The organism is Ruegeria sp. CDSA033 (genome assembly GCF_059612305.1).
Map to the genome: position 1 here is coordinate 56,120 of NZ_JBXWQI010000014.1, position 55,574 is coordinate 111,693.

At 59.0% G+C, this 55,574-nt stretch carries 57 protein-coding genes (2 of these 57 running past the window's edge); 39 read left to right on the top strand and 18 right to left on the bottom strand.

Features of this window, described 5'->3' with window-relative positions; all coding sequences use genetic code 11:
• The 5 genes in view from cobN to cobJ are tightly spaced (each overlapping or abutting the next) and all read left to right on the top strand, a layout consistent with a single transcriptional unit that may run on beyond the window.
• On the top strand, positions 1-457 hold the 3' portion of the coding sequence (gene cobN, locus AC2FLA_RS16835; protein ID WP_496723697.1) for a cobaltochelatase subunit CobN. 2,837 nt of this gene lie to the left of the window's left edge; the window shows 457 of its 3,294 coding nt (coding positions 2,838-3,294); the start codon falls outside the window, past its left edge; the stop codon is at positions 455-457.
• On the top strand, positions 454-1,581 hold the full coding sequence (gene cobG, locus AC2FLA_RS16840) for a precorrin-3B synthase (RefSeq protein WP_496723698.1): 1,128 nt from the start codon (positions 454-456) through the stop codon (positions 1,579-1,581). The genes cobN and cobG overlap by 4 nt, the downstream gene beginning before the upstream one ends.
• Complete coding sequence (locus AC2FLA_RS16845) at positions 1,581-2,210, top strand: precorrin-8X methylmutase (RefSeq protein WP_282153726.1); 630 nt, start codon at positions 1,581-1,583, stop codon at positions 2,208-2,210. Before cobG ends, AC2FLA_RS16845 begins: the two co-directional genes overlap by 1 nt.
• Entirely contained in the window at positions 2,207-2,935 is a 729-nt protein-coding gene (locus AC2FLA_RS16850; protein ID WP_496723700.1) for a precorrin-2 C(20)-methyltransferase, read from the top strand. Before AC2FLA_RS16845 ends, AC2FLA_RS16850 begins: the two co-directional genes overlap by 4 nt.
• Complete coding sequence (cobJ, locus tag AC2FLA_RS16855; protein WP_496723702.1) at positions 2,932-3,684, top strand: precorrin-3B C(17)-methyltransferase; 753 nt, start codon at positions 2,932-2,934, stop codon at positions 3,682-3,684. The genes AC2FLA_RS16850 and cobJ overlap by 4 nt, the downstream gene beginning before the upstream one ends.
• Here the strand turns inward: cobJ and AC2FLA_RS16860 are convergent.
• Complete coding sequence (locus AC2FLA_RS16860; RefSeq protein ID WP_496723704.1) at positions 3,657-4,406, bottom strand: cobalt-precorrin-6A reductase; 750 nt, start codon at positions 4,404-4,406, stop codon at positions 3,657-3,659. The two genes, cobJ and AC2FLA_RS16860, sit on opposite strands and share 28 nt — an antisense overlap.
• On the opposite strand from AC2FLA_RS16860, the gene cbiE reads away from it, so the two are divergent.
• The 13 genes from cbiE to mdoH all read left to right on the top strand — a co-directional run bounded on the left by cbiE (position 4,405) and on the right by mdoH (position 19,133).
• Positions 4,405-5,604, top strand: coding sequence for a precorrin-6y C5,15-methyltransferase (decarboxylating) subunit CbiE (gene cbiE / locus AC2FLA_RS16865; RefSeq protein ID WP_496723706.1), 1,200 nt, complete (start codon positions 4,405-4,407; stop codon positions 5,602-5,604). The genes AC2FLA_RS16860 and cbiE overlap by 2 nt on opposite strands.
• Positions 5,601-5,969, top strand: a complete 369-nt coding sequence (locus AC2FLA_RS16870; RefSeq protein WP_496723708.1) for a cobalamin biosynthesis protein — start codon at positions 5,601-5,603, stop codon at positions 5,967-5,969. Before cbiE ends, AC2FLA_RS16870 begins: the two co-directional genes overlap by 4 nt.
• Positions 5,966-6,760 carry a precorrin-4 C(11)-methyltransferase gene (gene cobM, locus AC2FLA_RS16875; protein ID WP_496723710.1) on the top strand — a complete coding sequence of 265 codons (795 nt, stop codon included), beginning with the start codon at positions 5,966-5,968 and terminating at the stop codon, positions 6,758-6,760. Before AC2FLA_RS16870 ends, cobM begins: the two co-directional genes overlap by 4 nt.
• A complete protein-coding gene (locus AC2FLA_RS16880; protein WP_496723711.1) occupies positions 6,753-8,081 on the top strand; it encodes a cobyrinic acid a,c-diamide synthase CobB in 1,329 nt (442 codons plus the stop codon). The genes cobM and AC2FLA_RS16880 overlap by 8 nt, the downstream gene beginning before the upstream one ends.
• Positions 8,078-8,806, top strand: coding sequence for a uroporphyrinogen-III C-methyltransferase (gene cobA / locus AC2FLA_RS16885; protein WP_496723713.1), 729 nt, complete (start codon positions 8,078-8,080; stop codon positions 8,804-8,806). Before AC2FLA_RS16880 ends, cobA begins: the two co-directional genes overlap by 4 nt.
• A complete protein-coding gene (cobF, locus tag AC2FLA_RS16890) occupies positions 8,799-9,542 on the top strand; it encodes a precorrin-6A synthase (deacetylating) (RefSeq protein ID WP_496723715.1) in 744 nt (247 codons plus the stop codon). Before cobA ends, cobF begins: the two co-directional genes overlap by 8 nt.
• Positions 9,543-9,642: 100 nt before the next feature.
• On the top strand, positions 9,643-10,101 hold the full coding sequence (locus AC2FLA_RS16895) for a DUF302 domain-containing protein (RefSeq protein WP_496723717.1): 459 nt from the start codon (positions 9,643-9,645) through the stop codon (positions 10,099-10,101).
• 78 nt (positions 10,102-10,179) lie between these two features.
• Positions 10,180-11,799 carry a thiamine pyrophosphate-binding protein gene (locus AC2FLA_RS16900; RefSeq protein ID WP_496723719.1) on the top strand — a complete coding sequence of 540 codons (1,620 nt, stop codon included), beginning with the start codon at positions 10,180-10,182 and terminating at the stop codon, positions 11,797-11,799.
• A complete protein-coding gene (locus tag AC2FLA_RS16905) occupies positions 11,786-12,970 on the top strand; it encodes a CaiB/BaiF CoA transferase family protein (RefSeq protein WP_496723721.1) in 1,185 nt (394 codons plus the stop codon). Before AC2FLA_RS16900 ends, AC2FLA_RS16905 begins: the two co-directional genes overlap by 14 nt.
• Positions 12,971-13,151: 181 nt before the next feature.
• Positions 13,152-14,522, top strand: coding sequence for a tetratricopeptide repeat protein (locus AC2FLA_RS16910; protein ID WP_496723723.1), 1,371 nt, complete (start codon positions 13,152-13,154; stop codon positions 14,520-14,522).
• Between the two features lie 32 nt (positions 14,523-14,554).
• Entirely contained in the window at positions 14,555-15,772 is a 1,218-nt protein-coding gene (locus AC2FLA_RS16915; protein WP_113790307.1) for an OpgC family protein, read from the top strand.
• Positions 15,769-17,268, top strand: a complete 1,500-nt coding sequence (locus AC2FLA_RS16920; protein WP_496723725.1) for an OpgD/OpgG family glucan biosynthesis protein — start codon at positions 15,769-15,771, stop codon at positions 17,266-17,268. Before AC2FLA_RS16915 ends, AC2FLA_RS16920 begins: the two co-directional genes overlap by 4 nt.
• Positions 17,265-19,133 carry a glucans biosynthesis glucosyltransferase MdoH gene (mdoH, locus tag AC2FLA_RS16925; RefSeq protein WP_496723727.1) on the top strand — a complete coding sequence of 623 codons (1,869 nt, stop codon included), beginning with the start codon at positions 17,265-17,267 and terminating at the stop codon, positions 19,131-19,133. Before AC2FLA_RS16920 ends, mdoH begins: the two co-directional genes overlap by 4 nt.
• Here the strand turns inward: mdoH and AC2FLA_RS16930 are convergent, their stop codons facing one another.
• Positions 19,134-19,949, bottom strand: coding sequence for a CE1 family esterase (locus AC2FLA_RS16930; RefSeq protein ID WP_496697034.1), 816 nt, complete (start codon positions 19,947-19,949; stop codon positions 19,134-19,136). It lies immediately after the preceding gene.
• Complete coding sequence (locus AC2FLA_RS16935; protein ID WP_496723729.1) at positions 19,946-20,419, bottom strand: rhodanese-like domain-containing protein; 474 nt, start codon at positions 20,417-20,419, stop codon at positions 19,946-19,948. The genes AC2FLA_RS16930 and AC2FLA_RS16935 overlap by 4 nt, the downstream gene beginning before the upstream one ends.
• A 218-nt stretch (positions 20,420-20,637) precedes the next feature.
• On the opposite strand from AC2FLA_RS16935, the gene AC2FLA_RS16940 reads away from it, so the two are divergent.
• From AC2FLA_RS16940 to selD, 7 genes are read left to right on the top strand one after another with little or no spacing between them, the layout of a single operon-like run.
• Positions 20,638-23,508, top strand: coding sequence for a monovalent cation/H+ antiporter subunit A (locus AC2FLA_RS16940; protein WP_496723731.1), 2,871 nt, complete (start codon positions 20,638-20,640; stop codon positions 23,506-23,508).
• Entirely contained in the window at positions 23,508-23,867 is a 360-nt protein-coding gene (locus AC2FLA_RS16945) for a Na+/H+ antiporter subunit C (protein ID WP_058274194.1), read from the top strand. Before AC2FLA_RS16940 ends, AC2FLA_RS16945 begins: the two co-directional genes overlap by 1 nt.
• Positions 23,864-25,408 (top strand): monovalent cation/H+ antiporter subunit D, encoded by a 1,545-nt coding sequence (locus AC2FLA_RS16950; RefSeq protein ID WP_496723733.1) that lies wholly within the window; start codon positions 23,864-23,866, stop codon positions 25,406-25,408. Before AC2FLA_RS16945 ends, AC2FLA_RS16950 begins: the two co-directional genes overlap by 4 nt.
• On the top strand, positions 25,405-25,905 hold the full coding sequence (locus tag AC2FLA_RS16955; protein ID WP_432653421.1) for a Na+/H+ antiporter subunit E: 501 nt from the start codon (positions 25,405-25,407) through the stop codon (positions 25,903-25,905). The genes AC2FLA_RS16950 and AC2FLA_RS16955 overlap by 4 nt, the downstream gene beginning before the upstream one ends.
• Positions 25,902-26,171, top strand: coding sequence for a K+/H+ antiporter subunit F (locus AC2FLA_RS16960; RefSeq protein WP_058274196.1), 270 nt, complete (start codon positions 25,902-25,904; stop codon positions 26,169-26,171). The genes AC2FLA_RS16955 and AC2FLA_RS16960 overlap by 4 nt, the downstream gene beginning before the upstream one ends.
• Before the next feature lie 7 nt (positions 26,172-26,178).
• Positions 26,179-26,565, top strand: coding sequence for a Na+/H+ antiporter subunit G (locus AC2FLA_RS16965; RefSeq protein WP_108860214.1), 387 nt, complete (start codon positions 26,179-26,181; stop codon positions 26,563-26,565).
• Between the two features lie 5 nt (positions 26,566-26,570).
• Positions 26,571-28,730 (top strand): selenide, water dikinase SelD, encoded by a 2,160-nt coding sequence (gene selD, locus AC2FLA_RS16970; RefSeq protein ID WP_496723736.1) that lies wholly within the window; start codon positions 26,571-26,573, stop codon positions 28,728-28,730.
• Here the strand turns inward: selD and mnmH are convergent.
• The 3 genes from mnmH to AC2FLA_RS16985 form a co-directional block, all read right to left on the bottom strand.
• A complete protein-coding gene (gene mnmH / locus AC2FLA_RS16975; RefSeq protein ID WP_496723737.1) occupies positions 28,721-29,773 on the bottom strand; it encodes a tRNA 2-selenouridine(34) synthase MnmH in 1,053 nt (350 codons plus the stop codon). The genes selD and mnmH overlap by 10 nt on opposite strands.
• Positions 29,774-29,815: 42 nt before the next feature.
• The gene (locus AC2FLA_RS16980) at positions 29,816-30,481 is read right to left on the bottom strand and encodes an SOS response-associated peptidase (protein WP_282119933.1); all 666 of its coding nucleotides are present in this window, start codon (positions 30,479-30,481) and stop codon (positions 29,816-29,818) included.
• 140 nt (positions 30,482-30,621) lie between these two features.
• Positions 30,622-32,199: a bifunctional metallophosphatase/5'-nucleotidase gene (locus tag AC2FLA_RS16985; protein ID WP_496723739.1), complete on the bottom strand. Its 1,578-nt coding sequence runs from the start codon at positions 32,197-32,199 to the stop codon at positions 30,622-30,624.
• A gap of 108 nt (positions 32,200-32,307) precedes the next feature.
• On the opposite strand from AC2FLA_RS16985, the gene AC2FLA_RS16990 reads away from it, so the two are divergent.
• From AC2FLA_RS16990 to arsC, 4 genes are read left to right on the top strand one after another with little or no spacing between them, the layout of a single operon-like run.
• Positions 32,308-32,646, top strand: a complete 339-nt coding sequence (locus AC2FLA_RS16990) for a DUF952 domain-containing protein (RefSeq protein WP_496723741.1) — start codon at positions 32,308-32,310, stop codon at positions 32,644-32,646.
• Complete coding sequence (locus tag AC2FLA_RS16995) at positions 32,643-33,074, top strand: DUF1330 domain-containing protein (protein ID WP_496704985.1); 432 nt, start codon at positions 32,643-32,645, stop codon at positions 33,072-33,074. The genes AC2FLA_RS16990 and AC2FLA_RS16995 overlap by 4 nt, the downstream gene beginning before the upstream one ends.
• Positions 33,071-34,129 carry a quinone-dependent dihydroorotate dehydrogenase gene (locus AC2FLA_RS17000; RefSeq protein WP_496723743.1) on the top strand — a complete coding sequence of 353 codons (1,059 nt, stop codon included), beginning with the start codon at positions 33,071-33,073 and terminating at the stop codon, positions 34,127-34,129. The genes AC2FLA_RS16995 and AC2FLA_RS17000 overlap by 4 nt, the downstream gene beginning before the upstream one ends.
• Entirely contained in the window at positions 34,126-34,467 is a 342-nt protein-coding gene (gene arsC, locus AC2FLA_RS17005) for an arsenate reductase (glutaredoxin) (RefSeq protein ID WP_496723745.1), read from the top strand. Before AC2FLA_RS17000 ends, arsC begins: the two co-directional genes overlap by 4 nt.
• Here the strand turns inward: arsC and AC2FLA_RS17010 are convergent.
• The 3 genes from AC2FLA_RS17010 to AC2FLA_RS17020 are packed head-to-tail and all read right to left on the bottom strand — an operon-like array spanning position 34,464 to position 36,724.
• Positions 34,464-35,780 (bottom strand): MATE family efflux transporter, encoded by a 1,317-nt coding sequence (locus AC2FLA_RS17010; RefSeq protein WP_496723747.1) that lies wholly within the window; start codon positions 35,778-35,780, stop codon positions 34,464-34,466. The genes arsC and AC2FLA_RS17010 overlap by 4 nt on opposite strands.
• A 6-nt stretch (positions 35,781-35,786) precedes the next feature.
• Positions 35,787-36,305 carry a PaaI family thioesterase gene (locus tag AC2FLA_RS17015; RefSeq protein ID WP_496723749.1) on the bottom strand — a complete coding sequence of 173 codons (519 nt, stop codon included), beginning with the start codon at positions 36,303-36,305 and terminating at the stop codon, positions 35,787-35,789.
• Complete coding sequence (locus tag AC2FLA_RS17020) at positions 36,305-36,724, bottom strand: PaaI family thioesterase (RefSeq protein WP_496723751.1); 420 nt, start codon at positions 36,722-36,724, stop codon at positions 36,305-36,307. The genes AC2FLA_RS17015 and AC2FLA_RS17020 overlap by 1 nt, the downstream gene beginning before the upstream one ends.
• A 117-nt stretch (positions 36,725-36,841) precedes the next feature.
• Between AC2FLA_RS17020 and AC2FLA_RS17025 the strand changes: the two genes are divergently transcribed.
• From AC2FLA_RS17025 to AC2FLA_RS17060, 8 genes are all read left to right on the top strand, one after another.
• Positions 36,842-37,210, top strand: coding sequence for a MerR family transcriptional regulator (locus AC2FLA_RS17025; RefSeq protein ID WP_113790288.1), 369 nt, complete (start codon positions 36,842-36,844; stop codon positions 37,208-37,210).
• Between the two features lie 283 nt (positions 37,211-37,493).
• Positions 37,494-37,895, top strand: coding sequence for a MerR family transcriptional regulator (locus AC2FLA_RS17030; protein WP_058274210.1), 402 nt, complete (start codon positions 37,494-37,496; stop codon positions 37,893-37,895).
• A gap of 49 nt (positions 37,896-37,944) precedes the next feature.
• The gene (locus tag AC2FLA_RS17035; RefSeq protein WP_496723754.1) at positions 37,945-39,726 is read left to right on the top strand and encodes an acyl-CoA dehydrogenase C-terminal domain-containing protein; all 1,782 of its coding nucleotides are present in this window, start codon (positions 37,945-37,947) and stop codon (positions 39,724-39,726) included.
• Positions 39,727-39,780: 54 nt separating this feature from the next.
• The gene (locus AC2FLA_RS17040) at positions 39,781-39,993 is read left to right on the top strand and encodes a hypothetical protein (protein WP_496723756.1); all 213 of its coding nucleotides are present in this window, start codon (positions 39,781-39,783) and stop codon (positions 39,991-39,993) included.
• A gap of 135 nt (positions 39,994-40,128) precedes the next feature.
• A complete protein-coding gene (locus tag AC2FLA_RS17045; protein WP_496723758.1) occupies positions 40,129-40,767 on the top strand; it encodes a glutathione S-transferase family protein in 639 nt (212 codons plus the stop codon).
• A gap of 11 nt (positions 40,768-40,778) precedes the next feature.
• Positions 40,779-41,990, top strand: coding sequence for an acetyl-CoA C-acetyltransferase (locus AC2FLA_RS17050; RefSeq protein ID WP_472724145.1), 1,212 nt, complete (start codon positions 40,779-40,781; stop codon positions 41,988-41,990).
• Positions 41,990-42,478 carry a cupin domain-containing protein gene (locus tag AC2FLA_RS17055; protein WP_496723760.1) on the top strand — a complete coding sequence of 163 codons (489 nt, stop codon included), beginning with the start codon at positions 41,990-41,992 and terminating at the stop codon, positions 42,476-42,478. The genes AC2FLA_RS17050 and AC2FLA_RS17055 overlap by 1 nt, the downstream gene beginning before the upstream one ends.
• Positions 42,471-44,672, top strand: coding sequence for a 3-hydroxyacyl-CoA dehydrogenase NAD-binding domain-containing protein (locus tag AC2FLA_RS17060; protein WP_496723762.1), 2,202 nt, complete (start codon positions 42,471-42,473; stop codon positions 44,670-44,672). The genes AC2FLA_RS17055 and AC2FLA_RS17060 overlap by 8 nt, the downstream gene beginning before the upstream one ends.
• A 64-nt stretch (positions 44,673-44,736) precedes the next feature.
• Here AC2FLA_RS17060 and AC2FLA_RS17065 read toward each other — a convergent pair whose 3' ends face one another.
• Together AC2FLA_RS17065 and AC2FLA_RS17070 are read right to left on the bottom strand one after the other, a co-directional pair.
• Positions 44,737-45,495 carry a Hint domain-containing protein gene (locus AC2FLA_RS17065; RefSeq protein ID WP_496723764.1) on the bottom strand — a complete coding sequence of 253 codons (759 nt, stop codon included), beginning with the start codon at positions 45,493-45,495 and terminating at the stop codon, positions 44,737-44,739.
• A 322-nt stretch (positions 45,496-45,817) separates the two neighbouring features.
• Positions 45,818-46,753 carry a DMT family transporter gene (locus tag AC2FLA_RS17070; protein ID WP_496723766.1) on the bottom strand — a complete coding sequence of 312 codons (936 nt, stop codon included), beginning with the start codon at positions 46,751-46,753 and terminating at the stop codon, positions 45,818-45,820.
• Between the two features lie 153 nt (positions 46,754-46,906).
• Between AC2FLA_RS17070 and AC2FLA_RS17075 the strand changes: the two genes are divergently transcribed.
• On the top strand, positions 46,907-47,920 hold the full coding sequence (locus AC2FLA_RS17075) for a hypothetical protein (protein WP_496723768.1): 1,014 nt from the start codon (positions 46,907-46,909) through the stop codon (positions 47,918-47,920).
• A gap of 5 nt (positions 47,921-47,925) precedes the next feature.
• Here AC2FLA_RS17075 and upp read toward each other — a convergent pair whose 3' ends face one another.
• The 7 genes from upp to AC2FLA_RS17110 form a co-directional block, all read right to left on the bottom strand.
• The gene (gene upp, locus AC2FLA_RS17080) at positions 47,926-48,558 is read right to left on the bottom strand and encodes a uracil phosphoribosyltransferase (RefSeq protein ID WP_058274218.1); all 633 of its coding nucleotides are present in this window, start codon (positions 48,556-48,558) and stop codon (positions 47,926-47,928) included.
• Positions 48,555-49,541, bottom strand: coding sequence for an adenosine deaminase (locus tag AC2FLA_RS17085; RefSeq protein ID WP_496723770.1), 987 nt, complete (start codon positions 49,539-49,541; stop codon positions 48,555-48,557). The genes upp and AC2FLA_RS17085 overlap by 4 nt, the downstream gene beginning before the upstream one ends.
• Positions 49,538-50,749: a phosphopentomutase gene (locus tag AC2FLA_RS17090; protein ID WP_496723771.1), complete on the bottom strand. Its 1,212-nt coding sequence runs from the start codon at positions 50,747-50,749 to the stop codon at positions 49,538-49,540. The genes AC2FLA_RS17085 and AC2FLA_RS17090 overlap by 4 nt, the downstream gene beginning before the upstream one ends.
• Positions 50,746-52,053 carry a thymidine phosphorylase gene (locus tag AC2FLA_RS17095; protein WP_496723773.1) on the bottom strand — a complete coding sequence of 436 codons (1,308 nt, stop codon included), beginning with the start codon at positions 52,051-52,053 and terminating at the stop codon, positions 50,746-50,748. The genes AC2FLA_RS17090 and AC2FLA_RS17095 overlap by 4 nt, the downstream gene beginning before the upstream one ends.
• Positions 52,054-52,057: 4 nt before the next feature.
• Positions 52,058-52,450: a cytidine deaminase gene (locus tag AC2FLA_RS17100; protein WP_496723775.1), complete on the bottom strand. Its 393-nt coding sequence runs from the start codon at positions 52,448-52,450 to the stop codon at positions 52,058-52,060.
• Between the two features lie 103 nt (positions 52,451-52,553).
• A complete protein-coding gene (locus AC2FLA_RS17105; protein WP_496723777.1) occupies positions 52,554-53,657 on the bottom strand; it encodes a cupin domain-containing protein in 1,104 nt (367 codons plus the stop codon).
• Positions 53,620-54,324: a hypothetical protein gene (locus AC2FLA_RS17110; RefSeq protein WP_496723779.1), complete on the bottom strand. Its 705-nt coding sequence runs from the start codon at positions 54,322-54,324 to the stop codon at positions 53,620-53,622. The genes AC2FLA_RS17105 and AC2FLA_RS17110 overlap by 38 nt, the downstream gene beginning before the upstream one ends.
• 185 nt (positions 54,325-54,509) lie before the next feature.
• On the opposite strand from AC2FLA_RS17110, the gene AC2FLA_RS17115 reads away from it, so the two are divergent.
• Positions 54,510-55,574, top strand: the beginning of a protein-coding gene (locus AC2FLA_RS17115; RefSeq protein WP_496723781.1) for an NADP-dependent malic enzyme. 1,209 nt of this gene lie beyond the right edge of the window; 1,065 of the gene's 2,274 nt are visible here — the first part of the coding sequence; it begins with the start codon at positions 54,510-54,512; its stop codon lies off the right edge, out of view.

Consider the following 55,574-nt stretch of genomic DNA (forward strand, 5'->3'; position numbering starts at 1 on the left):
GTTGGCCAACGACTATGCCACGCACGAGGCTGGTTTCGCCGCCGCCAAGACAGTCACCGGTGGTACGGCGCAGCTATACCATCTGGACAACACCAACCCGGATAGCCCGCGCGCCCGAACGCTGCCTGAAGAAATCAGCCGTGTGGTTCATGCCCGTGCCGCCAACCCGAACTGGATTGCAGGCATGCAAAGGCATGGCTTTCGGGGCGCTGCCGAAGTTGCGGCGACACTGGATCACATGGCCTCTTTCGCCCATCTGTCAGGCACGGTCGCGCCGCACCTGTTCGACCTCTATCACGACGCGACTTTGGGCGACACCGAGGTCGACGCATTTTTGCAGGAGGCCAACCCGCGCGCGTATCAGGCCATGCAGGACAGGTTCCGCGCGTTGTTGGACGCGGGCCTTTGGAACACCCGCCGCAACTCAATCCGGGCCGATCTGGAGGGGCTGGGATGAGCGCCCCGGTCGTTCAGGGTTGGTGCCCCGGTGCGCATCGGCCGATGATGTCGGGCGATGGTCTGGTGGTTCGGGTGCGCCCGCGTCTGACTCGTTTGAGCGCCGAACAAACACGTGGTCTTTGTGAGTTGGCCGAGCGATTTGGCAATGGCACGATCGACCTGACCAACCGCGCCAATTTACAGCTGCGCGGGGTGAAAGAAGACGATCATCAGGCATTGCTGGCCGAGCTGGCCGCGCTGAACCTTTTGGATGCTGAGCCCGGTATTGAAATGCGACGCAATATCTTGGTGTCGCCCCTATATCGATCAGGTGATCGAACCGCACAGCTGACACAGGAACTGATCGACCGGTTGGAGGAATTGCCGACTCTGCCCGCCAAATTCGGCTTTGCCATCGACACTGGCCCCAAGCGCCTGTTGGCGGCGGATTCGGCCGATATCCGGGTCGAGGCAGGCACTGATGGCCTCATCCTGCGCGCCGACGGGGCCAAGACTGGCTGCCGGGTCACAGAAACCAACGCAATTGACCGGCTTGTCGCCTTGGCCGGATGGTTTTCCGAACGTTTCACGCCAGAAACCCGCCGCATGGCGCGGGTGGCCGCGACGCAGGATTTGCCAGCGGAGTGGCAAGGCAGCGCGCCCGGTGACATCGGCACACCGCCGCAGCCCGGCGTCTGCGATCTGGGTGTGTTTTATGGCGCGGCGTTCGGACAATTGCCGGCGCGACAGCTCTTAGACCTTGTTACAAACAGCGGAGCCACTGCCCTGCGCGTCACTCCGTGGCGACTGATCCTGCTGGAAGGCGGGGCGGCGATACAAGCACCGGACTTTGTTATTGATGGCACCGACCCGCTGATGACAACCGACGCCTGCCCCGGCGCACCGTTCTGCCCGCAAGCTCAGGTGGAAACCCGCGAAGTTGCCCGCGTCTTGGCCGCCCAAATCCCAGGAAGTTTGCATGTATCCGGTTGCGCCAAAGGCTGTGCCCGTATGGGTCCGGCAAATGTCACACTGGTCGGCAACGACGGACGATTTGATCTTGTCAAAAACGGTCGCGCGGGGGATGAGCCCTCCCAACGCGGGCTGACACCCGAAACACTTATGACTATGGACCTCACCTGATGCCCTATGAATACGAAACCGACGGCGCAGCGATCTATAAGCAAAGCTTTGCCACAATCCGGTCCGAGGCCGATCTGGCGCGTTTTGACGCCGATGAAGAGCAAGTTGCGGTTCGCATGATCCACGCCGCCGGAATGGTCGGTCTGGAAGAATTCGTACATTTTTCGCCCGGTTTCGTGCCAGCCGCACGGACGGCGTTGGAGAATGGCGCGCCTATCCTGTGCGACGCCCGGATGGTCAGCGAAGGCGTGACCCGGTTCCGCCTGCCTACCGAAAATGAGGTGATCTGCACCCTGCATGACGAGCGCGTGCGCCCACTGGCCGCCGAGATGAGCAATACCCGCTCTGCCGCCGCGCTGGAGCTTTGGCGCCCGCATCTGGAAGGCGCTCTGGTCGCTATCGGCAACGCGCCGACCGCTCTGTTCCACTTGCTGAACATGCTGGAGGATCCCGATTGCCCGCGCCCGGCCGCCATCATCGGCTGCCCGGTGGGCTTTGTCGGTGCCGTCGAATCCAAGGACGCATTGTGGGAGGCCCAGCCTGTACCCTCTTGCATCGTCAAAGGCCGTCTGGGCGGCAGCGCCATCACCGTCGCCGCGATAAACGCCATTGCGAGCCGCGCCGAATGAGTGGCGGCAAGATATACGGCGTGGGCCTTGGCCCCGGTGATCCGGACCTGATGAGCGTGCGGGCCGACCGCCTGCTGCGCAATGCGCGCCACGTCGCGTTCTTTCGCAAGCCGGGTCGCAGCGGTCAGGCACGCAAGATCGTCAATGGTATGATCCCGGACAGTGCTGTTGAGTTTCCCATGGAATACCCAGTCACTACGGAAATTCCACTGGATGATCCGCGCTATAACGAATTGCTCTCGGCCTTTTACAAGGACTGCGCCGGGCACTTGAAGGCTCTGTCGGATCAGGGCGAGGACGTGGTGGTATTGTGCGAGGGCGATCCGTTTTTCTATGGATCTTTCATGCATCTTTACAGCCGCTTGCGTGATCAAGCTGATGTTGAGGTCGTGCCAGCCATCACAGGCATGTCTGGCGCGTGGACGGCAACGGGTGATCCGATCACCTGGGGCGATGATGTGCTGACGGTACTGGTCGGCACCCTGCCCGAAGAAGATCTGGCAATTCGCATGGCGCAGACTGACGCTTTGGTTGTCATGAAAATCGGGCGCAATATAGACAAGGTGAAGCGCGCGCTGAAAACAGCCGGTTTGTATGACCGCGCATGGATCGTCGAGTTTGCACAGATGCCGAACCAGGTGGTGACGAAACTGTCCGAGGCATGCGAAAAGGTGACGCCCTATTTCTCGATCATCATCGTGCATGGTCAAGGACGGCGGCCATGAGTGGTTGGGTCAAGATTGCGGGCCTGGGGCCTGGTAACGAAGATCTCGTAACCCCCGAGGTTTCAACTGCGTTGACGGATGCCACAGACGTAGTCGGGTACATCCCCTATGTCGCGCGCGTGGCGGAACGCCCCGGCCTGACGCTGCACGCCAGCGACAATCGGGTCGAGATCGACCGATCCCAACACGCATTGCAGATGGCGGCTGAGGGGAAACGGGTGGTCGTGGTATCCTCGGGCGATCCCGGTGTGTTCGCAATGGCGGCAGCTGTGTTCGAAGCCCTAGAGAATGGTCCCGCCGAGTGGCGTAACATTCCCATAGACGTCCTTCCCGGCATAACCGCGATGCTAGCCGCATCCGCGCGGGCCGGGGCGCCTCTGGGTCATGATTTTTGCGCCATCAACCTCAGCGATAATCTGAAACCCTGGTCGCTGGTTGAAAAACGTCTTCGACTTGCGGCGCAGGCGGATTTCGCGATGGCGTTTTATAACCCGCGATCAAAGTCGCGCCCGGAAGGCTTTGTAAAAACACTGGAAATCCTGCGCGAAGTATGCGAGCCCGAGCGCCTTATCCTGTTCGCGCGCGCCGTATCGCGCGCGGATGAGGCGATCCGGATTTCGACACTCGCCGAGGCGACGCCTGACATGGCTGACATGCAAACCGTCGTCATTGTCGGGTCATCCCTGACGCGCGTCATCAACCGTGACAGCGCGCCTATCGTCTATACCCCGAGGTTCACCCCGGAATGAGCCAACCAGTCCAGAACCTGCGTCACGTTCGACAATTCGGTCCTTGGCGGAAGGGTCGGCCTGTCGATCATCAGCACCGGTACGCCCAATGCGCGCGCGGCATCCAGCTTGGCGCGTGCACCGGTGCCGCCAGAGTTCTTGGACACAACCAGTTCAATGCCATGCTGCAGCATCAGCGCCCGGTCCCCTGCTTCGGTGAAAGGTCCGCGCGACACGATCGCCGCGCAATCGGGCAGCGGCAGTGCATCCGGTTTATCCACCAGCCTCAGCAAAAAATGATGTTGGGGCTGAGCCGCGAAATCTTCAAGGTGCAGGCGTCCAACAGCCAGAAAAACGCGCCGTTTAGGACCGCTCAAGGCGGTAACCGCCGCGCCTATATCAGAAACATGCTGCCAACGATCTCCGTCTTGCGCGGGCCATGCCGGACGGGTCAAAGCGGCAAGGGGCACCCCGGCCTCGCGACACGCGGAAATGGCGTTGGTACTCATTTGCGCGGCAAAGGGATGGGTGGCATCAACCACATGAGTGATCTCGTTGTCCGTCAGGTAACGGGCCAGGCCTTCGACGCCGCCGAACCCTCCAACACGCACCGGCAGGGTCTGCGGCCTTGGATTGTCCACTCGTCCGGCATAGGAATAGGTCGCCGGGATGGCCTGTTCGGCCAAAGATTTGGCCAGTGCATTTGCCTCGGTCGTGCCACCAAGGATCAGGAGGTTGGTCATGCATGAAGCTCCGTGGCTAAGCGTTTTGGGCTTGGGCGAAGATGGACTGGATGGCCTGTCACCCGCAAGTCGTCAAGTACTGGAGCGTGCCGAAATCATCATGGGCCCGCCGCGCCATTTGTCACTGATCCCCGACACAGGCGCGGAGCGCGTAGATTGGCCCGTGCCATTTTCCGACGGCCTGCCGATCCTGACCGGGTTTCGCGGACGCCCAACGGTTGTTCTGGCCTCGGGCGATCCGTTCTGGTTCGGCGCGGGCTCGGTAATCGCGCGCAATTTCGACGCCGGAGAATGGACAGCCCATCCTGGTCAGTCCACGTTCTCGCTGGCTGCGGCACGTTTGGGCTGGCCGTTGGAAAGTACGCAGACATTCGGTCTGCACGCCGCCCCGCTGACCCGTCTGCGCCCGCATCTTTCGCCAGGATTGCGCGCCATCCTGCTGCTGCGCAACGGCGCTGCGGTGGCCGAGCTTGCGACATATCTGAACGAAACTGGGTTTGCCGATACGCAATTGCATGTCATGGAAGCCCTTGGCGGCCCCCGCGAACGGTCGCGCAGCGTGTCGCTAACCGAAGCCCTGCTGGGCGGGTTCGACCATCCAGTCTGCGTTGGGCTTGAAGTTGCGGGTAAAGGACAGGCGCTGCCCAAGGCCTCGGGTAAGCCGGATGATATCTTCGAAAATGATGGCCAGATCACCAAACGCCCCGTGCGGGCGCTGACCCTGTCGGCGTTGGCCCCCAAGCGCGGCGAGCATCTGTGGGATATCGGCGGCGGCACCGGCTCGATCAGCATCGAGTGGCTGATGTGCGACCCGACCCTGACCGCAACCACGATCGAACCCCGCGAGGATCGCGCGGACCGCATTCGTCGAAATGCCGACACGTTAGGGCAAGACCGGCTGCAAGTTGTGCATGGCACAGCGCCAACTGCACTGGACGGCCTTGGGTTTCCGGATGTGGTATTCATCGGCGGCGGCCTGAGTACCGAATTGCTGAATTGGCTGTACGCCGCCCTGCCTGCCGGCACCAGGTTGGTCGCCAATGCTGTGACTCTGGAAAGCGAAGCCTTACTGGCGCAATGGCACGAAAAACTGGGCGGAGAACTTCTTCGCATCGAACTGGCGCAGGCTTCGGCACTGGGACCTCGGCGCGGCTGGAAATCCGCATATCCGGTGGTGCAGTGGAGCGTAATCCTATGATCATCGCAGGTTTGGGGTTTTCATCAACGGCGACCGTGGACAGCCTGCGCGCCGTATTTGAGCGGGCCAGCGTTGGGCAAGACGTCGACGCGCTGGCCACTGTTGCCGACAAGGAGGGTCACACCGCGCTGTCGGAGTTTGCCGCAGAGACCGCCCTGCCCCTGCATTTCATCGCTGCTGCCGATCTGGCGGGACAGCGCACTCTCACCTGCTCGAACCGCAGCCGTGCCACCTATGGCACCGGCAGCGTAGCCGAAGCATCCGCACTTGCCGCCGCCGGAACAGGCGCCCGGCTGACCTCACCCAGACAGATCTCGGACGACCGGCTTGCAACTTGCGCCGTCGCCATCGGAGGACAAACATGACCGTTCATTTCATCGGCGCCGGACCCGGCGCTGCCGACCTTCTGACTCTGCGGGGGCGTGATATCATCGCCTCTTGCCCTGTGTGCCTGTATGCAGGATCGCTGGTGCCGGAAGAAATCCTAGGCCACTGCCCTGAGGGCGCCAAGATCATCAACACCGCGCCGATGGATCTGGACCAAATCATGGCCGAGATTGAGGCAGCGCATAAGGCTGGCAATGACATTGCACGTCTGCATTCCGGCGACCTGTCGGTTTGGTCGGCAATGGGTGAACAGATCCGGCGATTGAAGGAGATGGGCATTCCGGTCAGCGTGACGCCCGGTGTACCGTCGTTCGCCGCAGCGGCTGCTTCGCTGGGAACGGAACTGACCTTGCCCGGATTGGCGCAATCTGTGGTCCTGACCCGGACGCCCGGCCGCGCATCTTCAATGCCCGAAGGCGAAACTCTTGAGAACTTTGCCCGCACCGGCGCGACGCTGGCCATTCACCTGTCGATCGGAAATCTGGACAACGTGATCGCGGACCTTACCCCGGCCTATGGGGCCGATTGCCCGGTGGCAGTGGTATACCGCGCCAGCTGGCCGGATGAACGGATCATTCGCGCCACATTGGCGACCCTGAAAGACGCACTGGACGAGAGTATCTCTCGCACCGCTCTGATCATGGTTGGCCCGGCACTTGCGGGCGAAGGCTTTGACGAAAGCTGTCTCTATTCAAAAGATTACGACCGCCGTTATCGCCCGCAAAGCGCGGACAGCCCGTGGTCAAGCTGGAGCCCCGAGAATGAATGACGGGATGACCAACCTTCCGGGACTATTGATTTCTGCGCCGTCTTCGGGGACGGGTAAAACCACTGTCATGTTGGGCTTGTTGCGTGCGCTTGCCGAGGATGGCCTGACGGTGCAACCGTTCAAGAGCGGACCGGACTATATCGATCCAGCCTTTCACCGTGCCGCAGCCGGACGCGCCTCGTTCAATCTGGACAGCTGGGCGATGGCCGATCCGCTGCTGAACGCGATTTCTGCCCAGGCCGAGGGCGCGGATATCGTCGTGGCCGAAGGTTCGATGGGCCTGTTCGACGGCGTTGCCAAGCCCGGAGAGCTTGGGCACGGATCAAGCGCCGAAACCGCACAGCGTATGGGCTGGCCCGTGGTTCTGGTGTTGGATGTGGGCGGTCAGGCCCAATCTGCGGCGGCCACTGCGCTGGGATTTCGGATGTACAATCCCGACCTGCCCTTTGCCGGTGTGATCCTGAACCGCTGCGCCAGCCCACGTCACGAACGCCTGACCCGTTTGGGAATGGAGCGCGCGGGCCTGCCGGTACTGGGCGTGTTGCCCCGGCGTGGAGATCTGACCCTGCCCGAGCGGCATCTTGGTTTGATTCAGGCGGTCGAGCACCCGGATCTGGAAAGCGCGATTGCCGGTTACGCCACATTCCTGCGCGAGCATGTGGATCTTGAGGCGATCAAGGCGGCGGCTTCCTCAGGCCCCAAGGGACCATCGTCAGCCGCGCTGCCGCGGCCTCCGGCACAGCGGATCGCGCTGGCACGGGATGCGGCGTTTTCGTTCACTTATCCACATTTGCTGGAAGGCTGGCGCGCAGCAGGGGCGGAAATCCTGCCGTTTTCACCGCTGGCCAACGAAGCCCCGGCTGCGGATGCCGATCTGGTCTGGTTGCCCGGTGGCTATCCTGAACTGCACGCGGGCACATTAGCAGCTGCCGACACATTCCTGAGCGGTCTGCGCAAACACGCGGAGACAAAGCCCGTCCATGGTGAGTGCGGTGGTTATATGGCCTTGGGCGAAGCTCTGGTCGACAAGGAAGGGGTCCGACACCAGATGGCGGGTCTGCTTGGGCTTGTGACGTCCTATGAGAAGCGCAAGTTCAATCTTGGGTATCGCAAGGCGCAATTGTTGGCCCCAATGGCAGGTTTTGCCGCTGATGCGACATTGCGTGGCCATGAGTTCCATTATTCTTCGATCCTCGAGCAACCCGACGCGCCTTTGGCCCGGGTGTACGATGCTGAAGGGGTTGAAGGACCACAAACCGGATCATTTCGCGGCAACGTGACCGGAACATTCTTTCATCTGATCGCTGAGGCGCAGGCATGAGCGGTTTCGTTTCGTTCATTGGCTCTGGTCCCGGGGATCCGGAACTGCTGACGCTTAAGGCCGTGGACCGGATGCAAAAGGCAGACGCGGTGCTGTTCGATGACCTCAGCAGTGGCCCAATCCTGAACCATGCGCATCAGGACGCAGACCTTGTTGGGGTCGGCAAACGCGCCGGTCGCCCGTCACCGAAACAAGACCACGTCAGCCGCCTGTTGGTGGATTACGCCAAAACAGGTGCCCGCGTCGTGCGACTGAAATCCGGCGATGGCGGTCTGTTTGGACGTCTGGAAGAAGAACTGGTGGCGCTGCGCGAGGCAGGGATCGAATATGAGATTATCCCTGGCATCCCTTCGGCGGTTGCCGCAGCGGCGGCGGCTGGCATTCCCCTGACACGGCGGCTCACGGCGCGTCGCGTGCAATTCGTCACCGGCCACGATGTCAGTGGCAAGCTGCCGGACGATCTGAATCTGACCGCCCTTGCCGACCCAGATGCCACTACCGTCGTATTCATGGGTAAGCGTACATTTCCTTTACTGGTGAAGGCACTGAATGAACATGGCTTGCCGCTGGAGACGCCTGCGTTGATGGCCGAATCCGTTTCGACCCCGGATCAGGTACTACTCCGATCCACGGTTGGTGAGTTGGCGGACAAGTTGGGCGCTGAGATCGGCACGGCCCCTGCCCTAATCCTTTACGGCCCGCTTGCAGAGACTGACGATGTTTGACCTGACCCTGATCGGTATTGGAACCGGCAATCCGGACCACCTGACGTTTCAAGGCGCTAGTGCCATTCGGGACGCAGACCTGATTCTGATCCCGCGCAAGGGCGAAAACAAGGCCGATCTGGCCGGGTTGCGGGAAGAGATTATCGCTCAGGTTAGCGATACCCCGCCACAGATCGCATATTTTGATATTCCCAAACGACGCGCCGATGATGGCTATCTGCGCGGCGTGGATGAATGGCACGATGCCATCGCTCTGCGGTGGCAGGAGGCGATCGCGGCGCATCGTGATGCAAAGCGGGTTGCCCTTTTGATCTGGGGCGATCCCTCGCTTTACGATAGTTCGCTGCGCATCGCCTCGCGGCTGCAACCCCAACCGGAGACGCGCGTAGTCCCTGGTATCACCGCGCTTCAGGCACTGACCGCGGCGCATGCGATACCGATTAACGATCTGGGCGCGCCGTATGTCGTGACCACCGGTCGGCGCATTCGGGCTGAAGGCTGGCCGCTAAACGCTTCGAAAGTGGCTGTTATGCTGGACGGCGAGTGTTCGTTCCAAAGCCTTGAGATGGCAGGCTACGATATCTGGTGGGGCGCTTATGTGGGGATGAAGGAAGAAATCCTGATCCACGGTCCTTTGGCTGATATGGCGTCGCAGATAGTCGAAACGCGCGCAAAAGCGCGGGCGGATCACGGCTGGATCATGGACATCTATCTCCTGAAAAGGCGCGTGGACTGATCCGAAGGCAACTTCTGCGGCTGCTACCCACGGGATTGTGACTGCGCGAAATACGAGTTTCTGGCATCAATTTCGTACCCATACCCATAAGGACAGCACGATGAAGGCTATTTCGACCGTACTGTATTTGCTGGCCCTTCCCGCGCTGGCGCAAGAACCGCTGTCGGGCTGGGCCGTTCATTCCACCGACAAAAGCTATGATGCGTTGGTCGCGGATACGAAGACCGCTGTCAAAGAAAACGGTTTGATTGTTGTAACGCAGGCCGGGCCCACCAAGGCGGCGGCGGCCCGTGGCATCATCATTCCCGGAAACTTAGTGATCGGTGCCTTTAACAACGACTACGCGGTGCGGGTTCTGGAAACCTCGGTCGACGCAATGATCGAAGCGCCCATCCGGTTCTACGTGACCGAAAATGCGGACGGCACGGCGACTTTGGCCTACAAAACTCCAAGCCACGTCTTTGCCCCCTATGCCCAGCAAGGCGGTGAGCCACTGCAAGAAATTGCGACGGAACTGGATGAAAAGTTTCAGGCAGTCGCGGAATCCGCAGTCAATTAGTCACACTGCCGTGAACCTGCTTGCGTCCGGACGCGTCCTCCGCAATCTGCAATGACGTATTATTTCGGAGCATAACTGATGCAGGACCTTTCGCCCCGCGCCGCGGACCTTTTGGCCCAAAGACTTTACGAGGCCGGATGCCGCCATGCCTTTGGTATGCCCGGTGGCGAGGTTCTGACGTTGGTGGATGCGCTGGAACAGGCGGGGATCACCTTTCACCTGACCAAGCACGAAAACGCCGCCGGATTCATGGCCGAAGCCGTGCATCACCGCGACGGCGCACCTGCCATTCTGGTGGCGACGCTTGGCCCCGGCGCTATGAACGGTATCAACGTGGTCGCGAACGCTTTGCAGGACCGGGTGCCGATGATCGTGCTGACCGGTTGCGTCGATGCCGATGAAGCGCTGACCTATACCCATCAGGTCATGGATCACGCACTGGTCTATCGCTCGATCACCAAGGGCACTTTTACCCTGACGGCGCAGGGCGCGGATATAGTGGCGGACAAAGCCGTATCGCTGGCCAATCAGCCCCGCCCCGGGCCGGTGCATATAGACGTTCCAATCTCGGTTGCGGATATGCGGGTGTCCGGCGTCAAGAAGCGGAGACTTGTCAAGGCTGCCGCCGTTGCGCCGGAGGGCAATTGCCTTGAAAAAGCGCGCCGTTGGGTGGCTGATGCGGAACGCCCCATTGCGATTGTCGGGCTGGACGTTTTGTATGACGGGTCGCGCAATATCGTGCAGGCGTTTCTGGAACATTTCGGCATCCCCTTTGTAACCACCTACAAAGCCAAGGGAGTTGTGCCCGAAGATCACCCTCTGTGTCTTGGAGGGGCCGGGTTGTCACCGCTGGCCGACAAACATCTTCTGCCGCTTGTTGAACAGGCCGACCTGGTCTTGTGCCTTGGCTACGATCCGATCGAGATGCGCCCCGGCTGGCGCGAGGTCTGGGACCCCGAAGAAAAGCGTGTCATCGACATCTCGGCCGTGGTGAACGACCACTATATGCATCAAGCCAGCCTGAATATGGTGGCCGATACCGGCGCCACGTTGGAGGCTATCGCAAAGGGCAATGCTTCCCGCAAGACGTGGCCGGGCGGCGAACCCTCTCAGGCCAAAACCGCGCTGGCTCAGGCATTCCCGACCGATGAGGAATGGGGTCCCGCCGCCGTCATCGCCGAAACCCGCGCAGCCCTGCCTGCCGAAACACTGGCCACAGCTGACAGCGGCGCACATCGCATTCTGCTGAGCCAGATGTGGGAATGTTCCGAGGAACGCGGCCTGATCCAGTCCTCGGCGCTGTGTACCATGGGCTGCGCCGTGCCAATGGCGATTGGCCTGAAACTGGCCGAACCGGACCGCCCAGTCATCAGTTTTTCGGGCGACGCCGGGTTCCTGATGGTAGCCGGGGAGCTGTCGACTGCCGCCGAAATGGGCGGAAACCCGATCTTTCTGGTCTTTGTCGATGCCAGCCTTGCGCTGATCGAGCTGAAACAGCGCCAGCGCCAGATGGGCAACAGGGGTGTGGATTTCGACCACCACGACTTTGCAGCCATGGGCCGGGCGTTTGGCGGCAAAGGTCACACAGTTCGCAACCGCGAGGAACTGCGCAATGCCCTGAACGAGGCGATGAAGGCCAACTCATTCACCGTGATTGCCGCAGAAATTGACCGTGGGGGCTATGATGGCCGGATCTGAAGGACCGCTGAAGGGCGTCAAAGTACTGGACCTCAGTCGCATTTTGGCCGGACCGACCTGCACGCAGTTGCTGGGCGATCTGGGGGCCAGCGTGATCAAGATCGAAAACCCCGCGACGGGCGGGGATGACACCCGCCAATGGGGCCCTCCTTACGTCGAAGATGCGCAAGGCAACCGGTCTGATCTAAGCGCTTATTTCATGTCGGCCAACCGCAACAAGAAATCCGTGGCTATCGACATCACCGCGACCGAGGGACAGTCTGAAATCAAACGGTTGGCCTCGCATGCAGACATTCTGATCGAGAACTTCAAACCCGGCGGATTGGCGAAATACGGTCTGGACTACGCCACGTTGTCGCAAGATTTTCCCAGCCTCGTCTATTGCTCGATATCGGGTTACGGTCAGACCGGGCCGAACGCGTCCAAGCCGGGCTATGACCTGATGGCACAGGGGTACGGCGGGATCATGTCGCTGACAGGCGAACCCGATGGCGCGCCGATGAAGGTAGGCGTGGGCATCGCCGATGTAATGTGCGGAATGTACGCAAGTGTCGGCATTCTGGCCGCCCTGCGCCACCGCGATCAGACCGGCGAAGGCCAGCAGATTGATCTGGCGCTGGTAGATGCACAGATCGCGTGGCTGATCAACGAAGGTGCAAACTATCTAACCTCGGGCAACGTGCCCCAGCGGCGCGGCAACGGGCATCCGAACATCGTGCCCTATGACGCCTATGAAACCGCCGATGGCCACGTCATTCTGGCCGTCGGAAATGACAGTCAGTTCCGCCGGTTCTGCGAATTCATCGATCACCCCGATCTGGCGGATGACCCGCGTTTCGCCACCAACCCAGCCCGGCTGGAAAATCGTGACGCGTTAAACGCCGTGCTGCGTCCGGTGGTGAAAACCCACGCTTCAGAGACCATGATTGCGCAGCTCGAAGCCCGCAAGGTTCCGGTTGGCCCGGTACAGACATTGGATCAGGTTTTTGCAACCGATCAGGTCGAAGCCCGCCAGATGCAGATCGCGATGCAGGCCGCACCGGGCGACGTTCAACTGATCGGGAATCCGCTGAAACTGTCGCGCACACCTGTAACATATCGGGCTGCTCCGCCCGTCTTTGGGGCGGATACGCAGGCCGTTCTAGGCGCTGAAAACCCCTTTGACGATTGAAACACTGTGCCTGTTTCGGCGGCATGTTGCTGAAACATGCCCTTGAATCGGCGGTTTTTTTCAATTTTTGCCCACACGGCATTTCACCAATTCGAGAGCAGGGCCGATACTGATACGACCCGCCGACAGTCTCTGATACATCAAGTGCTGTAGATATTCTCGATTGGATCGGAACATGAACATGAAGCAAGACGTTTTCGGACAGATGAACACCCTCAGCCACCCGGCAAGTGCCGAGGCCTGGGATGGTGTTCTGCTTGGGTTCATGGCCCATGCCGCCGTGACGCCGCAGCATCTTGGCAAAGTTCTGGAGCTTGAACCCGATTTTGCCCTGGGTCACGCAATCAAAGGCTTGTTCATGGTCCTGCTGGGCCGTCGCGAGATGATGCCGGTCGCCGTCGAAGCGATGGCAGCCGCCAACAGTGCCATGGAACGCCAGCCGGTCTCAGCGCGCGAGCGACTGTATGTCGAAGCGCTGGGTCTGTATCTGGCTGACCTGCCCACGCAAGCCATTCAAAAATTCGAAGAGATTCTGCGCGACCACCCACAAGACTCGCTGGCAATGAAACTCAGCCACGCGACGCGATTTGTACTTGGCGACTCGGAAGGCATGCGCCGATCGATCGAGCGGATTCTGCCGGCGTACGAACCCGATCATGCAGGTCGTGGGTATTTGCTGGGCTGTCATTCCTTTGCGTTGGAAGAAACCGGTGCCTACGAAAAGGCCGAAATCGCAGGCCGGCAGGCGCTGTGGATGGTGTCGGACGATGCATGGGGTCTGCACGCCGTTGCACACGTGCATGAGATGACAGGCAACGCGCAGCTGGGCCTTGATTGGTTGGCAGGACGCGAAGAGGCTTGGACCCACTGCAACAACTTCCGCTATCACGTCTGGTGGCACAAGGCGCTGATGCATCTGGATCTGGGTCAGGTCGATCAAGTGATGGAGCTGTATGACAACTACATCCGTCAGGACAAAACCGACGACTACCGCGATATCTCGAACGCCACATCCCTGCTGTCACGGCTTGAGCTTGAGGGCGTCAATGTGGGCAACCGCTGGGAAGAACTGGCTGATCTCAGTGCGGCGCGGACCGAAGATGGCTGCCTGATTTTTGCCGATCTTCACTATCTTCTGGCCCTGACTGGCGACAATCGCCCTGAGGCGACCAGCAAGATGTTGCAGCGTATTCAGAAAGATGCGCAACGCAATCAGGGGGACACCCCGATCCGCATGTCCGATCCGGGCATTGCTGCCGCCAAAGGACTTGAGGCCTTTGGCGAAGGCCTTTACGGCGACGCCTTCGACTTTTTATCGAACGCCCGAGCAGGTATGCAACTGGCAGGTGGAAGCCACGCCCAACGTGATGTATTCGAGCGCATCACAATTGATTCCGGCCTGCGCGCCGGCCGTCTGGATGCTGTCGAGCGCATCCTGGATGACCGTCGCGCCAAAAGAGCCGGGGGCGAAGACAATTACGCTCTTGCGCGCCGCACATTGATCGATGCGGCACGCGACAACGGAGACGCACAAAGCGTCCCGGCTGAATAACAAAAACTAAGACCAAGAAGGACAGAATACGTATGGCGACAGTTTCGCCCGCTTCTGATTTTGCGCCAGTGGCTGCCTCTGCGGCGGCCCCTGCCCGCACGCGCGATCCGCGCCTGGATTTCTATCGCGGTATCGCGATGTTCATCATTCTGATCGCACATATCCCAAACGACCCCTGGGCCAAATGGATTCCTGCGCGGTTCGGGTTCTCGGACGCGACTGAAATCTTCGTGTTCTGCTCAGGCATGGCCTCGGCGATCGCTTTCGGCGGAGCGTTCCTGCGCAAAGGGTGGTGGATGGGAACAGCCCGCGTTTCGTTCCGTATCTGGCAGGTCTACTGGGCGCATATCTGCCTGTTCTTTTTTGTCGCCATGTCGATGGCAGCGCTGGATCAATCGGGGCTGTTTGAAAAAACTTACGTTTCGTCTTTGAACCTGCAGCACTTCTTCAACGATCCTGCGCCTCAGATCGTGGGTCTGTTTACGCTGACCTATGTCCCGAACTATTTCGACATCCTGCCGATGTATCTGGTGGTTCTGGCGATGATGCCCATGTTTCTGGGCCTCTACCGGATCGGGTTCTGGGCGGTCGCCGCAGCGTCCGTCGCGATTTGGCTGGTCGCGCAAACTGACGTTCTGGACCTACCGGCCGAGCCGTGGTCGGAGCGGCAGTGGTTCTTCAACCCCTTTGGCTGGCAACTGCTGTTCTTTACTGGCTTCGCCTTCATGCGCGGCTGGATACCTGCCCCACCGGTATCAAAAACCCTGATTTGGGCAGCAGCACTGTTCCTGATCTTTTCGATGCCCTTTGGTTCGTGGAAGGTATTCACATGGATCAACGCGGCGGCCCCCGATCTGGCTGACGAAATCCGCAAGGTCTGGCCGGTGACGAAAGAATTCCGCGACAAAACCGATTTTGGCCTGTTCCGCTATCTGCATTTCCTGTCACTCGCCTATCTGGGCTGGGTTGTCGCCGGGGAACATGGGCATCGCCTGATTGCAACCGGTCAGGGTACCGCGGCCAAAGTCTGGCAATTCCTGCTGACCGTCATCACCAAAGTTGGGCAACAATCATTGGCGGTGTTCGTATTTTCGATGGCTGCAGCACGACTTATCGGCGTCGGTCTGGACCTGAGTGGGCGGGATGTTGCCAGTGTTTTCGTCGCCAACATGATTGGCTTTGCGATGATCATCGGCGTGGCATACATGGCCGCTTGGTTTAAGTCACAACCTTGGAAGTCTAAGAAATGAATTTTACACGTCGCGCATTTCTGGTCTCAACTTCGGCGCTTGCATTCGCGCCAGCAACTTTTGCCACGGGCGGTGAGGTCCCATTTGACCGCAATGTCGTCATTGAGATGGCCCGAGATCTGGCCAGCCGACCTTATGCGGAACGCGAGATGGTGCCGCAGGAATGGCAGGATCTGACGTACCAGCAATATCGCTCGATCCGATTCCGGCTAGACCGCGCGCTTTGGTATGAAACGGAAACACCTTTCAACGTCGATTTTTTCACACCAGGCCTGTACTTCCCGCGCACTGTTAAAGTTGAAACCGTTGAAAATGGAATGGCTACTCCGGTCGCGTTTGATCTGGGGATGTTCGACAAATCCGAGGACGTCCCGGAACTGCCAATCGACGACACGCTGGGCTTCTCCGGCCTGCGATTGCGCACCGAAATGCACCGCCCCGGCAAGACCGATGAGTTCTGCGTCTGGCAAGGAGCCAGCTATTTCCGCGCTATTGGCCTGCATGAGGTCTATGGCCTCTCCGCCCGTGGTCTAGCCCTGAAAACCGGCGACCCGGATGGAGAGGAATTCCCCGAATTCATCCGATTTTGGCTGGAACGCCCAAAACCTGGCCAGCGCGATATGGTCGTTCATGCGCTGATGGACAGCCCCAGCGTGACTGGTGCGTATCGGTTCAATGTCACCGCCGGTGCGGATTGCGTGATGGATATCGAAGCCACGCTATTCCCACGCGAAGAGCTGACGCATGTGGGTATCGCCCCCGGCACGTCGATGTTCCTGTTCGATCAGACCAACCACAGCCAGTTCGACGACTTCCGCCCTGCCGTACACGACAGCGATGGTCTGTTAGTGCGCAACGGTGCCGGAGAGGTTCTGTGGCGGCCATTGGCGAACCCGACCCGCCTGCAGATTTCGTCGTTCGTCGACACCAATCCGCGCGGCTTTGGCCTGTTGCAGCGCAAGCGTGAGTTCTCGGATTACGCGGATCTTGAGGCGAATTATCACAAACGCCCCAGCCTGTGGGTCGAACCCGGTGCGGATTGGGGCAAAGGTGCGGTCACGCTGGTTGAAATTCCGGCGGATCAGGAAATCTACGATAACATCGTTGCCTACTGGCGCCCTGCCGAACCCTATACGGCTGGCAGCCAGGTCGACCTGTCCTATCGCCTGATCTGGGGGGATGAGCCCCAGCGCACACCGATGGCGCGCGTGGTCAACACCGCGATGGGCGACAACACCTTTGGTGAAGGGCGTTTGGCCGTCATCGATTTTGAGGAAAGCGAGCTGTTTGACGACCCAGAGGCGATGACCATTTTCGTGGACTCGCCGCATGCCGAAACATCCGAAGGTGTGCTGCAACGCAACCCCGACACAGGCGGTTTGCGGCTGGCGTTTTCGTTCGAGTCCGGCGACCGCGACCATGTCGAATTGCGCGCGCAGTTGCTGAAAGACAAACAGCCAGCCTCTGAGGTCTGGCTTTACCGTTGGACCTCATGACCAGAGATCTTCATATCATGCCGCCCGAGACGCCTCTGGCCATGCCTGCGCAGGATTTCAGCGCAGGGTTTCGGGATGCACAGGTTCCTGATGCCAAACGTCCCTCGGCCGGGTTCTGGCGTGCGCTGGCGTTTTCCCCCGCAATGGCGGCGACGCTGGGACTGTTATGGGTGATGACGGACTGGTTCGACGCCGAAGGCATCAACCTGATCGAGGCCATCCTTCTGGCACTGATTTCATTCAACTTCTTCTGGATCTCCTTCACGGTCTGCACTGTGTTGCTGGGCATGGTCTCGCTGTCCCGGCAGGAACGCCCCGTGCGTCAGGGTCGCGCCCAACCGTTGCGTGTCGCCCTGTTGACGCCAGTGTACAACGAGGTGCCCTGGAACGTGCTGGGCAATGCCCGGACGATGCTTGAAGATTTGCAGGCGCGCGGTGGGCAGCATCACTATGCCATGTTCATCCTCTCGGACACGCGGGACCCCGAGATCGCCGCACAGGAGCAAGCCAGTGTCGAGGCGCTGCGTACCACCCTCGCCCCTGGGCTGGAACTGTATTACCGCCGTCGCGAACAAAACACCGACCGCAAGGTTGGCAACATCGCCGACTGGGTCAGCCGCTGGGGGGCCGAGTGGGACGCGATGCTGGTTTTGGACGCCGACAGTCTGATGACCGGTCGCGCCATCGCCCGTTTAACCGATGCGTTGGCGCGGGACCCGGGAGCTGGTTTGATCCAGAGCTATCCTCAGCTGATCGGTGCACAATCAGTCTTTGCGCGAATGCAGCAGTTCGCCAATGGCGTCTATGGCATCGCTTTTGCCGAAGGGCTTGCGCGCTGGTGCGGACAGGAAGGCAACTATTGGGGGCATAACGCCATTATCCGCACCCAAGCATTCGCCAATTGCGCGGGTTTGCCGAAACTGCGGGCATTGAATGGTCAGGAAAAACTGATCATGAGCCATGACTTCGTCGAGGCTGGTTTGCTGCGTCGGGCCGGTTGGGGCGTGCGGTTCCTGCCCCGCATTCGCGGGTCTTATGAAGAAACGCCGCCGACACTGATTGATCACGCTTTGCGCGATCGGCGATGGTGTCAGGGCAATTTGCAGCACTTGAAACTGTTGGGCTCAGCCGGGTTCCAGTCGGTGTCACGGTTCCACATGTTCCACGGCGCAGTCGGATATCTGATGTCGCCGCTTTGGTTTGCGCTGCTGGTGATGTGGGCACTTATTGGTCAGGGTGAGGATGCCTCGGTCCTGCACTATTTCAGCCCAGACAATCCACTGTTCCCGCAATGGCCCGAGATGACGGAAACCCGCCATGTGCTGATCATTCTGGTCATGTACGCGATGCTGCTTGCGCCAAAGGTGCTGGGAGTTTTGGCCCTGCCGCTCAGCGGTGTACGCTATGCCGAATTCGGTGGCGGGCGCAAATTCCTGACGTCATTCCTGGCCGAGGTTGTTCTGTCGATCCTCTACGCCCCTATTCTGATGGTGCAACAGATGATCGCCGTCATTCGCACCACCTTTGGTATCCAAAAGGGCTGGTCCCCGCAGGCGCGGGATGGCGGCATCTATGGTCTGCGCACGCTGATCCTCTGCCACACGGTCGAAACGATCAGCGGCGTGGCCCTTAGCGTCGGTATCTTGTCCGGTCTTGTATCAGTCTGGTTGGCCCCGATTGCGATCAGTCTTGCCTTTGCGATTCCTTTGTCCGCGCTCAGTGGCGTATCGGCCGGAGCAGCCCGCCGTATGGTTGGCATGAAAGAGGACTATAACGAGCCCGCAATCACACGCTCGGCCCGTCGCTACAGGGATGAACTGAAGAAAGTAATCGAGGGTAAGGGCGTGATGACTCCTGCCGAATGATCACCCACCCGGCAAACCTTCGTACCAATCGATCATCATATCGGCCCAGCCTTTGGGCACCATGTGACCGCCGGGAAACAGCGCAAATTCCAGCGCGCTGCCGTCGTCACACCCGCTCCAGTATCGGCGCATGAAAGGGCCGGTGGTCGAGAACCCGCTGGGCTTGGTATCGACACATCCATTTGCAACGCGCCAAATCTCAAGTCCGGCAAAGATATCGCCCTGATGAAACCGGCCACCGCCCAGCAAGCGCCCTTCCAGCGGCACCACGTTATCCGTCCAGCCATGGGTGTGGAACATCCGAACCGGGCCATCGCAAGATTCAGGATCAGGGCGCCAGAACCCACCTGAAACGGGCACATAGGCCGAGAACGTATCGGGCGCGGCGCAGGCAAGGTAGTAGACCATGAACGCCCCTGCCGAGAATCCGCCCAGAACGACCCGGTCCGTATCCACGCCAAACCGATCCGCGGCATCCTCAACCGCCTCGGTCAAAAAGGCGGTTTCATCGCGTCCTTCCCAACCCGGAAAGAAGTTCCAGCTTTGTCGCCCGTTGCGCTCCGACCCTTCTGGCGCCATTACAGCGTAGCCGCGCGCTAGCAGCGGCTCCACCATGCCACGGTTTTTCAAAGTACCGGTGGCGGTGCCACCATAGCCGTGCAGAAACACCACCAGTGGCGGGTTCTCATCCTCGGGTAGTTCGATATGGTATCCGCCTGAGGCGGTTTCGCACATACCCTCCAGATCGGCACAGGCGGCCAGCCCCGACTGCCCGACCAGCGCCAAACCCGTTGCCAGTGTTAATTCCCGGATCATACTGCACTCCTGTCGTAGTCGCGAACCGGCAATCCGGTGCGCACCCATCCCGGCCCAGCGGCCGACCCCAACATGCCTTCGGGCACATCAATAATATTCGTAAATCCTGCCTCGGACAGCCGGTTGCTCAACCGCGCCGAACGCACGCCCCGCGCACAGATCAACGCAATTGCCGCGCCCTTGTCACCTTTGACGAGTTGCGTCAGAGCGGGAATGAAATCATCACGGCGCATGTCCAAAGATTGGGCGCCCTCTCCGATCCCGGTGGACTGCCATTCCTTCGGGGTGCGAATGTCCAGCAACAACACGTCTCCGGCCACGGCCTGCGTATGTGCATCCTGCACGCTAAGTTGCCGTCCCGAATAGTCAGGCGGAATAAGCCGGTATTCGCGTATCGCAATTCCCCCCGCCACTGCGGCACAGCCTCCAATCAAGATCCACCTGCGGGATCGGTTTAAGTTTCGGGCCACGTCGCACCCTCCTGACCTGACACCGGGTTTCTATCACAGCGCAGATTTGGAATCCGCGCCGAATTTATCCTGGCAGTTCAAGTTCACGTCATTTTTGCAGGCAAAAGCCGCAGCCTCGCTGTGTTGGCGCGCGGCAAATGAGTTGTATTAGCTGGACAGTAAGAAAATTATCCTTACAAAATCAGTACTACTTGACCGCCCAGAACGGAGTATCGCACTTGTCCCTATTCCTCATCGCGGCCCTTCCTTTTCTCGGCGCTGTTTTTCCAGCTCTTCTGATCAGGGCAGGACGAAATGCAGCTGCTTCTGCTGCTGGGTTGACCACATTTCTGGCGCTGATGGGTCTGTTGATCCACATCCCGTCTGTGATGCGAGGCGACGTTGTAACTGCGCGGTTCGAGTGGATACCTGCCCTTGGGTTGAACGCGAATTTCATGCTGGATGGGTTGGGTTTCCTGTTTGCTCTGCTGATCCTTGGGATCGGGTTGCTGATCATCCTGTACGCACGGTTCTACCTGTCGCGCGAGGACCCGATGGGGCAGTTTTACACCTACCTTCTGCTGTTTCAGGGCGCGATGGTCGGGATCGTTCTATCCGACAACATCCTGCTTTTGCTGATTTTTTGGGAGCTCACATCGCTTAGCTCCTTCCTGTTGATCGGATATTGGAAACATTTGCCCGAAGGACGTCAGGGTGCGCGGATGGCGCTTGCAGTGACCGGCTCTGGCGGGTTGGCGATGATCGCCGGGATGCTGATCCTGGGCAATATCGTCGGGTCTTATGACCTAAGCGTAATTTTGCAGAACAAAGAGCTGATCCAGGCGTCACCCTATTACCTGCCCGCGTTGATCCTGATCCTGCTGGGTTGCTTTACCAAGTCGGCGCAATTCCCATTCCATTTCTGGCTGCCCCACGCCATGGCGGCCCCGACACCGGTTTCTGCCTACCTGCACTCGGCCACAATGGTGAAGGCCGGGTTGTTCCTGATGGCCCGGATGTGGCCCGTTTTGGCTGGCACAGACGCCTGGTTCTACATTGTTGCCACAACTGGACTTATTACCATGCTGATGGGCGCGGTGATCGCTCTGTTCAAGGATGACCTCAAGGCCCTTCTGGCGTTTTCGACCGTGTCGCATCTGGGGCTGGTCACCATGTTGCTGGGCTTTGGCACAAAGATCGCAGCCGTGGCCGCGATCTTTCACATCATCAACCACGCCACGTTCAAGGCTGCGCTGTTCATGACCGCAGGGATCGTGGATCACGAAACCGGTACGCGGGATATCAAGCGGCTGGGCGGTCTGCGTCATCTGATGCCGATCACCTTTACGATTGGCACAATCGCTGCGCTGTCGATGGCGGGCATACCGCCCCTGAACGGGTTTCTGTCCAAGGAAATGATGCTGGAAGAGACCGTTCACACCACATGGCTGCACTATCATTACCTTGTACCGGGTCTGGCATTGTTGGCGGCGCTGTTTTCAGCGGCCTATTCCTTCAGGTTTGTCAGCCACGTGTTCCTAGGTCCGGAGCGTCATGATTACCCGGCCCATCCGCATGATCCACCCGTCGGTCTATGGTTGGCGCCTGCCTTCCTTGTCGTGCTGGTGGTACTGATCGGACTGAACTCTGCCGCCATCGTGGGCCCATTGGTCGCCGTTGTATCCAGCGCGGTCATTGGCGGTGAGAAGCTGCCGTATTATTCGCTGAAATTGTGGCACGGTTTTACGCCTGCCCTCTATATGTCCGTGGTCGCGACACTGGGCGGTCTGTTCCTGCTAAGCTTGCATCGGCATGAAGAGAAAATCTGGAATGCCCTGCCGCGTCCCGAGGCCAAGGTGATCTTTGATACTGTGATCGGAGTGCTGACAAGACTCAGTCGTTTGATCACCGATACTTTGCACAACGGCGTCCTCAGCCGTTACGCGGTCATTATGATCGGCTTCACCCTCGCGCTGGGTTATTATGCCTATACAACCGGCACAATTGGCCCCGAAACGCGGGAGGCGCTGCCCATTCAGATCATCCCGCTTATCGGATGGATCTGCCTTGTGGGTGCAACGCTGGCGATTATGTGGTTCCACCGCAATCGCCTGTTGTCGCTGGTGCTGATTGGTGTTGTCGGCCTGATCGTTTCGATGGCCTTCAACTATCTGTCCGCCCCGGATCTGGCGCTGACGCAGATCTCGGTCGAAGTGGTCACGATGATCCTGCTGCTGCTGTCGCTGAACTTCCTGCCCACGGATACGCCCTGGGACAGCAGCGCCGCGCGCCGCTGGCGCGACGCTGCAATCTCAGTCGTGGCGGGCATTGGTTCGGGCGCGCTGATCTATGCGCTGCTGCTGCGGGATTTTGCCTTTCCGACGATTTCGGAATTCCATCTGGCGAATTCTTACAAAGGTGGTGGCGGCACCAATGTGGTCAACGTCATCCTCGTGGACTTCAGGGGCTTTGATACCTTTGGCGAAATCATCGTTCTGGGTATTGCCGCGCTGATCATCTTTGCCTTGACCGAGGCTGTTTTGGGCACCAATGTCCGAAGCTATCTGCTGAACAGGAAACCGCATTGGCCACAGTCGGGGGACTCGCATCCGTTGATGATGGTGGTCGTGACCCGAATGATGATGCCCATCGCGCTGATGGTCGGGGCCTATATCTTTTTCCGCGGCCACAATCAGCCGGGCGGAGGCTTCATCGCGGGCCTTGTCGTCGCAATCGCCTTCCTGATGCAATACATGGCAAGCGGCTATACCTGGGCCATCGAACGTCAGAGGTTCTACTACCATGGCTCTATCGGCTGGGGCGTGCTGATTGCCGCGGCCACGGGTCTGGGTGCCTGGTTTAACGATCGTCCGTTCCTGACCAGCGATTTTGGCTATATTCACTGGCCACCGCTGGAAGAGTTCGAATGGGCCACCGCCATCCTGTTCGACACCGGCGTTTTCCTTGCTGTTCTTGGGGCCGTGATGCTGGCGCTGGACAGCCTGTCCCGATTTGCGTGGCAACCGGGTATGGCGCAGGAATTCCCGATGGATATCAACCCATTGCGGGATAATCCACCGCAAGAAGAAGAAAACAAGGAGCAGGTCTGATGGAAGCGCTCGTAGCCTCTGCCGTTGGCGTCATGACTGCTGCCGGGATATTCCTGATCCTGCGCCGCCGGACCTTCCCTGTCATTCTGGGCCTGTCTCTGCTGACTTACGCTGTGAACGTGTTCCTGTTCGCAACGGGCCGGTTGGCTTTGGACGCGCCAGCCGTTTTGAACAAGTACAAAGAGGTGCCTTATACCGATCCGCTACCGCAGGCTTTGGTGCTGACGGCCATCGTGATCTCGTTCGGAATGACCGCTGTGATCGTGATGATCGCACTCAGCGCCTACCTGTCCTCGAAAGATGACCATATCGACATGAACGCCAATGACAGCGTCGACGCGCCGGGAGAAGACGCATGAACCACTGGATCGTTGCGCCAATCGTCCTGCCCGCGATCCTGGCCCCGTTCATCATCATGGTCCTGCGCTTTCACCTGGACCTGCAACGCATCTTTTCGGTTGCCGGTGTGGTGGCCCTTATTGGTATTGCCCTGACCATCACCGCACAGGCCGCGGGTGGCGACATTCAGGTCTATGAACTGGGCAACTGGCCTGCGCCCTTTGGCATCGTTCTGGTGTTGGACCGGCTCTCGGCCATGATGGTGCTTCTGACTGCACTGTTGGCTTTGCCGATCGTGCTGTATGCAATCGCCTCTGGCTGGGACGACCGGGGCAAACATTTTCACGCCCTGTTTCACTTTCAACTGATGGGCGTCTGCGGCGCATTCCTGACCGGCGATGCCTTTAACCTGTTCGTGTTCTTCGAAGTTCTGCTAATCGCCTCCTATGGCCTGATGACGCATGGGGGCGGTGCAGTACGGCTGAAAGCCGGGGTGCAATATGTTGCCTATAACCTGCTGGGCTCCACCCTGTTCCTGTTTGCTTTAGGCACGCTTTATGCTGTGACCGGAACGTTGAACATGGCCGACTTGGCCGTGCGAGTGGCCGAATTGCCAGCGGATGACACCGCCCTGCTGCGGGTTGGTGCGGTTTTGCTGCTGCTGGTGTTTTGCATCAAAGCCGCTGTCTTGCCGCTGCACTTCTGGCTACCGGCGAGCTACGCCAGTGCACCCATGCCCGTGGCCGCCCTATTTGCGATCATGACCAAGGTTGGCGCCTACTCGATCCTGCGGATGTACACACTGGGCTTCGGCCCAGAGGTTGAGGCTACGCAGGGGCTTGTTGGTGCTTGGTTGCAACCCGCCGCTTTGGTGACGCTGGCTGTTGGTGCCATCGGCATTCTGGGCACACAGCATATCGCGCGTATGGTGGCGTTCTGTGCCATCACCTCGATGGGAACATTGCTGATCGCGATCTCGCTGTTCACTGAAACGGCCACAGCGGCGGCACTGTATTACGTGTATCATTCGACCCTGGCCACAGCGCTTATGTTCCTGGTCGCCGATCTGGTGATGGAGCGTCGTGGCGGCGCTATTGCCCCGACTGCACCAATGCCGCAAACGGGTCTGATATCGGCTTTGTTCTTTGTGGGTGCTATTGCGCTGGCGGGCATGCCGCCGCTATCGGGTTTTGTCGGCAAGTTGCTGGTGCTGGACGCCGCACGGGACGCACCGGATGCAAACGCCATCTGGGCCGTAATCCTGATCGGTTCCTTCGTCACCATTGTTGGCCTTGCCCGGGCGGGCTCGTTGATCTTCTGGAAAAGCCATGATGCCCAGCACAACACGGAATTGGACCCTGAAAACGAAGAAGAAACCCCGTCCGCGCCTGCACCCGAGCCCAACCCCGGCCTGGCTTTCACAGCCGTATTTGCCATGGCGATCGGCCTTGTGCTGCTGACCCTGTTTGCCGGGCCTGCGCTGGAGTATACCAATAAGACGGCCGAGCAATTGTTCACACCCGAAGATTACATCGCAGCCGTATTGGGAGGCGACACATGATCAGACTTCTGCACCGGATATTCCCGCACCCGCATCTGACGTTCTTGCTGACCATCGTGTGGGTCCTGCTGGCCAACAACATGACCCTGAATTCGCTGGTCTTTGGCCTGATCCTGGGCATCATCATTCCCTTCATCACACAGCCCTACTGGCCTGATCGCCCAAAGCTGCGCAACTGGCCCATGGTCGTTGAATACATCCTGGTTGTGCTTTGGGACATCGTGATCGCGAACATCACCGTTGCCCGGATTATCCTGTTCAAACGCGACGCAGATCGACAGCCGGCCTGGATCTCGATCCCGCTGGAGTTGCGCACACCTGAGGCTATCACAGTGTTGGCAGGTACGATCACCATGACCCCCGGAACCGTCAGCAGCGATCTGTCTGCGCAGGGGCACAACCTGCTGGTGCATTGTCTGGATGCCCCCGACCCTGATGCCGTGCGCGACCAGATCAAAAGCCGCTATGAGCGTCGTCTGAAGGAGATTTTCGAATGATCGACATTGCAATCGCCTTTGCATTCGCCTGCTTCGGCGCGGCCATTATGATGTGCCTTTGGCGGATCATTACCGCAGACGGCGTCGGCACCCGCGTTCTGGCCCTGGATACGATGGTCATCAACACGATCGCGCTGTTGATCCTATATGGTCTGACTCTGGGAACCGAAGTGTTCTTCGAATCCGCCATGATCATCGCCATGCTGGGCTTTGTCTCAACGGTTGCCTACGCGCGCTTCATGCTGCGTGGCAATATCATCGAGTGAGGGTGGAATGGGTTTCATCGTAGAACTTCTGATCGCCTTCTTCCTGGTCATCTCAGGCATCTTTGGCTTTGTCGGGTCCTACGGCATGATCAAGCTGAAAGATCCTATGTCGCGCCTGCACGCACCCACTAAGGCGACGACCCTGGGTGTGGGTGGCGTGTTGCTGGCATCGATCTGCCACTCGGTTCTGATCGAACAGCACCTGTCGCTACACGAACTTCTGATCACATTGTTCCTGTTCCTGACCGCGCCAATCACAGCCCTGTTCATTGCCAAATGGCACATTCACCGTCATGAAAAGCCCAGCGATCTGCCAGATGCGGGCGAGGACGAACTTTGGGCCACACACGCGGTTGAGCAAGTCGAAGACGTCCCTGATCACAGCAAGTCCTGAGTTTGATGCACCACCCACCGCTGCCCCTAACCCGCGATCTGGTTCTAATCGGCGGCGGTCACACCCATGCTTTGTTGCTGCGCAAGTGTGGCATGAACCCCCTGCCCGGCGCACGGGTGACGGTGATCAACCCCGGTCCCACGGCGCCATATTCGGGGATGCTGCCGGGCTTTGTCGCCGGGCACTACGCACGTCAGAACCTGAACATAGATCTGGTCAAACTAGCCCGCTTTGCCGGCGCGCGGATCATTCTGGGCGCGGTTTCCGGCATCGACCCAGACCGGCGCGAGGTTCATGTGCCAGACCGTCCTCCGGTGGCGTTTGATGTAGCATCGGTCAATGTCGGTATTACATCGGACATGCCCACCCTGCCCGGCTTTGACCAGCATGCGGTTCCGGCCAAACCGCTGGGTCCGTTTGCTGCCAGATGGGCAGAGTACCTGGAAGGATCAGGTGATGCTACGGTCGCGGTGATTGGCGGTGGGGTCGCCGGGGCCGAGCTCATCATGGCTATGGCCTTTGCCTTGCGCACCAAGGGGCGCACCGCGCACCTGACCCTGATTGACAACGCACATGCCCTGACGGCGACCCATCCCAAGTCCGCGCAGACCATTCGCAAAGCGATGGCTGATCTGGGCATCGAAGTGATCGAACAGGCAGATATTTCGCACATCGCTCAGGATCACGTCGCATTGCGGGATGGCCGCCAAATCCCGGCCAGCTTTGTGACCGGTGCAGCCGGTGCAAAACCCTATGACTGGATCGCGCATACAGGGCTGGATCTTCAGGACGGCTTCATCCGCGTCAACGCGCATTTGCAATCCAGCGACCCTACCATTTTTGCGGCGGGTGACTGCGCACATCTGACTGAAAACCCGCGCCCCAAAGCCGGAGTTTACGCGGTGCGCGAGGCCCCCGTCTTGTACCAAAACCTAAGGGCCGCTCTAGGGTCCGGTGCCATGCGACGGTATGAGCCGCAAAAGGATTACCTCAAGCTCATTTCGCTGGGCGGCAAGTCGGCATTGGGGGAGCGGCTGGGGACCTCGTTCAGCGGGTCGTTGATGTGGAAATGGAAGAACCACATCGACCAGAGTTTTATGGACAAGTTTCGCAACCTGCCGCAGATGAAGCCTCCGGCCTTGCCCCGCCATCACGCGGCCGGTTTGACCGAAGCCTTGGGCGACAAACCCATGTGCGGGGGCTGCGGTGCCAAGGTTGGGCGCGGCGCGTTGCAATCCGCGCTTGCCGATCTGCCAGCCCCAGTTCGTGCGGATGTGACACCACTGCCCGGCGATGATGCTGCCCTGTTACAGACCGGGGGTGCCCGGCAGGTCATGACCTCGGACCATCTGCGCGGCTTCGTGGACGATCCCGCCTTGATGACGCGCATTGCAGCGGTTCACGCGCTCGGGGATATCTGGGCTATGGGAGCCCGCCCACAAGCCGCTACGGCAACGATCATCCTGCCCCGCATGTCGCCAACCCTTCAGCGTCGCACCATGGCCGAGATCATGGCAACGGCCAGCGACGTCATCCGTACCGCCGGGGCCGAAATTGTAGGCGGCCACAGCTCGATGGGTGACGAGATGACGATCGGGTTCACCCTGACCGGTCTGTGCGACGACGACCCAATCACACTGTCCGGCGCGACACCCGGTGATGCCTTGATCCTGACCAAACCATTGGGCAGTGGCGTTCTGATGGCGGCAGAGATGGCGGGCGCAGCAAAAGGCGAATGGGTTGCGGTGGGCCTTGCACATATGGTGCAGCCACAAGGCCGGGCTTCAGAAGTATTGGCAGATGCACATGCGATGACCGATGTAACGGGATTTGGTCTGGCGGGGCACCTGCTGGGCATGACCGAGGCCTCGGGTTGCGGTGCCAACCTAGATCTAGGGGCAGTTCCGGTAATGGATGGAGCGTGGGAACTGGCCGCGCAGGGCATCCGGTCAACACTGTTCGAAGACAATCGCGCGATTACACTCGAATTACCGACGGGCGGCAAAGCTGACCTGCTGTATGATCCTCAGACCGCCGGAGGCCTACTGGCCGCGGTAGCAGCGGATCAGGCACAGAAGATCTGCGAAGCTTTGCGCAAAGTGGGGTATCCTGCCGTAATCATTGGGCACATGACCGATGCACCGGGGCTTCGGGTTCAAACCTGATCCAGGATGGCTTCGATCTGCGCTGCTGTTGCAGACAAGCCAGCATGATCCAACGCCGACGCATGGATGTTCGCGATAACGTCTGATCTGCGCACTCGGGCAGATTTGGCATATGCAGGATCATAGTGCTGCTCGATCAATGCCTGAGTCAGTGCGCGTTTGTCACCAGCGTCAATCATGTCCAGCCAACCGTCCACCACGTCATGCCCGCGGTGGAACCGCAGCGGGGAAAGGCGGTCGCGCAGGCGGTCAGAGTCCGACAGAACGTCATCATAGGCGGATACCAAGTAGTCCGAACGCGCCTGAACGGTGGCTGTTATCTGGATGCGAGGGGCTTGACGCAAGGCCGCCCAAAGCGTCGGCGGCAAGATCAGAGACCCGATTTTGGACGACTCCGCCTCGACCACCACAGGGCGCGACATGTCCAGACGACATAGCGCAGCGGACAGGGCGGACTCGAACGCCTTTTGGCTGGGTTGGCCACCGGGCATATCACCCAGCAAGGACCCACGGTGGTTGGCCAGCCCCTCTAGATCCAGAACCTGAACGCCGCGAGCCGCAAGATGCACTAAAAGTTCGGTCTTCGCCGTGCCGGTATATCCATCCAGCGCAATCAGGTGATGCGGCAGCGGATCATCATAGAGATACCGTTTCACCAACCGGCGATAGGTGCGATAGCCACCCTCGACCACTTCGGCCCGCCAGCCGATCTGTTGTAGCATCCATGTGAACGAACCCGATCTTTGCCCACCGCGCCAGCAATACACCAAAGGTCGCCATGCTCCTTCATGATGGGACAGGCTGTTCTCGATGTGATTGGCCGCATTCCGAAACACCAGCGCGGCCCCCAGTTTGCGCGCCAGAAAGGGGCTTTCCTGAACATAGATTGTGCCGACGCGGGCGCGTTCTTCGTTGTCCAGAACAGGCAGGCTGATGGCGCCGGGAAGGTGGTCTTCGTCAAATTCCGCCGGGCTGCGCACGTCGATCACCGTGTCAAATTCATGCGCATACAGATCGGGCAAACTGTCGAATTTCAGAACCATGTCAGAGGTCTATCCCGCAAAGCCGTGAATGAAAAGGCAGGGCTAAACTTCGATCGGTTCAATCAATTCCGGCCCGCTGGCGCGGTTCGAATTCACGGTCGGGCTGACGCGATGATAGCTGAGGACATCTTCGTCCCCCGGCTGCATCAGACGCGCGGCCCCCTTTCCGGCCTCCCCCAGCCACAGCGGCCAGTCATCGGGTTCCAGAATCAAAGGCATGCGATGATGGATCGCGCTGAGGTGACGGTTGGCCGGCGTCGTGACGATGGCGCAGGTGCCCTGCCGCGCATCTTCAGGCCCCCAATCCTGCCAAACACCGGCAAAGGCAATCGGTGCGTTGTCTTGACGGAAGATGTACCATGGCAACCTGTCGCCTTGTTCCGTCTTGGTCCATTCATAGAACCCCGTCGCGGCGATCAGGCAGCGGCGTTCGCGGCATGCAGCGCGAAAGGCGGGCTTTTCGGCAAGCGTTTCCGCCCGCGCGTTGATCAACAGAGGTCCTGCGTTTTCGCCCTTGTACCAATGGGGCAAAAACCCCCAGCGCAGCGGATCAAGCGTGCGCCCGTTTTCGCCCGCGCGCACCACATGCACCTGATTGGTCGGGCAGACGTTGAAATTCGGCACCGCTGGCAAAGTGTTAGCCGGGCGGGCCGAAAAAAGCTGCGCCATTGCATCGTTGGGAAGTGTTACGGCAAACCGTCCGCACATAGGCCTTGTCCCTTTTTCAGAAATTGTAGGTTAATGTCGCCCGCGCCGATACCGAGTGGAACACCATCAAGCCGTTTCTGACCATAAGACTGAAAAGGCCGCGTCAAACGCGGCCTTTTGGTTTGTTTATCGAAGCAGATTTACTTCTGCTTGATCCGTCCATCCAGATAGGGCGTATAAGGCGCGTTTTCGGCCAGGTATTCCGCCGTTACATCTGCCAGATCGGGGCCAAAGTCATAGGCGTTCTTGTCGTCGCCCGAGAACATCTTGTAGCCGTCACCGCCATTGCGAACGTAGTTGTTGGTGACCACCAGATAAGTCGCGGTCGGGTCGATGGGAACAAACCCGTCTCCGTCGGCAACCATGACCTCAGCGATACGCCCTTCGTTCGGCGCAACGGCCGGATCCCAGGTGAAGGTCAGGCCGGCAACCTGCGGAAAGCGGCCTTTAACCTCTTCCACCTGGCTGACGCCGTTTTCCAGCGCATCGATGACGCCCTGGCCGCTGATCTCAAAGGTCGAAAGCGTGTTCTGGAACGGCAGCACGGTCAGCACTTCGCCCATGGTCACGTCGCCCGGATCGATCGAGGCCCGCAGACCGCCTGAGTTGGCAATCGCGATCTTCACACCCTGATCAGCAACTCTTGCCAACATTGCGTCGGCCACAAGGTTGCCCATCTGGCATTCCTGAACACGGCAAATAGCGCGGTCGCCCTCGATGGCGTCGGCGGAGTTTGCGACTACCTTGTTGCGGATTTCGTCCAGAGGTACCGCCAGTTCGGCAATACGATCCAGAGCCGCCTGATCCTCGGTAACGGTGTTGTCCATGATCAGCGGCTCGCCAGCAGCCGAGACCACGTTACCGTCATCGTCAAAGGTCACATTAAGCTCGCCCAGAAATTTGCCATAGGCATAGGCCTGAACAATCTGTACGCCGTTGACGACGGTCGGGTACGGGCCGGCGGCCTTGTCCGAAGTGTTCGACAGATATGTGTTCGAGTGGCCACCTACGATCACGTCGACTCCGGTGGTTTCCTGCGCAACGCGCTGATCCACACCATAGCCCGAGTGGCTGAGAACGATGATCTTGTTGACGCCTTCACCGGTTAGCTTGTCGACTTCGGCCTGAACTGCAGGCACCGGGTCCGAGAACGAGATATTCGGACCGGGCGAGGCAAGCTCATCAGTGTCGATAGGTGTCAGGCCGATCAGGCCGATCTTTTCGCCACCCACTTCGATCACGGTGGATTTCTTGATCTTGTCGGTCAGCAACTCTTCGTCCGCGATATCCGCATTGGACATCAGAACCGGGAAATCGACCGAGTCGATAAAGCCGCGCAGAACCTCGGGTCCGTCGTCGAATTCGTGGTTACCCACCGTCATCGCGTTGTAGCCCAGCTTGTTCATGAACTCGGCCGCGACCTTGCCCTTGTAATACGTATAGAACAGCGATCCCTGGAACTGGTCTCCGCCATCGACCAGAATCGAGTTCTCGGCACGGCCACGTGCCTCCTCGACCGCAGTGACCAAGCGCGCGGAACCGCCAAAGCACTTGCCTTCGGCATTGTCTTCATCACCACAACCGCTGTCGTATTTGTTGATCGGCTCAAAACGCGAGTGGAAATCGTTGGTGTGCAGAATCGTCAGTTTGTACTCGGCAAATGCCATGCCTGCGGTCAGGCTGAGCGCGGCGGCAGATGTCAAAAGACGGGTGAGCATAGTTTAACTCCCTATTGTTAATTGCGGAGATGTTGCGACGCGCAACGCCGAGAGTCAAAGGGGGAAATCCGGCTTGATTCTACCCGTGGCCCGGTGCATCACGACCGCATGCTGATTTACAAAATTTTTCGGGCCGATGAATGGGCCATGTTACAGGCGCAAGGCGCATCAGACGGGGCGCCGATTGATGTCTCTGACGGATATGTTCATTTCTCGACTGCCAAGCAGGCGGCAGAAACAGCCGCCAAACATTTTGCCGGGGTCGAAGAGCTGACCCTGCTGGCGTGTGACGCTGATGCAATGGGTGACAACCTGAAATGGGAGGTTTCGCGGGGTGGCGCGCTTTTCCCGCATCTTTATCGGCAGATCCGAATGACCGATGTTGTCTGGTCGCGCGCCCTGCCCTTTGATGGAACCGCTCATCAGTTTCCCAAGGATATGGAATGACCAATTTTGTCGATCCGGACCGCGCCCAGTTTGAGGCCTTCAAGGACCTTGATCGGGACCACCCGATCGAGATGCTGAACTTGGTGAAGTTCCGCGACGCTGCTGAGTATCCCGCAGGGCACAAACTCGTGGATGCCGGGCTGACCGGCGCGCAGGCTTACGGCAAGTACGGCTCGGAAACCGCTCCGATCATAGCGCGCCTTGGCGCTTCGATCCTGTGGCGCGGCGTGTTTCAGACGACACTGATCGGCCCGCAAAACGAAAACTGGGACGCGGTATTCATCGCCCGCTATCCCACAGCGCACGCGTTTCTGGAAATGGTGACGGACCCGGTTTACCAAATGGCCGTGGTGCACCGCCAAGCCGCCGTCGAAACCTCGCGCCTTATACGATGCGCCCCTACCATTGGCGGAGAGGCATTCGGATGAAACTGACTGAAAAACTGGGGCTGGCAGCCCTGCAACGCATGGATCCTGAGACAGCTCACGGATTATCGATCAAGGCGCTAAAGGCCGGATTGGCCCCCGCGCCGGGTCCAGTGACCTCCAATCGGTTGCGCACCGAAGTGGCGGGATTGGACCTGCCGAATCCCGTTGGCCTGGCCGCAGGATTCGACAAGAATGGTGAGGTTCTTGCGCCTTTGTCCCGCGCAGGGTTCGGGTTTATCGAGGTCGGTGCCGTGACCCCGCGCCCGCAGCCCGGCAACCCGAAACCACGCCTGTTCCGCCTGACCCAGGACATGGCCGCCATCAACCGGTTCGGGTTCAACAACGAAGGCATGGAGGTCATGGCCCGCCGTCTGGCTGACCGCCCAAAGGACGCGGTGATTGGCCTGAACCTGGGTGCCAACAAAGACAGCGACGACCGCCCCGGCGATTTTGCCAAGGTCCTGGCCCATTGCGCCGCGCATCTGGATTTTGCCACGGTCAACGTCTCATCCCCGAATACGGAAAAACTGCGTGATCTTCAGGGCAAGGCGGCCCTGAGTGCGTTGCTAAGCGGCGTGATTGAGACGCGCAACGCACTGCCCCGCCCCTTGCCAATCTTCCTGAAGATTGCTCCGGATCTGACCGAAGGCGAATTGCAAGACATTGCCGATGTGGCCCGCGAAACCGGCGTGGATGCGGTGATTGCCACCAACACAACCCTGTCACGCGATGGTCTGCGCAGTGCCCATAAGGGTGAAGCAGGCGGTCTGTCCGGCGCACCGTTATTCCAGAAATCGACCCGCGTTCTAGCACGTCTTAGCCAGTTGACCGACGGGCAAATCCCGTTGATGGGCGTTGGCGGGATCGGGACGGCAAAGCAGGCTTATGCCAAGATCTGCGCCGGGGCTTCGGCTGTGCAGTTCTATACGGCGATGGTCTATGGCGGCATTTCACTAGCCGCAGAAATAGCCCAAGGTCTGGATGAACTGCTGGCGCAAGACGGGTTCACTTCGGTCGCAGAGGCCGTTGGCAGCAAAAGAGAGGACTGGCTGTGATTGAATATTGGCATAACCCGCGCTGTTCAAAATCTCGCACAGGTCTGGCGTTGCTGGAAGAAAAAGGTGCGACCGTCAAGGTTCGCAAATATCTGGCGGATGCGCCGTCGGCTGATGAGCTGCGCGCGGTGTTGTCCCAATTGGGAATTTCGGCCATCGAGATGATGCGGACAGGCGAAAAGCGGTTCAAGGAACTGGGCCTGTCAAAAACGACACCCGATGATGACCTGATCCAGGCTATGGCGGAAAACCCCATCCTGATCGAGCGTCCTCTGGCCATTGCCGGCGACAAGGCCGCGATTGGTCGTCCGCCCGAAAACCTGCTGTCGCTGCTTTAAGCGATCTGCGCTTCCAGCTTAGGGTATCGCCATCCCAACGTGACCCCGCGCACGATGTTCAGGACCATCAGCGCGGCCCAAAGCCCATGATTACCTAACGTCGGCACCAGCAGGAACAGAGCCACCACATAGATCGCGACGGACTGGATCATCGCCTGCCGCATGGCGCGGGTCCAGGTCGCCCCGATATAGATACCGTCGAACATCCAGCTGGCCACGCCGATCACCGGCGCAAGGGCCGCCCAGAGCAGGAACTCGCGCGCGGCAACCCGTACTTCGGGTGAGGTTGACATCAGATCAATCAGGGATGGTCCGGTCAGAAAAAACACAAGACCCAGGGCAAACGCACCTCCGACGCCCCATTGCGAGGCCATGATCGACGCGCGCCGTACCTGGGCGCGATCACGTGCACCGACCGCGCTGCCCACCAGCGCCTCGGCAGAGAATGCGAAACCGTCCAAGGCAAAAGCCGTGATCTCAAGAAATTGCAGCAGCACCTGATTTGCCGCCAGATTGACGTCCCCCAGATCGGAACCAACAAACAAAAAAGTGGTAAACGCACCGGTCAAAAGCACCGAACGTACCATGATATCGCCGTTCACCTGCATCATTCTGCGCAGACGCGCGGGGTCAAATATCCTGGGCCAGTCGCGCCACTGATTTCCAGCGAAAGCGTCGTGGCACAGCCAAAGGCCAAGCGCCAATCCGGTCCATTCGGCGATGAGCGTCGCGATGGCGACACCTTCGACACCCCAGCCAAGACCAAGAACAAACCAGAGATCCAGAACGATGTTCAGGCCGTTCATCCAGATCTGCAAAACGAACACACCCTTGGTGCGCTCGACCGCGATCAGCCAACCCGTCACCGCATACAGAGCAATTGTCGCCGGAGCTCCCCAGATACGGATCTCCAAGTAGGCGCGGGTAAGCGACTCGACCTCGGGGCTGGCTGGAGACAGGGCGAACGCCCCCCAGAACAACCAGACTTGTGTCAGGACAAAGAACAAACCTGCCGCGCCGCCCAGCAATAGCCCGCGCATCAGCAAGGCACCGGTTTCCGCCGTGTCCCCTGCGCCGCGCGCCTGAGCGGCAAGACCAGTTGTCCCCATACGCAGGAACCCGAACACCCAGTAGATGGTGGCCAGAATAACGGCACCCATGCCGACAGCGCCTATCGGGGCCGCCTGCCCCAACTGCCCCACAACACCAGTATCCACCGCCCCCAGAATTGGCACCGTCGCATTGGACAATACGATCGGCGCTGCAATCCGGAGCACCCGCTTATGCGTAATGGGTGCCGAAGCGTCCTGCATAGCGTTCTATTTTCCGTCAGTAGTGGGCTGTGGCATCAGGAAATGCCCGGAAGCCTGTGCAAAGAGCTTCGCGTGATTGTCCTGCCAGGCCTCGACCCGGACAGAGGCATAGCGACGCCCGGCCCGACTGATGAACGCGCGCGCATAGGCATCACGCGGCAGGCCTGACCGAAGATAGTCGACGGTGAAATCGACGGTCTTTGGGAAACGTACCTTTTCATAGTCAGCGATATCACTGGCATTCAGTTCCCCGCTTTCGATCTTGGGCAGCAAGAACTCCCAACTCAGCGTGATAACGGCCGTGACTTCTAGAAACGCCGCCGTGACGCCGCCATGCAAAGCGGGCAGTAACGGGTTGCCGATCAGTTTCTGGTCGAAGTTCAACACGCTAGTCAGTTCATCACCGCGGCGATCAAAGCCGATGTCGAGGAACCGGATGTAAGGCACACCATCGACAATCGCGTTCAACGCCGCATCCCGGCGTTGTTTTACGACCTGGACGGGTTCGGGGCGAGTACGCGTCATTACAGACCCTCCACCGTGAATGACCCTGCCGCTGTGGCCACCGGAAGACCTTCGTCTTCGTCCATCGCCGTGGCGCGCACAAAGGCGACGTTCCGTGTGATGTGGTAGCATGTCGCCTGGGTTGTAATCGTCTGTCCCGGTGTTGCCGCCCGCATATAGTCGATCCTCAGGTCAATTGTCGCCGTACCGCCGGGAGCCGACGGATGGCTCATGACGGCGGCACCACAACAGGTATCCAATGCGGCGAAAACAGCACCGCCATGAATCACCCCGGTGCGCGGATCGCCAACAAGCTCTTCGCTGTACGGCATTGTAATACCCGCTTCGCCATTTCCGATTGAGGTCAATTTAAGACCCAACGCCTTTGCATGCGGGATCGCCTCGATGAATTGGCGCGCAATCGCGGCTTTGTCGACCATGTACTTAAATCCGTTCTTTTGGTTTATCCCTTTATGAGCCCGCGTCCGCCAAAAGAGCAAGCCCGCCGGTTGCGCTTGCCGCTGACAAAACATAGTCTGCGCCAGAGGAGATCAGGAATGTCCGACAACCGTTTGTCATTCAAAGAGATGTGCGCCGAATACGATGTGACTCCACGTACCCTGCGCTACTATGAATACATCGAATTACTGCAACCCGATCGGGAAGGCAGGTCGCGATTTTATGGTCCGCGGGAATGCGCACGCATGACTTTGATCCTGCGCGGCCGCAAATATGGGTTTTCGCTGGAAGATATCCGGCAATGGCTGCTGATCTATGAAAATGAGGGCAACGAGATCCAAATGCGTGCTTTTGTCGACGTCGCCGATAAGCAGATCGTCGAATTGAACCAGCAAAAGCAGCAATTGGACGAGGCAATTGATGCCCTGACCGAGATGCGCGACCAAACTGCCAAATCGCTAAAGTGATTCCGGCGGCGCACCGTCGCGCTCCTAAAAAACGAAAAGACATCCGCATACTCCGGGCGTGCTTTAAGGCGCGCCAGGTCTCTCTGTGGGTTTTGGCGCCCTCAAATTCCGTTACGTTAAACCTGAAAAAGTCAGCAATCCGCGACTTGACGCGCGGGGCAGTTACGTAAACTTATTTTGTGACGCAGCGTTCACATTACGTGAACGTCATCTACGTGTTGTAACGTGCGCATCGACTGCGCAACTGACTTTCATTGACGCCAGTGACGAGAGTGCTGAAACCATGACCGAAGATCTGATGACCATCCGAGAAATGTGCGAGACATATGATGTCACGCCCCGCACGTTGCGGTTTTACGAGGCCAAAGAGCTTTTGTTTCCGATCCGCGAAGGTCAGAAACGGCTGTTCACCAAAAGTGATCGTGCCCGCCTGAAACTGATCCTGCGCGGCAAGCGCTTTGGGTTCAGCCTGGAAGAAATTCGCCAACTTCTGGACCTTTACCATGTCGGCGACCAACAGATGACGCAGATATCGCGCACCTATGAAATTGCGTGCGAGCGTCTGGAAGACATGGAAGCACGCCGTGAGGAACTGACCCAGGCGATCGACGATCTGAAAGAACAGTTGCGCTGGGGCGAGAAAGTCATCGCCTCGGTCAAACAAGACAAAAAGGCTGCCGAGTAACCCCCTCGCCTGCCTACCACCCGGACATATGAATTAAAGGGAGCTTCACATGCCCGTCTACAACGCGCCAACCAAAGATATGCAGTTCATTCTGCACAATGTTCTGAACATCTCGGACTCCGACGTTCCGGGGTACAGCGAGCTTGAAGCCGAATTCACCGGCGCTGTTCTGGAAGAAGCAGGCAAAGTTGCCACCAACGTTCTGCACCCGCTGAACGTGGTCGGTGACACCGAAGGATGCCGTTTGGAAAACGGTGTGGTTTATACGCCCACGGGCTTCAAAGACGCGTTTGAGCAGGTCAAAGAAGGCGGCTGGACTGGTCTGGATATGCCCGAGGAATACGGCGGCCAGAATATGCCATACGTCATTGGCACCGCCGTGGGCGAGATGTTCTCGGCCTCAAATACCGCTTTCACAATGTACCAGGGCCTGACACACGGCGCGGCGTCGGCCATTCTGGCACACGGAAGCGACGCGCAGAAAGACACCTATCTGCCCAAAATGGTCAGCTGTGAATGGACCGGCACCATGAACCTGACGGAGCCCCACTGCGGTACCGATCTGGGGCTGATGCGCACCAAGGCAGAACCTCAGGGCGACGGCAGCTACAAGATTTCGGGGCAGAAGATCTTTATCTCGTCCGGCGATCACGACATGGCCGACAACATCATCCATCTGGTGCTGGCCAAGATTCCAGGCGGCCCCGATGGCATCAAGGGTGTGTCGCTGTTCATCGTGCCCAAGTTCATGGTCAACGAGGACGGCTCGTTGGGTGAGCGCAACGCTGTGTCGGTCGGCAAGATCGAAGAGAAAATGGGCATCCACGGCAATTCGACCTGTGTGATGAACTATGACGGCGCGACCGGCTTCCTTATTGGCGAGGAAAACAAAGGCATGCGTGCCATGTTCACCATGATGAACGAAGCGCGTCTGGGCGTTGGCATGCAGGGCCTGTGCCAGGCGGATGCCGCGTATCAGAACGCCGTGGAATATGCCAAAGACCGACTGCAGGGGCGTGCGGTTACCGGCGCAGAAAATCCCGAGGGTCCCGCAGATCCGCTGATCGTGCACCCGGACATCCGCCGCAACCTGATGGATCAGAAAAGCTTTACCGAGGGCGCGCGCGCGTTCATCCTGTGGGGCGCGACCATGATCGACAAAGCACACCGGTCAAATGACAAGGACGCGGATGGGCTAATTTCGCTGCTCACGCCGGTCATCAAAGGCTTCCTGACCGATCAGGGCTATGACATGACCGTTCAGGCACAGCAGGTCTATGGTGGCCATGGCTACATCGAAGAATGGGGCATGTCACAATACACCCGCGACGCTCGTATCGCGATGATCTACGAAGGTGCAAACGGTGTTCAGGCGCTGGATCTGGTCGGTCGTAAGCTGGCGCAGGATGGCGGCAAGCACGTCATGGCGTTCTTCGACATGGTCAAGACATTCTGCAAGGAAAACGCTGGCAAAGACGAAGCCTATGACAAGGCCTTCATCGAACCGCTGAAGGCTGCGTCCAAAGACCTGCAGGCCGCTGGCATGTACTTCATGCAGGAAGGCATGAAGAACCCCAACAACGCCCTGTCAGGTTCTTATGACTTCATGCACATGTTCGGCCATGTCTGCCTGGGCCTGATGTGGGCGCAGATGGCAAATGCCGCGCAAGATGCGCTGGATGGCGGCGCGTCGGACAAGGAGTTCTACGAGACCAAGATCAACACCGGGCGCTTCTACATGGCGCGCCGCCTGCCTGCTACAGGCATGCATCTGGCACGCATTCAGACTGGTGCCGATACGGTCATGGCTCTGGACGCGGCGAACTTCTGATCTCAGTCTGGGTCCGGGCGATATTGCCCGGACCCAGCTTACCGGAGGAACCACATGCCAAAGCGTTTTCGACTAACCCGCCGCTTTCCCGCCGCAATGACCGAAGACGGGTATCGCAAGCTCAAAGCGTTCGCGCGTGATGCTGGATTGGATGAAGGAGAGGCCCTGTCGTTTCTGTTCGAGAATTTCAACAGCGTTATCAACGAGGACAACCTGACCCATCGCCTGCGTATCTTCAATTCCGAGTTGGATGACCGCAAGCGTTAAACACCACAGCCACCTTCACACTGGTGGGCGTGTTTTCAGCAAGACAATGCCATTTGGCGCTCAGCCAAGCGGATTGTCTTCCTCGAAATACGCGAGTTTCGACTTCGCACCGTACGCCTTGGGAGGGGCGATCGCATGACAATCAAACTTCATTGCTTCGGAGAAAGCGGAAACAGCTACAAGGCTGCCTTGGCCCTGGAAATGTCCGGGCTGGATTGGGAGCCGGTTTTTGTAGACTTCTTCAAAGGCGTGACACGTACTCCCGAATACCGCACCGAAGTCAATGAAATGGGCGAAGCGCCTGTGCTGATCGATGGCGATTTCCGGACCAGCCAATCGGGCGCCATTCAGGCTTATGTGACCGAGAAATCCGGCAAGTTCGGCGGCAAGAACCGGGATGAGAACTATGACATTCTGCGCTGGGTGCTGTGGGACAATCACAAGCTCAGCTCAATGGCTGGCTTGACCCGTTTCCTGATCAACTTCTTGCCGGAACAGCACCGAAATCCTGATGTTATAGCCTTCAATCAAGGTCGCCTCAAAGCGGCTTATGACGTTCTGAACACTCATCTTGAAGGCCGCGATTGGATTGTTGGTGATTACGTCACGAACGCCGATCTCAGCTGCTGCAGCTATCTGTACTATCCTGAACCATTCGGCTTTGACCGTGCCGACTGGCCCCATATCGACGCCTGGCTGACCCGCTTGTCGGAACAGCCAGGCTGGAAACACCCCTATGACCTGATGCCCGGCAAACCGTCGGATCGAGCTTAAGGAGAGACCCCATGACCGAAGCTTATATTTATGACGCCCTGCGCACCCCGCGCGGCAAGGGCCGCAAGGATGGCAGCCTGCACGAGGTAACCTCGGTGCGCCTGTCCGCCCTGACCCTGAACGCGATGAAAGAGCGCAACAATCTGGAAGGCCACGCCGTAGAGGACGTGATCTGGGGCAATGTCACGCAGGTGATGGAGCAAGGCGGCTGTCTGGCACGTTCGGCAGTTCTGGCCTCGGACCTGGACCAGTCGATCCCCGGTCTGGCGATCAACCGTTTCTGTGCGTCCGGCATGGAAGCTGTGAACCTGGCGGCAAACCAGGTCAAGGGCGGCGCTGGCCAAGCCTACATCGCAGGTGGCGTGGAAATGATGGGCCGTGTGGCCATGGGTAGTGACGGCGCAGCAATCGCCGTTGACCCCTCGCTGGCGATGGACACCTATTTCGTGCCGCAGGGTATCTCGGCCGACATTATTGCAACCGAGTATGGCTTTAGCCGTGATGACGCAGACGCGTTGGCGATGGAATCGCAGCGCCGCGCAGCGGAAGCATGGGCAGACAACCGATTTGATAAATCGGTTATCACCATCAAGGATCAGAACGGCCTGACCATTCTGGACCGCGACGAATACATGCGCCCCGGCACTGACATGCAAAGCCTTGGTGGCCTGAACCCGGCCTTCCAGATGATGGGCGAACAGATGCCCGGCTTTGATAAGGTGGCGATGCTGAAATACCCGCATCTGGAAAAGATCAACCACATCCACCACGCGGGCAACAGTTCGGGCATCGTGGATGGTGCGGCGGCGGTTCTCATCGGCAACAAGGAATTCGGCGAGAAATACGGCCTCAAGCCGCGCGCGCGCATCAAGGCAACCGCCAAGATCGGTACCGACCCGACCATCATGCTGACTGGCCCGGTACCGGTGACCGAGAAGATTCTGGCCGACAACGGTATGAAGATCAGTGATCTGGACCTGTTCGAAGTGAACGAAGCTTTTGCCTCAGTCGTTCTGCGTTTCCAGCAGGCGTTTGATGTCGACCCCGGTTTGGTCAACGTCAACGGCGGTTCGATCGCCATGGGCCACCCGCTGGGCGCAACCGGTGCGATGATCATCGGCACTCTGCTGGATGAGCTGGAGCGTCAGGACAAGGAAACCGGTCTGGCCACGCTCTGCATTGCATCCGGCATGGGTGCAGCGACGATCATCGAGCGCGTCTGATGCCCAAGCTGGATCTCTCTCAGATCCCGTTTCAGGGCGGCTCGTCCTATCCTGGCAAACTGGCTGAGGCGACCGCAGGTCGTTTCGTCCAGCGTGTGGGTGATGCAGGCGGTCTGTCCCAATACGGGGTCAACATCGTGCGGCTTGAGCCGCAAGGCATGTCTTCGCTGCGCCATTACCACATGGAGCAGGACGAATTTGCTATCATGCTCAACGGCACCTGTGTGCTGATCGATGATGATGGTGAGCATGAGATGCAGCCCGGCGATTGCGCCGCTTGGCCAGCAGGTGAGGCCAACGGCCACCACCTTGTGAACAAAACCGATGCGCCCGCGACCTTTCTGGTGGTGGGCACACGGACCCCGACCGAGACCGGCTATTACAGCGACATAGACATGATGGTGAAGGATGATGAGAACGGATTCGCCTTCACCCGCAAAGATGGCAGCCCGCTGACGGCTGACCAGATTGGAGATGACAATGACTGATTTCACTCTGAGCAAAGACGCAGACGGCGTCGCCATTATTACTTGGGATGTGCCCGGGAAAACCATGAACGTGATGTCCTTTGACGGGCTGGCGCAACTGAGCGATCTGGTCGATCAGGCGCTGGCTGATGAAGACGTCAAAGGCATTATCATCACTTCGGGCAAAGAAGGCTCGTTCGCCGGTGGCATGGACCTGAATTTGTTGGCCGTGATGAAAGAGCAAGCAGGCGACAACCCTGCCAAAGGTCTGTTCGAAGGCACGATGGATATGCACGCCCTGCTGCGCAAGATCGAGATGGCGGGCATGGACCCCAAGACCAAGAAGGGCGGCAAGCCGATTGCCACCGTTCTGCCTGGCACCGCTGCTGGCATTGGCATGGAACTGCCGCTGTCCACGCACCGCATCTTTGCGGCCGAGAACCCCAAGGCAAAATACGGCTTGCCCGAGATCATGGTCGGCATCTTCCCCGGCGCAGGCGGCACCACGCGGATGGTCCGCAAGGTTGGCGCGATTGCCGCCGCTCCGCTGCTGCTGGAAGGCAAAATGCTGGACGTCAAGAAAGCCAAGGGCGCGGGTTATATTGACGAGATCGCAGCCGACCCGATGGCCGCAGCCAAGGAATGGGTGCTGAACGCCAAGGACGCAGACATCGTCAAGCCGTGGGATGCGAAGGGCTATAAGATGCCCGGCGGCGCGCCTTACCACCCTGCTGGCTTCATGAACTTCGTCGGTGCGTCGGCGATGGTGAACGGCAAGACCCAAGGCGCGTTCCCTGCGGCCAAAGCTCTGCTGAGCGCGGTCTATGAAGGTGCTCTGGTTGATTTCGACACTGCGCTGAAGATCGAGGCGCGCTGGTTCACATCCGTGCTGATGAACCCCTCCTCGGGCGCGATGATCCGTTCGCTGTTCCTGAACAAGGAAGCGCTGGAAAAAGGTGCCGTTCGCCCCGCAGGCGTGCCCGATCAGCGGGTCAAGAAGATCGGCGTTCTGGGCGCGGGCATGATGGGTGCCGGTATCGCGCTGGTCTCAGCTCAAGCCGGTATGGAAGTGGTTCTGATCGACCGTGACCAAGAGGCCGCGGATAAAGGCAAAGCCTATACCGAGAGCTACCTGGACAAGGGTATGAAGCGCGGTAAGGTCACCGCTGAAAAGAAAGAGGCCATGCTGGGTCGCATCACCGCGACGCCGGATCTGGACAACCTCAAAGGCTGTGACCTGATCATCGAAGCCGTGTTTGAAGACGTGGGCGTAAAGGCCGAGATGACCAAAAAGGTCGAGGCGATCATCCCTGACGATTGCATTTTTGCCTCGAACACATCGACCCTTCCGATCTCGGATCTGGCCAAGGCATCCGTGCGCCCGGATCAGTTCATCGGCATCCACTTCTTCTCGCCAGTCGAGAAGATGTTCCTGGTCGAGATCATCAAGGGCAAGGAAACCGGCGATCGCGCGGTGGCCAAGGCGCTGGACTATGTCCGCCAAATCCGCAAGACGCCGATCGTGGTCAACGACGCACGCTTCTTCTACGCCAACCGCTGCATCATCCCCTATATCAACGAAGGTTTGCGCATGATCACCGAGGGCGTCAGTCCTGTGCTGATTGACAACGCCGCGCGTCAGCTGGGCTTCCCCGTTGGGCCAATCCAGCTGAACGATGAAACCTCGATTGATCTGGGCGCCAAGATTGCACGCGCTACGAAGGCCGCGATGGGCGATGCCTATCCGGAAAGCCCCGGCGATGATCTGATCTTCTGGATGGAGGAAGAGGGTCGCCTGGGACGCAAAGCAAACGCGGGCTTCTTTGACTATGACGAAAAGGGCAAGCGCACCGAGTACTGGAAGGGTCTGCAGGAGAAGTACCCGCATGCCGAGGACCAGCCTGACCTGATCGAAGTGCAGGAACGACTGATGTTCGCGCAGGTTCTGGAAGCGGTCCGCGCGCTGGAAGAAGGCGTTCTGGAGGACATCCGCGAAGGCGACGTAGGTGCGATCCTTGGCTGGGGCTTTGCGCCATGGTCGGGTGGTCCGCTCAGCTGGCTGGACATCATCGGCACGCCCTACGCCGCCGAGCGTTGCGACCAGTTGACGGCACAGTATGGCGAACGTTTCGCCTGCCCGCCGCTGCTGCGAGAGATGGCTGAGAAAGGCCAGAGCTTCTATGGTCGCTTTGACCCCGAAGCAAAAGCTGCCTAAATAAATGGACGCTGGTGCGGGTTACCGCGCCAGCGCCATTCTTTAATCAATAGCTTTAAATAAATTAGAATATCGGAGCAGGCCGCCCCGGCCGCCCAGGACGTCGCGCGCCCATAACAGGCCGCGCCGGAAATATCGGGTTCTGCATGATCGGCGCCGGTAGCGCGCCCAGTGAGTTTGCAAGCACTGCTATATCCCTGCTATGCGCGACCATGTCGATCAGATCTTCGGTCCGCTCAGCATCGACCACCTTGTATGAGGCGTTCGCGGGCCGGCTGTTCGACCCAAAGCGGCCCGCAGGACAAAAGGCACGCAGGCCGCCCTCAATGTAGATCACTTCGTCTTGTTCAAAGAACAACGAACAAACCTCAAACAACAATGATGGCGCGCTGGACGAAAATCGAAACGTTCCACTGAGAACCCGCGCAGGCACCACGGGCATGCTGATCGGCAGCGTGATCGGTCCCTGGCTCAACTTGGTGTTGTCCAACGCCACGCCCTGCTCTGGCATCAACCAGACCGGATCGCCGTTGTACAAAGTGTTCGACGGCACGCGGACAGGTAAGTTTTCCGACCTGGACTCGCTGGCGGCGATTGCTATGCAATCCGTCGCAACCCGCGAGACTTCCCTGAACCCGTTGTCCATCGTGCGGATCAGATCGCCTACTCGCAGTCCTTCAACAGGCTGCCAACCGCGATCCGTCGCGATCTTAGTTCCGTGGACAAAACCACCCCGACGCGCATTCAGCGAAACCGCAGGGTTGTCCTGCACTTGATGGTTCGGAACGGCCTCATAATTCAAAACACTCTGTACATTTAACACGTGTCGCACCCATTTCTGACACAAAAACAACTACTCTTAACGACTAGCACGACTTAACCATGGGCGACTTAGTTTAGACACATTGCCGCCCAATTTGGGTTCTTAAAGCCGTGAAAAACAACAATTCTTTGAACAACACTGCGCAATTGGTAAAAATTGGCAGATTTTTGGAAACTATAATTAACACCAGCGGTCATCCATGCCGCCGAATCTGTCTGAGCCCGTCGGCTGAAATCGCGCGGGTCATGTGACACCCATCGGTATCCGGTCTGAATGATCCCCGCTTGCCCACCCAAAACAAATGGCTGGCCTCAGGATACGGCTAAACCGGTTCTGGCCGGGCAGCCTCGCGACCTGCACGCCATCCCAACAGGGCACCTGCGATTGCAATCAAGCCAATCCCGGCAATCTGCATCGGCCCGATCGCCTGCCCGAAAGCCGCAAAGGCAAAAAGCGGACCAAATATCATGACCGAGTATTCAAAGACCGCGACATAGGACGGCTCGCCCACCTGATAGGCCTTGATCAACATGAAGACGGCAATAGTGGAACCAACCGCCTGTATTGCGATCCACGGCAATGCTGGTTGCATCTGCCAGACCCAACCCCGCGCGGCGAAACCGTCGGGACCGTCCGACACGGCCATCGGAAACAGCTCGAGAATCAAAAGGCCGATCGCACCGGCCGACCCCAGCGTGATGATCATCGCAGCCAGCAGCGCGACGGTGCTTTCATCAGAACAATGGCTGCGAGTGATAACCGCACTCAACGCGTAGAACAGGCCCCCTGCCACTGGCAACAGGCTGCGGGAATCAAAATCGTGGGGGTCAAGCTGCAGCACGCACAGGATCCCTGCAAACCCCAGCAGAACCGCAACGATCCGCCAAGGACCAATCCGTTGTTTCATTGCCAGGGCCGAGATCAACAGGACAAAGATCGGCGATGTGAACAACCCGGCCAGCGCTTGCGCAATCGGCATGACCGCAAGCGACGCGAAATAGAACAACATGGCCAGGGTGATCAGTACGCTGCGCAGAATCACCGGGCCAAATCGTTTCGGGCGCATGCTGCCCAGCCCCAATAGCGACAGACCAAAGATCAGCGGCAACATCAGCAGCGCGCGGCTCAGATGGAATTGCCACAGACCAACCGTATCCGCCAACAGGATCACCACGTTGTCTATCACCCCGATGATGGCCATCGCGCTAATCATCAGCACCGATGCCAGTATGGGTGACGTCTGAGTGTCCGCCTGCATCATTTACCTCGGCATAACAGTGGAGCACGACAGGCCGATCCTTCGCGCGCCGTTGTATCCAGCACATTTACCGCAGACGGCGCAACTGGTTTGCGCCCTTTGAATTTACCATGTTAAGCTGGGGCAAAATAATAACGAGCAAACTTCACCTTGATGACGGCTCTGAAACAGTACGAACGGATCGAAGCCACCGGTCTGTGGCGCCCCTCGCCCGACGTGCAGCGGCGCGAGGTTGTGGTGTCGATTGGCGAAGCAACGCTGACGATTTCTGATTTCAACGACCGCGCATTGACCCATTGGTCATTGGCTGCGCTGGAACGACAGAACCCCGGACTTTATCCCGCAATCTTCAACCCGGACGGCGACCCCGACGAAACGCTGGAGCTGGAAGAAACAGAGACCACGATGATCGCGGCGATCGACCGTTTGCAAAAGGCAATTGATCGGTCGCGCCCGCATCCTGGACGGTTGCGTTGGCTTAGTGTTGCGGGTGTGGTTGCTGCAGTTGCCGCACTATTGCTGCTTTGGGTTCCGGCCGCACTGCAAAACCACGTCGTTTCTGTTGTCCCCGAGATCAAGCGATACGATATCGGGGATGCGATCCTGCACCGAATTGAACGGGTTTCGGGTGTTTCGTGCACCTCAGAGGATGCGCAGGCTGCGTTGGACCAACTGGCAGCCCGAACCGGCGTGCGAGAGGTCGTTATTCTTCCTGCGGGGGTGCAAACAAGCCTCGGCCTGCCTGGTGGGATCATTCTGTTGAACCGCTCATTGGTTGAAGATCACGAGGACCCATCCATCGCCGCCGGTTACATCATTGCCGAACGCGCGCGGGCCGCCGCACAGGATCCCTTGGACGAGGTACTGGACCGAACCGGTCCAACCACGGCATTCCGCCTGCTAACAACCGGAGAGCTGACGCCCGAGATCGTTGACGCCTATACCGAACAGGTCTTGTCAGAACCGCGTCCAACTTTGTCCGATCAAGCTTTGCTAGAGGTTTTTGCCCAGGCGGCGCTGCCTTCAACGCCATATGCCTATGCTGTGGATATCACGGGGGAAGACACTCTGGGCCTGATCGAGGCTGACCCGATGGCCGGGCGCCCGCTGCCGCAAGTGCTGCCGGACCGCGATTGGGTCCGGCTGCAGAATATCTGTGGCGAGTAAACCGATTACTTGGTGCCGAACATCCGGTCGCCGGCATCGCCCAACCCAGGCATGATATACCCTTTTGAGTTCAGCTCGCGATCCAGCGACGCCGTGACGATGTTCACGTCAGGATGCGCCTCTTTCATGCGGGCGACGCCTTCGGGCGCGGCCAGCAGGCAAAGGAAGCGGATATCGGTCGCCCCTGCCTCTTTCAGCAGATCAATCGCTGCGGCCGAGCTGTTGCCGGTGGCCAACATTGGGTCAACGGCAATGACAAGACGGTCTTTTAAGCCTTCGGGCGCTTTGAAGTAATACTGAACCGGTTTCAGCGTTTCTTCGTCGCGATACAACCCGACAAACCCGACACGGGCCGAGGGGACCAGTTCCAGCACACCGTCCAGCATCCCATTTCCCGCCCGCAGGATGGACACCAAGGCCAGCTTTTTACCGGCCAGAATGGGGGCGTCCATTTCCTCCATTGGGGTTTCGATGTGCCGGGTGGTCAGCTTCAGTTCACGCGTGACCTCATAAGCCAGCAGCAACGTTATTTCGCGCAGCAGCTGTCGGAAAACAGCGGTCGAGGTGCCCTTGTCCCGCATGAGCGTCAGTTTGTGCTGCACCAGCGGGTGGTCAACGACGGTCAGGTGTTCGCTCATGTTCTCTCCAGTCTTTTCTTGACCCGTTCGCGGGTGCCATCATCGCAGAAGGCCGCGTTCAAGGCAGTGTCGTTCAGGGCTGCAAAATCCTCGGCGTCCCAGCCAAAGGCCTGATGCAGCATCTCATATTCGCGCCGCATGGTGGTATGGAAAAACGGCGGATCGTCGGTGGAAACTGTGACGTTCACGCCCTGATCGCGCAACCGGGCAATCGGATGTGCCGCAAAATCGGGAAACAGGCCCAGAACCACGTTGGAACCGGGGCAGATTTCAAGCGTGACTTCGCGGTCGACAAGTTCCCGGATCAGATCGTCGTCCTCGATAGCCCGCACGCCGTGGCCGACCCGTTCGACACCGAGGTCCCGTACAGCATCGCGTACGCTTTCGGGGCCGCCGAACTCTCCGGCATGGGTGGTCAGGCGCAGCCCAGCTTCGCGGGCGCATTCAAAGGCCCATTTGTAATCGCCCTGCGTCCCGACGCCCTCATTGCCGCCCATTCCGAAGCCGGTGATCCAGTCACCGGCGGTTTCCGCTGCGCAATAGGCGCTTTGTTTCGCCTGTTCGGGTCCGAAATGCCGGACGCACGTGACAACGCCGCGCAAGGTGATATCGAACTTGCGCTCAGCCTCGTCCGCCGCGTCCTGAATGGCGTTCAGATAGTCACGCCAGGCGTGCACATCCCCGCCGCCGCAGAAATCAGGGCTGAGGAAGGTTTCCGAATAGACCACCCCATTCGCAGCGCTTTCCTCCAGAATGGCCAAAGTCAGACGACGGAAATCCTCGGGTGATTTAAGCACTTCGCAGGCGGCCTCGTAGACACTGAGAAAGTGGGCGAAGTCGCGGAAGTCATAACTTCCGTCTGATTTAAAAATACCGCTCAGGTCTATGCGCTTTTCATGCGCAAGCTGGCGGATGAATTCAGGCGGTGCTGCCCCTTCATGGTGCAGGTGCAACTCGATTTTGGGTAGGTCTGCGACGGTCATAGAAAACTCTTCCCCGGCCCTTGTGCCGGAATGTTCAGATGGTGTGCGATACTTGCAGCGACATCGGCAAAATCGACTGCCCCGATTCGACCCGCACCTTGCCCCGCGATCAGAACGGGCACCTGTTCGCGTGTGTGGTCGGTGCCGATCCAACTGGGATCATTGCCGTGATCGGCGGTCAAAAGCATAAGATCGCCCGGGCGCAACTTGTTCAGAATCAAACCGATTTCGCGGTCGAACCATTCTAGCGCGCGGGCATAGCCGCTGATATCGCGGCGGTGGCCATAGAGGCTGTCGAATTCAACAAAATTGGCAAAGGTCAGGCTGCCTTCGTCGGCCTGATCGACCAAATCGGACAAGTGGCCCATCAACTCGGCATCCGACCCTTTTCGCAGCGTGTCGATCCCCTGCATCGAGAAAATGTCGCCGATCTTGCCCACCGCATGGACGCGGCGTCCTGCATCCTGCACCCAATTGGTCAAAACCGGCGCCGGCGGCAGGATGGCAAAATCCTTTCGGTTGGTGGTGCGGGCAAAGCCCCGATCGGGTGAGCCTGTGAAAGGTCGCGCGATGACCCGACCCACTTTCCTCTCATGCAACCGCGGGGCAAGCGCCCTGCACATATCCAGCAGGCGGTCGAGGCCAAAGCTCTCCTCATGTGCCGCGATCTGGAAAACGCTGTCAGCAGAGGTGTAGCAGATCGGCCGACCCGTCCGCATATGCTCGGCCCCTAGTTCGGCGATAATGATCGTGCCCGAGGCGTGACAATCACCCAGAATACCGTCTGTTCCCGCCGCCTGGGCCGCAGCCCGGCTTAAGTCGACGGGGAAGGTTGGCGTGGTATCAGGGAAATAGTGCCAGTCCCAAGGCACCGGCAGACCGGCCAGCTCCCAGTGGCCCGAAGGCGTGTCCTTGCCTAGTGAATGCTCTCTCGCGCATCCCCAGCGCCCAGACGGATCGACCTCTAACCCCGGCGTTTCCGACCCCGATGCCAACCGCGTTGCGGCCCCCAGTCCTAGCGCATCTAAGTTTGGCAGGTGCAGCGGGCCTGAGCGCCCGTCTTCAGCCCGCCCTTCGGCGCAGGCCTGTGCAATATGGGCAAGTGTGTTTGCACCCGTGTCCGGCACATCGCCATTAAAAAACCGATCAGCATCCGGCGCGCCGCCGATGCCAACCGAGTCCATCACCACAAGAAACGCGCGGGTCACGACGTAATCCTTTCGTGGACAAGAGTGGGCTCTGCCGGGGCATCGGCACCTATCGTGATCGCGCTGAGAACGCTCTGGGCGGCCCGCCGCGCGGCATCTTCCCGCGAAGCGTGGATTACCGCCAAAGGCGCGCCCTTCTCGACTTTGTCGCCCAGCCGGACGATGTCAGACAGACCCACGGCCGGGTTGATGACGTCGTCTTCAACCTGCCGTCCGCCGCCCAGTGCAACAACTGTCAGGCCCAGCGCCTCACCGTTAATGGCAGTGATGTGTCCGTTGGTCGGTGCCGGAACCTCAAGGATCACGCTGGCCTCTGGCAAGTACCGGGACCAGTTTTCAACAAACTGCAGCGGCGCGCCTACGGCTGCCATCATACGCCCAAAGCGTTCCGCCGCGCGACCGTCGCGGATGACATCCGTGATCTTGTCGCGCCCTTCTTCGGCGGTTGCGAACATCCCGGCATCCGCCAGCAGAACCCCGCCCAACTCGGCCGAGATTTCGGCCAGTGGGGCATAGGGGTCTTGCGTCATGACCTTCATCACCTCGGCCACTTCCAACGCATTGCCCAGCGCAGGCACCAAAGGTTGGTGCATATCGGTGATGACCGCCGAGGTCCGGCAGCCTGCTGCATTCGCAGTTTCCGACAGGGCCTTTGCCAATTTGCGCGCATCCTCCAACGTTTTCATAAACGCGCCGCTACCGACCTTGACGTCCAGCACCAAAGCCTCGGGGCTGGCGGCCAGTTTCTTGGACAGGATCGACGCTGTGATCAGGTCCAGGCTTTCAACGGTCGCCGTCACATCACGGATCGCATAAAGGCGTTTGTCTGCCGGTGCGATCTGCCCCGTGGCCCCGACAATGGCCGCGCCTGTATCCCGCAAAATCTGCCTCAGGCGGTCCTGACCGATCTGGGTGCTGACGCCGGGAATGGCCTCAAGCTTGTCCAGCGTACCGCCAGTATGACCCAGACCCCGTCCCGAGATCATAGGGACATACGCCCCCATCTCAGCCAGTGCAGGGGCGAGCACGAGGCTTACGCTGTCTCCCACTCCACCGGTCGAGTGTTTGTCAATTACCGGGCCATCGAAATCCCAGCTGAGCACGTCACCGCTGTCGCGCATTGCGATCGTCAGATCGGCGCGCCCTTTGGTGCCCAATCCGCCCATGCAGACGGCCATGGCGAAAGCGCCCGCTTGAGCGTCGCTGACACCGCCATCGGCCAGTCCTTGCGCGAACCAGTTCAGCTCATCTCCGGTCGGCACTTCGTTCCGGCGCAGTTTTGCAATGATCGAACGGGCGTCCATGGGGTCAGACGTCCTCCATGTGCGAGGCGTCGAAAGCGCCCGGCAGCAATTGCCCAATCGTGGTTACAAACTCGGCGCCATCCACGGTAGCCAGCGTCACCTTTACGTCCCGCTTGCCAAATTCGGCCAGCTTTTGCCGGCAACCGCCACACGGCGGCACCGGTTGCGGACTTGAAGCGACGACATAGACCTCGGACAGTTCCTGTTCGCCCGCAGCGACCATCGCGGCGATAGCTCCGGCCTCGGCACAGGTGCCCTCGGGATACGCCACATTTTCCACGTTACAGCCGGAATAGACCGCACCATCTGCGGACCGGATCGCCGCCCCAACCTTGAAGTTGGAATAAGGCGCATAGGCTTTTTCCCGGACAGACAGAGCTGCATCTTTCAAAGTCATGGCGATTCCCCATTTTTGATCAACTGGTCAGAAAATCACATCCTAAAGGAAACTGCCCGGGGAGTTGAACCCCCGTGTACAAGATTCCCAGGCAAATTCTCACCTAACCCAGATTGGTATTGAAGACCCCCGGAAGGGTGACTTCAAGCAATTCGACGTCATCGGAAGGTTCGGACAGTTTGGTGCGCATACCGGGCGGGATCACGAACGCATCCCCTTGTTCCAGACGGTAGGGGTCGCGCCCTTCACCTTCCAGAGTTACCTCACCCGTCATGACGAAGGTGAAATGGATATCCGTGTCATGCGTCGCCCAGACCGGTTCACCCTGCCCTTTTCGTACGACCTGCACGCCTGCAACACCCTTGGTATTCTCGGCAATCGTCGTGTCGCGACAGACATAGCCCGGCAGGCGGAAAGGACGCCATTCAGCGCCTTCAGCCTTGTTGTAAACGAAACGCTGCCCCTGCCATTCGCGATCCGGGCGGAAATGCGGTGTGGGCAGGTCCATCTCGTGGTCGATTTCAGTGACGTGCTCGGCGGGAACACCGATTTCGATCACCTGAACATTATCCGAGGCTTCAAGAACCCGATGGCGGATTTCGGGGGGTTGAATAAAGCAATCCCCGGCTGTCAGGCGCATTTTTTCGCCCTGATCTTCGTAGACGACGTCAACCCAGCCATGGATGCAGAATATCAGTTGAAACCCGACCTTGTGGAAATGCACCATATCCGGCACTGGGCCGCCATCGGGGATACGGATATGGCTGGCGATGATCGACCCACCTAGCCGATCCGGCACAAGATCGCGGTAGTGCATCCCTGCCCGCCCGATGATCCAGGGCGCCTGATCTTTGAGCCTGCGAACCACAAAGGAATGCACTGTTTCAGGCATCACCATTGGCGGGTTCAGTTCATCAATCTCAACCCGTGTGCCATTGGGCGCGACCAGAGTCCGCTGCCCGTCTGCAAAACCGTCAGGATCGTCTGTCAGGATGCGGATCGTGCCTGCCGCCTCAGGCGCGTCCTTCTCGACCCGAAGGCGCAACCCGTGGCCTGAAAACACGGCAACACTCGGATCGTCGGCGGGATAGATCATATCCATCCTCATTCCGAGGGTCTTTGTGAAAAACGGGATATCGTCGCGCAGTTCGCTGGTGGGCAGTCGGATTTCAGCGCGCGTCTGGCTGTTGTTCAAGGTCGAGGTCATTCAGCGTCTCTTCGGCATCGGATTTTGGCCATCCGATCAGAACGGAGGCCAAAATGCCAATCGAAAAGAACATCTCAAGCGTTTCTTCCAGCACAAAGAGCCGCACTGTCATAAGTGTGGACAGATCTGCCTGGTAAATTCCGGAAACTTCCTCAAGCAGCTGAGCGGTTGCCGCCAGCAATCCCGCCAGCACGAAAATCACGAAAAAAGGCGCCCGTCGCTTTGCCGCCTGCCATGCCGTCGGGGCTCCATGCCATAGGGCACCGCCAATTACGATGACGGCCAGAACAACCCGGACCGACGTCATATCAAGCACACTGTCCAAACCGTTAAGGACCCAATATGGTAGGCTGTCGACTGGATAGACATCCGCCTCAAGCTCTCTTTCCGCAAGCAACAGACAGACCAGCGCGATATAAAGACGGGTGATGCCGGGATAGCGCCAGAGCGCGGCCAGACCTGAGGCAAAAAGCGCTGCGGCCGAGATCGTTTCGAACAATCCCCCCTCTTCGTTCAGAGCAAGGGCTTGAACCGGCCAGATACTTACGGCGGCAAGGATAAGGATGGCGATCAGCAAAACCGATACGTAAGCGGCGCGATCCGGACCAACCACAACTTGTTCCGCCGGGAAGGCAGTCCCGGCCTGAATTTCGTCTTTATAGCTCATTTATGGCCTTCAGTGCTCGACAGGTCTAAGTTGGCTCCAAAGTTGCCCGAATGTAAAAGCAATACGGCGCTTTTCAACGGGATGTCGGTGAACTTTAGCGAAACTGTTGCAAAATGACGTAGCGTAGCCAAAGCCGGGGAAATAGTTTAACACTAAATCAAATTTTCTGAGGAGTTGAGTCGCCGATGTCGGACACACCCAGCCTGCGGCAAGCCGCGCTTGAATATCACGCCCACCCAAAGCCCGGTAAGCTTGAAATCAAAGCGACAAAACCAATGGCGAACGGCCGCGATCTGGCGCGCGCCTATTCACCTGGTGTGGCCGAAGCCAGCTTAGAAATCAAAGCGGACCCTGCCAACGCCGAGCTGTATACCGCACGCGGGAATCTGGTTGCGGTCGTCTCAAACGGGACAGCTGTTCTGGGGCTGGGAAACATCGGCGCGCTTGCCTCCAAACCGGTAATGGAAGGCAAGGCTGTCCTGTTCAAGAAATTCGCCGGGATCGATTGCTTTGACATCGAGGTCGATCAACCCGACCCCGAGAAACTGGCGGATATCGTTTGCGCGTTAGAGCCGACCTTTGGCGCGATCAACCTTGAAGACATCAAAGCGCCGGACTGTTTTGTCGTCGAAAAGCTGTGCCGGGAACGGATGAACATCCCGGTCTTTCACGACGACCAGCACGGCACCGCGATTGTCGTGGGTGCCGCAGCCAAGAATGCGCTGCACGTTGCCGGTAAAAATTTTGAAGACGTCAAAGTGGTCTCAACCGGTGGCGGCGCGGCGGGAATTGCCTGCCTGATGATGCTGGTAAAACTGGGCGTCAAGCGCGAGAATATCTGGCTGTGCGACATTCACGGGCTTGTCTATGAAGGCCGTGAAGAGGATATGAACCCGCACAAGGATCAATTTGCGCAAAAAACGGATTTGCGCACGCTGGACGATGTGATCGGCGATGCGGACCTTTTCCTTGGCCTTAGCGGGCCGAACGTCCTGAAGCCCGAGATGGTTGAGAAGATGGCCAAGCGCCCGATCATCTTCGCGCTGGCCAATCCAAGCCCGGAAATTTTGCCACAAGCCGCACGCGAAGTCGCGCCGGACGCGATCATTGCCACGGGCCGCAGCGACTTTCCCAATCAGGTCAACAACGTTCTGTGTTTCCCCTTCATCTTCCGGGGCGCGCTGGATGTGGGTGCGACCGAAATCAACGACGAAATGCAGATCGCCTGCGTGGACGGGATCGCCGAGATG

What these genes read in the sequence shown, in the direction of transcription:
- cobG (WP_496723698.1), top strand. Translation starts at nt 454, where the DNA reads ATGAGCGCCCCGGTCGTTCAGGGTTGGTGCCCCGGTGCGCATCGGCCG.
- AC2FLA_RS16845 (WP_282153726.1), top strand. Translation starts at nt 1,581, where the DNA reads ATGCCCTATGAATACGAAACCGACGGCGCAGCGATCTATAAGCAAAGC.
- AC2FLA_RS16850 (WP_496723700.1), top strand. Translation starts at nt 2,207, where the DNA reads ATGAGTGGCGGCAAGATATACGGCGTGGGCCTTGGCCCCGGTGATCCG.
- cobJ (WP_496723702.1), top strand. Translation starts at nt 2,932, where the DNA reads ATGAGTGGTTGGGTCAAGATTGCGGGCCTGGGGCCTGGTAACGAAGAT.
- cbiE (WP_496723706.1), top strand. Translation starts at nt 4,405, where the DNA reads ATGCATGAAGCTCCGTGGCTAAGCGTTTTGGGCTTGGGCGAAGATGGA.
- AC2FLA_RS16860 (WP_496723704.1), bottom strand. Translation starts at nt 4,406, where the DNA reads ATGACCAACCTCCTGATCCTTGGTGGCACGACCGAGGCAAATGCACTG.
- AC2FLA_RS16870 (WP_496723708.1), top strand. Translation starts at nt 5,601, where the DNA reads ATGATCATCGCAGGTTTGGGGTTTTCATCAACGGCGACCGTGGACAGC.
- cobM (WP_496723710.1), top strand. Translation starts at nt 5,966, where the DNA reads ATGACCGTTCATTTCATCGGCGCCGGACCCGGCGCTGCCGACCTTCTG.
- AC2FLA_RS16880 (WP_496723711.1), top strand. Translation starts at nt 6,753, where the DNA reads ATGAATGACGGGATGACCAACCTTCCGGGACTATTGATTTCTGCGCCG.
- cobA (WP_496723713.1), top strand. Translation starts at nt 8,078, where the DNA reads ATGAGCGGTTTCGTTTCGTTCATTGGCTCTGGTCCCGGGGATCCGGAA.
- cobF (WP_496723715.1), top strand. Translation starts at nt 8,799, where the DNA reads ATGTTTGACCTGACCCTGATCGGTATTGGAACCGGCAATCCGGACCAC.
- AC2FLA_RS16895 (WP_496723717.1), top strand. Translation starts at nt 9,643, where the DNA reads ATGAAGGCTATTTCGACCGTACTGTATTTGCTGGCCCTTCCCGCGCTG.
- AC2FLA_RS16900 (WP_496723719.1), top strand. Translation starts at nt 10,180, where the DNA reads ATGCAGGACCTTTCGCCCCGCGCCGCGGACCTTTTGGCCCAAAGACTT.
- AC2FLA_RS16905 (WP_496723721.1), top strand. Translation starts at nt 11,786, where the DNA reads ATGGCCGGATCTGAAGGACCGCTGAAGGGCGTCAAAGTACTGGACCTC.
- AC2FLA_RS16910 (WP_496723723.1), top strand. Translation starts at nt 13,152, where the DNA reads ATGAAGCAAGACGTTTTCGGACAGATGAACACCCTCAGCCACCCGGCA.
- AC2FLA_RS16915 (WP_113790307.1), top strand. Translation starts at nt 14,555, where the DNA reads ATGGCGACAGTTTCGCCCGCTTCTGATTTTGCGCCAGTGGCTGCCTCT.
- AC2FLA_RS16920 (WP_496723725.1), top strand. Translation starts at nt 15,769, where the DNA reads ATGAATTTTACACGTCGCGCATTTCTGGTCTCAACTTCGGCGCTTGCA.
- mdoH (WP_496723727.1), top strand. Translation starts at nt 17,265, where the DNA reads ATGACCAGAGATCTTCATATCATGCCGCCCGAGACGCCTCTGGCCATG.
- AC2FLA_RS16930 (WP_496697034.1), bottom strand. Translation starts at nt 19,949, where the DNA reads ATGATCCGGGAATTAACACTGGCAACGGGTTTGGCGCTGGTCGGGCAG.
- AC2FLA_RS16945 (WP_058274194.1), top strand. Translation starts at nt 23,508, where the DNA reads ATGGAAGCGCTCGTAGCCTCTGCCGTTGGCGTCATGACTGCTGCCGGG.
- AC2FLA_RS16950 (WP_496723733.1), top strand. Translation starts at nt 23,864, where the DNA reads ATGAACCACTGGATCGTTGCGCCAATCGTCCTGCCCGCGATCCTGGCC.
- AC2FLA_RS16955 (WP_432653421.1), top strand. Translation starts at nt 25,405, where the DNA reads ATGATCAGACTTCTGCACCGGATATTCCCGCACCCGCATCTGACGTTC.
- AC2FLA_RS16960 (WP_058274196.1), top strand. Translation starts at nt 25,902, where the DNA reads ATGATCGACATTGCAATCGCCTTTGCATTCGCCTGCTTCGGCGCGGCC.
- AC2FLA_RS16965 (WP_108860214.1), top strand. Translation starts at nt 26,179, where the DNA reads ATGGGTTTCATCGTAGAACTTCTGATCGCCTTCTTCCTGGTCATCTCA.
- selD (WP_496723736.1), top strand. Translation starts at nt 26,571, where the DNA reads ATGCACCACCCACCGCTGCCCCTAACCCGCGATCTGGTTCTAATCGGC.
- mnmH (WP_496723737.1), bottom strand. Translation starts at nt 29,773, where the DNA reads ATGGTTCTGAAATTCGACAGTTTGCCCGATCTGTATGCGCATGAATTT.
- AC2FLA_RS16980 (WP_282119933.1), bottom strand. Translation starts at nt 30,481, where the DNA reads ATGTGCGGACGGTTTGCCGTAACACTTCCCAACGATGCAATGGCGCAG.
- AC2FLA_RS16985 (WP_496723739.1), bottom strand. Translation starts at nt 32,199, where the DNA reads ATGCTCACCCGTCTTTTGACATCTGCCGCCGCGCTCAGCCTGACCGCA.
- AC2FLA_RS16990 (WP_496723741.1), top strand. Translation starts at nt 32,308, where the DNA reads ATGCTGATTTACAAAATTTTTCGGGCCGATGAATGGGCCATGTTACAG.
- AC2FLA_RS16995 (WP_496704985.1), top strand. Translation starts at nt 32,643, where the DNA reads ATGACCAATTTTGTCGATCCGGACCGCGCCCAGTTTGAGGCCTTCAAG.
- AC2FLA_RS17000 (WP_496723743.1), top strand. Translation starts at nt 33,071, where the DNA reads ATGAAACTGACTGAAAAACTGGGGCTGGCAGCCCTGCAACGCATGGAT.
- AC2FLA_RS17010 (WP_496723747.1), bottom strand. Translation starts at nt 35,780, where the DNA reads ATGCAGGACGCTTCGGCACCCATTACGCATAAGCGGGTGCTCCGGATT.
- AC2FLA_RS17015 (WP_496723749.1), bottom strand. Translation starts at nt 36,305, where the DNA reads ATGACGCGTACTCGCCCCGAACCCGTCCAGGTCGTAAAACAACGCCGG.
- AC2FLA_RS17020 (WP_496723751.1), bottom strand. Translation starts at nt 36,724, where the DNA reads ATGGTCGACAAAGCCGCGATTGCGCGCCAATTCATCGAGGCGATCCCG.
- AC2FLA_RS17025 (WP_113790288.1), top strand. Translation starts at nt 36,842, where the DNA reads ATGTCCGACAACCGTTTGTCATTCAAAGAGATGTGCGCCGAATACGAT.
- AC2FLA_RS17030 (WP_058274210.1), top strand. Translation starts at nt 37,494, where the DNA reads ATGACCGAAGATCTGATGACCATCCGAGAAATGTGCGAGACATATGAT.
- AC2FLA_RS17035 (WP_496723754.1), top strand. Translation starts at nt 37,945, where the DNA reads ATGCCCGTCTACAACGCGCCAACCAAAGATATGCAGTTCATTCTGCAC.
- AC2FLA_RS17040 (WP_496723756.1), top strand. Translation starts at nt 39,781, where the DNA reads ATGCCAAAGCGTTTTCGACTAACCCGCCGCTTTCCCGCCGCAATGACC.
- AC2FLA_RS17045 (WP_496723758.1), top strand. Translation starts at nt 40,129, where the DNA reads ATGACAATCAAACTTCATTGCTTCGGAGAAAGCGGAAACAGCTACAAG.
- AC2FLA_RS17050 (WP_472724145.1), top strand. Translation starts at nt 40,779, where the DNA reads ATGACCGAAGCTTATATTTATGACGCCCTGCGCACCCCGCGCGGCAAG.
- AC2FLA_RS17055 (WP_496723760.1), top strand. Translation starts at nt 41,990, where the DNA reads ATGCCCAAGCTGGATCTCTCTCAGATCCCGTTTCAGGGCGGCTCGTCC.
- AC2FLA_RS17060 (WP_496723762.1), top strand. Translation starts at nt 42,471, where the DNA reads ATGACTGATTTCACTCTGAGCAAAGACGCAGACGGCGTCGCCATTATT.
- AC2FLA_RS17070 (WP_496723766.1), bottom strand. Translation starts at nt 46,753, where the DNA reads ATGCAGGCGGACACTCAGACGTCACCCATACTGGCATCGGTGCTGATG.
- AC2FLA_RS17075 (WP_496723768.1), top strand. Translation starts at nt 46,907, where the DNA reads ATGACGGCTCTGAAACAGTACGAACGGATCGAAGCCACCGGTCTGTGG.
- upp (WP_058274218.1), bottom strand. Translation starts at nt 48,558, where the DNA reads ATGAGCGAACACCTGACCGTCGTTGACCACCCGCTGGTGCAGCACAAA.
- AC2FLA_RS17085 (WP_496723770.1), bottom strand. Translation starts at nt 49,541, where the DNA reads ATGACCGTCGCAGACCTACCCAAAATCGAGTTGCACCTGCACCATGAA.
- AC2FLA_RS17095 (WP_496723773.1), bottom strand. Translation starts at nt 52,053, where the DNA reads ATGGACGCCCGTTCGATCATTGCAAAACTGCGCCGGAACGAAGTGCCG.
- AC2FLA_RS17100 (WP_496723775.1), bottom strand. Translation starts at nt 52,450, where the DNA reads ATGACTTTGAAAGATGCAGCTCTGTCTGTCCGGGAAAAAGCCTATGCG.
- AC2FLA_RS17105 (WP_496723777.1), bottom strand. Translation starts at nt 53,657, where the DNA reads ATGACCTCGACCTTGAACAACAGCCAGACGCGCGCTGAAATCCGACTG.
- AC2FLA_RS17110 (WP_496723779.1), bottom strand. Translation starts at nt 54,324, where the DNA reads ATGAGCTATAAAGACGAAATTCAGGCCGGGACTGCCTTCCCGGCGGAA.